Consider the following 55,359-nt stretch of genomic DNA (forward strand, 5'->3'; position numbering starts at 1 on the left):
GTGGCCAGTGGGCGCAGCAGCAAGTTGGCGTACTCAGCAGCGCCCTCCTCCACGTCTACACCGATCATCAGCTGGTTGTTGCCAACCTGCTGGAACCAGATTTCCTGGCCCTGCCAGATCACGGCAAAACGTGTGCAGGAGGTTTCCAGCTGGGTGCCGTCAGTGTCTTCGAGGATCAGTTGCAGGGCGTCGCTCATAAAATCTCCACAGTATTGGACGTAGGGTGGATGTCGCTTTTTACATCCACCACAAACCCCTCATGGTGAATCGATAAAGCGTGAGCCACCCTATTTAAGCTAATTGGAATGGATAAACCGCGCCCAGTTTAAGGATCTGCGTCAGTTCGTCCAAGGCCGCACGGCATTCGTTCAGCAATTGTGGGTCAGCCAGATCGTTTTCGCTCAGGCGATCACGGTAGTGCTTGTCGACCCAAACGTTGAGGCTGTCGTGCAGGGTCGGCGTCATGATCACGCCTTGATTGACCGCTGCCAGCTCGTGTTCCTTGAGCGCCACGCGCAAGCGCAGGCAAGCCGGGCCGCCGCCGTTCTGCATGCTCTGCTTGAGGTCGAAGACCTTGACCTCGCGAATCGGCCCATTACCGCTGGTCAGTTGCTCCAGGTAGCGCCATACATTGCCGTTGTTGCGGCACTCTTCCGGCACGATCAGCAACATGCCGCCATCGGCGCGGTTGAGCAGCTGGCTGTTGAACAGGTAGGACTTGACCGCATCCTCCACCGTCACCGCATCACGCGGCACGCACACAGCCTGGAAGCTGCCGCCACGGCGGGCGAGCTTTTCGCTCAGCTCGGCCAGCACCTTGTCGGTGTCGAGGAAGGCGTCCTGGTGATAGAACAGCACCTCGCCATTGCCCACGGCGATCACGTCGTTGTGGAACACGCCCTGATCGATCACTGCCGGCGATTGCTGGGCGTAAACCACGCCTTCATCGCTCAGGCCATGCAGACGGGCAACCGCCTGCGAAGCTTCCAGAGTCTGCCGCGCCGGGTAGCGCTGCGGAGCCGGGAAGCGGCTGTCGAAGGCACTGCGGCCGAATACGAAGAACTCCACACCGGCATCGCCGTAGCCTTTGCAGAAGCGCGTATGGTTGGCCGCGCCTTCATCGCCGAACTGACCGACTGCCGGCAAGGCCGCGTGGTGAGCGAAGTGCTGCTCATTGGCGAACATGGCGCCAAGCACACGGCTGGTGGTCGGGTGTTCGATCGAGCGGTGGAATTTGCAGTTGAGGTTGGCAGCGGTGAAATGCACGCGACCATCGGCAGTATCAGCACTCGGGCTGACGGTGCAGGCGTTAGCCGTCCACATGCTGGAAGCCGAGCAGCTGGCGACCAGCAGCGGCATGGCGTCTTTCGCGGCCTTCTGGATCACCTGCGCGTCAGTCCCGGTAAAGCCCAGGCTGCGCAGCACGGCGACATTCGGGCGTTCCTGCGGGGCCAGTACACCCTGCTTGAAGCCCATTTCCATCAAGGCCTTCATCTTGGCCAGGCCCTGCTTGGCCGCTTCCTTCGGGTTGGACGCTGCCTGGCTGTTGCTCTGCGAGGCAACGTTGCCGTAAGACAGGCCGCCGTAGTTGTGAGTCGGCCCGACCAGACCGTCGAAATTCACTTCAAATGCATTGCTCACAGGCTAACTCCGGGTGTCAGGGTGGCAGGCAGGCTCAGGCTGTCGGATTCCAGCGAGGCCACCGGGTAGGCGCAATAATCGGCCGCGTAATAAGCGCTGGCGCGGTGGTTGCCAGAGGCACCCACACCGCCGAATGGCGCGGTGCTGGCGGCGCCGGTCAGCTGCTTGTTCCAGTTGACGATACCGGCGCGGCTCTGCAGCCAGAACTGCTCGTAGCGCGCCTTGGAGTCCGACAGCAGGCCAGCGGCCAGGCCGTACTGGGTGTTGTTGGCCTCAACGATGGCAGCATCGAAATCGGCGTAGCGAATCACCTGCAGCAGCGGGCCGAAGAACTCTTCATCCGGACGATTGGCGACCTCAGTCACATCGATGATGCCCGGGGTGAGCAAGGCGGCGCCCTGCAACGGCTGAGTCATTTCCAGCAGAGGTTTAGCGCCCTGGGTCAGCAGGTGTTGCTGCGCCTTGATCAGGTGCTGCGCGGCGGCCAGGGAAATCACCGAGCCCATAAAGGGCGCAGGCTGGGCGTCGAAACTGCCGACCTTGATACTTGCAGCAACCTCAACCAGACGCTCCAGCAGGCTATCGCCCCACGCGCCTTGCGGCACCAGCAGGCGGCGCGCGCAAGTGCAGCGCTGGCCAGCGGAGATAAAGGCCGACTGAATGATGGTGTACACCGCTGCGTTGAGGTCAGCGACCTGATCCACCACCAGCGGGTTGTTGCCGCCCATTTCCAGGGCGAGGATCTTGCCTGGGCGACCGGCGAATTGGTTGTGCAGCAGATTGCCGGTGCGGCTGGAACCGGTGAAGAACAGGCCATCGATGCCGTCATGCGCAGCCAGGGCCACACCAGTATCGCGCGCACCTTGCACCAGGTTGAGCACACCTGCCGGCAGACCGGCTTCGATCCAGCATTTGACGGTCAGTTCGGCGACTTTCGGAGTCAGCTCGCTAGGCTTGAACACCACGCAGTTACCCGCCAGCAGCGCCGGCACGATATGGCCGTTAGGCAGGTGACCGGGGAAGTTGTAAGGGCCGAACACTGCGACCACGCCATGCGGCTTGTGCCGCAACACAGCGGTGGCGTCGGCAAGCGGGCCGCTCTTTTCACCAGTGCGCTCGCGGTAGCTCTGCACCGAGATGGCGACCTTGTTGACCATGCTGGTGACTTCGGTGGCGGTTTCCCACAGCGGCTTTCCGGTTTCTTCGCCAATGCAGTGACCCAGGGCGTCGGCATGGCTTTTCAGAGTGGCGGCAAACTGCTCAAGCACGGCGATGCGCTCATCCAGCGAGCGCGAGGCCCAGGCAGGGAATGCGGCGCGGGCAGCCTGTACGGCAGCGTCAACCTGTACGGCGCTGGCAGCAAAGCCTTGCCAGATGGCTTCCTGGCTGACCGGGTTAAGCGATTCCAGGGCTTCACCCTGGCCTGCGTGCCAGGCACCGGCAATGTAATGAGTGCTCATCTTGTTTTATCACTCCCAGCAAGGTGTAGACCCGGCCTGCGCCGGATCGGCAAATAGAGACAGCTGCGTCGCACTACTTGGGCAAGCAGCCTTTAGCCGCGAGCGGAAACCGCGACCGCACGCACCTGATCGCCCGCCGACATCTGCAGGCGTTTGGCGGTTTGCGCATCGACCACCAAGGTGCCGGCGGCCAGGCGCGCTGGCGCTGCGGTAATCCGGCAGTCCTCGCGCTTGCGGTTGTGAATCAGGAAACGCGGCGCGTCGTCGCCCGGAGTACCGACAGCCAACACCAGCACCTGACTGTCCTGCACGGCACGGATTTTCGCGGTTTCGGCCTCTATGGCCGGGCCGGCGTCGAAGATGTCAACATAGCCCTGATAGCTGAAACCCTCGCCCTTGAGCATGGCCAGCGCCGGCTCGGTGTCCGGGTGCACGCGGCCGATAATGTTGCGCGCATCCTCCGAAAGGAAGCAGGTGTAGAGCGGAAACTTGGGCATCAGCTCGGCGATAAAAGCCTTGTTGCCGACGCCTGTGAGGTAGTCGGCCTGGCTGAATTCCATCTTGAAGAAGTGCCGACCGAGGCTTTCCCAGAACGGCGAACGGCCCTGCTCATCGGACATGCCGCGCATCTCCGCGATCACCTTGTCGCCAAACAGCTCACGGAATTCGGCGATAAACAGAAAGCGTGCCTTGGACAGCAGCCGGCCATTCAGACCGCTGCGCTGATCGCTGCGCAGAAACAGCGAGCACAGCTCGGAGTTGCCGGTCAGGTCGTTAGCGAGAAACAGGGTGGGGATCTGCCGGTGGATGTTCAGCTCCTGCGAGGCGCTGACGGTCAAGCCGACCCGGTAGTTGTACCAAGGCTCGCGCAGGCCGACGGCGCCAGCAACGGCGGAGATACCCACCACCTCGCCGTTGTCGTCTTCGAGCACGAACAGGTAGTCGGCATCGGCACGCGCGGCTTCACCACGGAAGGTTTTCTCGGCCCAGCCCACGCGGTGCGCCAGGCGCTCCTCATTGGCGGGCAGCGTAGTCAGGCCTGCGCCGGTACTGCGGGCCAGCTGAAACAGAGCCGGCAGATCGGTGCTGCGGACGGGACGAACGATCATGCGCTAACTCCTTAAACCGCAACCAGGCGTACGCTGACGCCTTCGCCGACGCCCAGGGCCTCGGCGGCCGCCAAACTCAGGGTGACCGGCTTGCCAGGCACCCAATCAAGATCCACAACGATGGCGCGGAAATCCTGCAACTGGCCGTTACTCACCAGATACGGCCGGCCACCTTTAACAGGCTCACCGATGCGCAACGGCACCACACGGCTCTGGGCAATTGAACGGATGCCCGAGGTGCGCGCATGCAGGGTCGGGCCACCGTCGAAGATGTCGATGTAGTGGTCAGTCTCGAAGCCTTCGCGCATCAAAATGTCGAAGCTGATCTGCGCCCGTGGATGCACCTGGCCCATGGCCTCTTGCGCCTCATCGGGCAGCAGCGGCACGTAGATCGGGTAATGCGGCATCAGCTCGGCGAGGAAGGTGCGGCTCTTCAAACCACACAGGCGCTCGGCCTCGGTGTAGTTCATATCGAAGAAATTGCGCCCCACAGCATCCCAGAACGGCGAATCACCGGCCTCGTCGCTGTAACCGACGATCTCCACCACCAGTGCATCGGCAAAGCGCTCCGGATGGTTGGCGAGAAACAGCAGGCGACCGCGCGAATTGAGTTCCGACCAGGCGGTGTTCACCAGCGGACGCTCGACGTAGAAGCTGGTCAGCAGGCTGTTGCCGGTGAGGTCGTGGCACAACGAGAGCACGTGGATCTTGTTATGGATCTTCAGCTCGCGGGAGTTGTGCACGAAGGTTTCGTTACGAAAGCTGTAGAACGGCTCGGAATAGCCGGCCGAAGCGACGACGCCGGAGCAGCCGACCAGGCGGCCGCTCTCCGTGTCCTCGAGAACGAAGAAGTAGCTTTCTTCACCGTTGAAGCTGACTTCGGCGGAAAACGAGGCCTCCGAGGCCGCAATCTTTTCGCGCAGACGATCAGCGTCGTCCGGCAGTGAAGTCACACCAACCGGGCTGTCCGCGGCGAGACGCTGCACTTCAGTGAGGTCGGCCATTTGCGCGGGGCGCATCACCAGCATGGTGCCACTCCTTTTGATAAAAGCTCCAAGCGGCCCAAACCGGGCGGCCTAGAGAAAACCGCAACAAACGCTGCGGCACACACAGAGACGGGCTTCCTTGCTGTTAGCTCAACCCATCCGTGGGTCGAGCGGGCGCAGCCTGGTCCGCCGCGTTAACGACGGACCAGGCCGGCAATCAGGCTTGAGCCAGCTTGGCCACGGCACGTTCGAAACGCGCCAGACCTTCATCGATATCGGCGTCTTCAACCACCAGGCTTGGGGCGAAACGCACCACATCCGGGCTGGCCTGCAGCACCATCACGCCTTCCACCGCAGCGGCGTCGAGAATTGCCTTGGCCTTGCCTTTCCAGGCATCGGACAGCACCGCACCGATCAGCAGACCGAGGCCGCGCACTTCGCTAAACACGCCGTACTGCTGGCCGATTTGCTCCAGCTTGGTTTTGAAACGCTGATGCTTGGCTTTAACGCCAGCCAGCACTTCAGGGGTGTTGATGGTGTCGATCACCGCTTCACCGACGGCGCAAGCCAGCGGGTTGCCGCCGTAAGTGGTGCCGTGGGTGCCGACAGCCAGGTGCTTGGCCAGCTCGCTGGTGGTGAGCATCGCGCCAATCGGGAAACCGCCGCCCAGGCTCTTGGCGCTGGAGAGGATGTCCGGAGTGACGCCGTAGTGCATATAGGCGAACAGCTCACCGCTGCGGCCCATGCCGCTCTGCACTTCGTCGAACACCAACAGCGCATTGTGCTTGTCGCACAGCTCGCGGGCCGCTTGCAGGTAAGCCAGGTCAGCCGGCAGCACGCCGCCCTCACCCTGAATCGGCTCCAGCACCACGGCGCAGGTCTTATCGGATACCGCGGCCTTCAGCGCCTCGATATCGTTATAAGGAATGTGGCTGATGCCCTGGATCTTCGGGCCGAAACCGTCGGAATACTTCGGTTGACCACCGACGCTGACGGTAAACAGGGTGCGCCCGTGAAAACTGTTGGTCGCGGCGATGATTTCGCACTTGTCTTCGCCGAACTTATCGAACGCTACGCGACGGGCCAGCTTGAACGCGGCCTCGTTGGCTTCGGCGCCAGAGTTACAGAAGAACACGCGCTCGGCGAAGGTGGCGTCGATCAGTTTTTTGGCCAGGCGCAGGGCCGGCTCGTTGGTAAACACGTTGGATACGTGCCAGAGGTTGCCCGCCTGCTCGGTGAGTGCCTTGACCAGCGCCGGGTGAGCGTGGCCCAGCACGTTGACGGCAATGCCACCGGCAAAATCGATCAGCTCGCGACCGCTCTGATCCCATACGCGCGAACCGGCGCCACGTACTGGAATAAAGGCTGCGGGTGCATAGTTGGGCACCATCACCTGGTCGAAATCGGCGCGCTGCACCGGGTCGTGCTGAACGGACATCTGAGCTCTCCTGACGAGGAACACCTGCATTCAATAGCAGGCGATGTGAAGGATTGTAGGGACTGATCCGGGGCCGGCATTGCCGCCATGCGACAACTTCTTATAGCGCCAACCCGAGGAAATCCGCTGCTTTCGCAAATGCGACAGAAAGCATCGGGAAGGCGCAGTTTAAATGCAGCCACCCGCCTTGGCGCGGTTTTCTCTGCCACGCGGAAAAGGAATTTGGCCGCACAGGCGGCCGGAATCAAACAAGAGTGATGGCCTGGTTAGGCGGTTACCGGAATCACCGCCGGCACCGGCGGACTGTCCAGACAGAGAAACTCGATCAAGCGGGCTTTCTGCGCCATGGCGTCCTGATAACCCAGCTCAATCAGCTCATTGCAGTAACCCGGTTCAAACAGCAGGTAACTCAGCACCCCGGCGCCGCTGGCCTTGGTCGCCCCTGGGCCACGCAGAAACAAACGCAGGGCCTTGGGCAGCTCGTGGCGATGGCGCGCGGCAATCAGGTCCAGCGGCTGACTAGGGGAAATCACCAGCACATCCACCGGTTTAAGGCCCAGGCCACGCGGATGGCTTTCGGCAGGAATCAGCCGGCCCATCTGATTAAGCCGTTCAAGCAGCTCGATATCGCTTTCCAGGCTGTCAATAAAGGTGCTGTTGAGCATATGCCCGCTGATCTGCGCCAGGCTCGGCGGCCGGCTGTGCTGCGGGCGCACCACCGGCAGCTGAGCCTGTGGCCCGGCAGCCGGGTTGCCACTGACCCCGACCACCAGCACCCGCGTCGCCCCCAGGTGCAGGGCTGGGCTGATCGGTGCGGATTGCCGCACGGCACCATCGCCGAAGTATTCACGGTTGATCTTCACCGGCGGAAATATCAGCGGAATCGAGGCACTGGCCAGCAGATGCTCAAGCGCCAGCCGTGTTGGTACACCAACCCGTCGATGGCGGAACCAGGGATCGATGGTGGCGCGGCCTTGATAGAAGGTCACCGCCTGGCCGGTTTCATAACCGAAAGCGGTCACCGCTACCGCGCGCAACTGACGGTGACGCACAGCAGCGGCAATCCCACTGAAATCCAGCTCGCGCCCGAGCAGATCGGCCAGCGGCGAACTGTCGAGCAGCGCCACCGGCACCTGGCCGCCCAACCCGAGCAAGCTGTGGCCAATAAAGCGGCTGGCCTGGCGCAGCACGCCTGGCCAATCGCTGCGATAGACCTGATGGGTATGAAAGCCCTGCCAAACGCTGGTCAGCCGCCGTACGGCCTCGGTGAAGTGCAACGCGCCGCAGGCCAGGCCCACCGCATTGATCGCACCCGCAGAGGTGCCGACGATAACCGGAAAAGGATTGTGCGCCGCATTGGGCAGCAGGTCGGCAATCGCCGCCAGCACGCCCACCTGATAGGCCGCCCGTGCGCCACCGCCGGAGAGAATCAGCCCGGTAACCGGCTGACTGGTTGGAGCAGTGTGCGGCATAGGCTGTATCCCACTGTTTTTTAGCCAGTATAGGAGCCAGTCAGGCGCTCGCGGAACCACCAGGTGCCAAGAAAACCAACTYCAGCCGAACAACCCGCCAATTGGATGGCGGGCCAAGTCAGAAACTAGCGCTTCTTTTTATAGAGCTTCGGCTCGCCTTCCGGCCGCGTCTTGAAGCGCCGATGCGCCCACAGGTACTGCTCGGGGCAGACGCTGATGGCCTGCTCGATCCACTGATTGACCCGCAGGCAGTCTGCCTCTTCGCTCTCGGTGGGGAAGTCCGCCAGCGGCGGATGGATCACCAGGCGATAGCCCTGGCCATCGGGCAGGCGCTGCTGGGTAAAGGGAATCACCTGAGCGCGACCCATACGGGCGAACTTGCTGGTGGCGGTGACAGTGGCCGCCGGCACACCGAACAGCGGCACAAACACACTGCGCTGGGCACCGTAGTCCTGATCCGGCGCATACCAGACCACCCCGCCGGCACGCAGCAGTTTGAGCATGCCGCGCACATCATCACGACCAATCACGCCGAGCAGACGCTGCTCGCGGCCACGACGCTGCACGTAGTCGAACAGCGGATTCTTGTGCGGGCGGTACATGCCGTACATGTTCTGGGCCATGCCAAGCAGGCCACCGCCCATCTCCAGAGTGGTGAAATGCAGCGCCATAAGGATCACGCCCTGGCCATCAGCCTCGGCCTGACGCAGATGCTCCAAACCCTCGATGCTGCCCAAGCGACGCAGGCGCTCGGCGGGCCACCACCAGGCAATGGCCATTTCAAAGAAGGTGATGCCAGTCGAAGCAAAGTTTTCCTTTAACAGCGCCTCGCGCTCGGCGGCGGGCATCTGTGGAAAGCACAACTCCAGGTTACGCGCGGCGATCTTGCGCCGCGAACTGGCCAGGCGATACATCACGCTGCCCAGACAGCGCCCCAGCCACAGCAGCACCTTATAAGGCAGCTGGGCAATCAGCCACAGCAGGCCCAGGCCCAGCCACAACAGCCAGAAACGTGGATGCAGGAAATAAGCGCGAAATACAGGGCGATCCATAACACAGGTCCGAGGCACGCAATAAAGCGCGGCATTCTATCAGGAGTTTGCTTGCTGCCTGGTTTCGCGGCGCGCAACTTGCGAGCGCGCGGCGTTCTCGCTATAAGTCCGGCTTACTTTTCCCCCAGTTTCTAAATAAGGGCCGTATCAGGCAGACCATGAGCCAAGCCGATCTCCTCGAACAAGACCCTGTATTCCAGCTAAAAGGCAGCATGCTGGCCATCACCGTGATGGAGCTGGCGCACAACGACCTCGCCCGCCTCGACCAGCAGCTCAGCGAAAAAGTCGCCCAGGCCCCGGCCTTCTTCAGCAATACCCCGCTGGTGCTGGCCCTGGACAAGCTGCCGGAAGGTGAAGGCGTGCTCGACTTGGCCGAGCTGATGGCGGTCTGCCGCAAGCATGGCCTGCGCACCCTGGCGATCCGCGCCAATCGCGAAGCCGATATAGCGGCCGCCGAAGCGCTGGATTTGCCCGTACTGCCGCCGTCCGGCGCCCGCGAGCGCCCCATCGACCTGGCGCCGCCAAAACCGGAAAAACCCGCTGAACCTGAGTTCAAACCGAGCAAAATCATCACCAGCCCAGTGCGTGGCGGCCAGCAGGTGTACGCCCAGGGCGGCGACCTGATCGTCCTGGCCCCGGTCAGCGCCGGCGCGGAACTTCTCGCCGATGGCAACATCCATGTTTACGCACCGATGCGCGGCCGAGCACTGGCCGGCATCAAGGGCAATCTCAAGGCGCGGATTTTCTGCCAGCAGATGGGCGCAGAACTGCTCTCCATCGCCGGCCAGTACAAGGTGGCCGAAGACTTGCGCCGCGACCCACTCTGGGGCGAAGCGGTGCATGTCAGCCTGTCGGGTGACGTGTTGAACATCACCCGCCTTTAACGGATACTGCCGCCACTTTTCAAGGACACAGACAGGGCACCCGGAAGCCTGAGATAGGCCACGGAAACCTGCGTTTTTTCTACATTTTGGGGTGAATCACCTTGGCCAAGATCCTCGTTGTTACGTCCGGCAAAGGTGGCGTCGGTAAAACCACCACCAGCGCTGCCATCGGTACCGGCCTCGCCCTGCGCGGGCACAAGACTGTCATCGTCGACTTCGACGTCGGCCTGCGCAACCTCGACCTGATCATGGGCTGCGAACGCCGCGTGGTGTATGACTTCGTCAATGTGGTCAACGGCGAGGCGACCCTGTCGCAAGCGCTGATCAAAGACAAGCGCCTGGAAAATCTCTACGTGCTGGCTGCCAGCCAGACCCGTGACAAGGACGCGCTGACTCAGGAAGGCGTCGAGAAAATCATCAACGAACTGCGCGAAACCTTCGAATACGTGGTCTGCGACTCGCCGGCCGGTATCGAAAAAGGCGCGCACCTGGCCATGTACTTCGCCGATGAAGCGATTGTCGTGACCAACCCGGAAGTCTCCTCGGTACGTGACTCGGACCGTATGCTCGGCCTGCTGGCGAGTAAATCGCGCCGCGCCGAGAAAGGCGAAGAGCCGATCAAGGAACATCTGCTGCTGACCCGCTACAACCCAGAGCGCGTGATCAAGGGCGAAATGCTCGGCGTGGAAGACGTCGAGGAAATCCTCGCCATCCGCCTGCTCGGCGTGATCCCTGAGTCGCAAGCCGTACTCAAGGCCTCGAACCAGGGCGTGCCGGTGATCCTCGATGACCAGAGCGACGCGGGCCAAGCCTACAGCGACGCGGTAGACCGCCTGCTGGGCAAGGAAGTGGCACATCGGTTCCTCGACGTGCAGAAGAAGGGATTCATGCAACGCCTGTTTGGAGGTCGTGAATGAACATTTTTGACTTCTTTCGTGAGCGCAAGAAAGAAACCACGGCGTCCATTGCGAAAGAGCGTCTGCAAATCATCGTCGCCCACGAGCGCGGCCAGCGCAGCCAGCCGGACTACCTGCCGGCCCTGCAGCAAGAACTGGTCGAGGTGATCCGCAAGTACGTGAATATCGACTCGGATCAAGTACAGGTTGCACTGGAAAACCAGGGCAGCTGTTCCATTCTGGAACTCAACATCACGCTCCCCGACCGCTAATTGGTTGAGAGCATGCAACGGCGGCCCTGGCCGCCGTTTCTATTTGTGGAAAGCCCATGCCGCTGTCGAATGTCGAAATTCTCCACCAGGACGCCGCCCTGCTGGTGATCAACAAACCCACCCTGCWGCTTTCGGTGCCCGGCCGCGCCGAGGATAACCGCGATTGCCTGGTGACCCGCCTGCAGGAAAACGGCTACCCGGAAGCGCGCATCGTTCATCGCCTGGACTGGGAAACCTCGGGGATCATCGTCCTGGCCCGCGACGCCGACAGCCACCGCGAGCTGTCCCGCCAGTTCCACGACCGCGAAACCGAAAAAGCCTACACCGCGCTGTGCTGGGGCCAGCCCGAACTGGACAGCGGCAGTATCGACCTGCCACTGCGCTACGACCCACCGACCAAGCCACGCCACGTGGTTGATCATGAACAAGGCAAGCACGCACTGACTTACTGGAAAGTGCTGGAGCGCAGCACCGATTACTGCCGCGTTGAACTGACACCGATCACCGGTCGTTCGCATCAGTTGCGCGTGCATATGCTGTCGATCGGCCACCCACTGCTCGGCGACGGCCTGTATGCCCACGAACAAGCCCTGGCCGCCTACTCGCGCCTGTGCCTGCACGCCAGCATGCTTAGCCTGACTCACCCGCAGACAGGCGAGCGGATGCGCTTCGAGTGCCCGGCACCGTTCTAAGGACAGACCGCGTGGATAAGAACCGCTTCTACGCTGCTACCCAAGGAGCTCCTGCCCAGCCCACCTTGCTGCGTGCCCTCGACTGCTGGCAACAGCCCCCCCGGCTTGGCGCTGGATCTTGGCTGCGGTGCAGGGCGCGACACCCTCGAACTACTGCGCCGTGGCTGGCAGGTAGTGGCGATTGACAATGAACCCCAGGCCCTTGAATGCCTGCAGGCGCAAGTACCGGCCGAGCACCGGGAAGCGCTGGAATCCCATTGCGCCGCGTTTGAACACTTCAAGCTCCCCACTGCCAGCTTGATCAACAGCAGCTTCGCCCTACCGTTCTGCCCACCCGAGGCCTTCGGGCAACTCTGGCAACGCATAAGCGATGCGCTTCTCGACGGCGGTTTGTTTGCCGGACACTTCTTTGGCGAACGCGATGACTGGGCCAACAGCCCCAAATTGACCATCCACAGCCGCGCACACTTGCAAAACCTGCTGCACGGCTGGGAAATCATTGAGCTGGAAGAAATCGACCGAAGCGGAAAAACCGCAGTCGGCCGCAGCAAACACTGGCATCTGTTTTCTGTAGTCGCCCGCCGCTAACCCATCGCCCAACAGCGCACTGACGGCTAGCCCTGCTTACGCGGCCAGATCAGACTAAAACAGGCACCGCCCAACTCTTCGCTGCGACTGATCTGCGCGCGACCGCCGTGCCAGTAGGTGATGCGGCGCACGATGGACAGGCCCAGGCCATGCCCGCCAGAGGCGCGGGTGCGGCTATCGTCCAGGCGCAAGAAGGGGGTAAATATCCGCTCCCAGGCCTCTTCCGGCACGCCCGGGCCGTCATCTTCGACATCAAGCCGGCAACGCTGCTGACCCACCTGATAACTCACGCGCACCCGTGATTCGGCGTGGCGCATGGCGTTGCTTACCAGATTCTGCAGGGCGCGGTGCAGATAGCGCAGCTCGGCCTCTACACAGGCGCCGCCGCCATCCAGGGCATCGCGTGAAGGGCCGTGCTCGACCCGCACGCTGGCGCGCAGTGGCGCCAGCTCGGTGATCACCTGATCGATCAGCTCGCCCAGGTCGACCTGCTGGAAGTTCAGCGCCGGCGCCCCCTGCTCCAGACGCGCGTAGGTGAGCATCTCGTCGACCAGCTTGTCGAGGTCCTGGATATCGCTGTCCATGCCCTCCATATATTTTCGCCGCGCCGCATCGGTTTCCGCGTCGCCGATCATTTCCAGGCCAAAGCGCAGGCGCGCCACCGGCGTGCGCAGCTCATGGGAAACAGCGCGGACCATCTCACGCTGAATACTCAGGGAGCGCTGCAAGTGCTCGGCCATGGCGTTGAAGGCCGCAGCCAGTCGCCCGACCGAATCGCTGCCACGGGTCGGCACGCGGGCATCCAGGCGGCCGCTGGCAATATGCGTGGCGGCGCCTTCCAGATCACTCAGGCGCTGCTCCAGCGGGCGCACCAGCAGGTAAACCATCAAGCCAATCAGGCTCAGGCTTAGCGCGCCAATCAGCACCAGCCACTGCGCTGGGTAGGGATTCATCTGATACAGCGGACCGATTTCCAGCACCCAGGGCGTGTCGACGATGCCGGAGAACACATGAATGCTGTCGCCACCCCGGCCCAGAGCCATCACTGTGTCGCCTTCATCCACCCGGCGGCGCTGATCGGGGTCGAGGTCGGCCTGATCGAGGCGCACCAGGCGCAGGTCGAAACCGAACTGTTTGTCCTGCTTCAACGCCGCCAGTCGGCGCGGTTGTTCATCCCAGGGATAGCGCACCAGCTCATCGATCAGCAGGAAGCTGGTGGCGCGGGCCAGCTGTTCGCTGACCTGCTGCACATCGGCAATCAGCAACAACGGCTGTTCGTCCAATTGACTGAAGATGCGCGCCTCGTGCGGGCCGGTCTGCTGCACCAGCACCTGACCGCGGCGCAGGCTATTGCGCGCGCCGCTGTCCAGCCCGGCACTTTCCAGCGTCTCGACGCGCAGCGGAATGCCGAGCAAGCGCCCCCACACCGTAACCGCGCGGCGCCGCTCGATATCCACCATCGGCGAGAGGTTATCGGCCATCAGGCGGAAGGTGCCCTGAGCCAGACGCTCACGGTATTGATCCACCCGCACTTCGTTGAGCAGCTGCAGTGCGCCGACGCCGAGCAGCGCCACCAGAACCAGCACGGCAAGCATGCCGCCATAGATGCGCAGGAAGATCGAGTTCATGGCTGTGAATTCATGGCAGCGCTTCAGCCGCTTCGGCAACAAACAGATAGCCCTTGCTGCGCACGGTCTTGATCAGCCGTGGATGCATCGGATCGTCGCCGATTTTCGGGCGGATGCGCGAAATGCGCACGTCGATGGAACGGTCCTGGCCGTCGTATTCGATGCCGCGCAAGGCGTTGAAGATTTCCTCGCGCGAGAGAATCCGCCCGGCGTTGGAGGTCAGCAGCCATAGCAGGTCGAACTCGGCACTGGTCAGCTCGATGCCCTGCTCGCCCAGCCAGGCTTCACGCATGGCGCTGTCGATCACCAGCGGGCCGAACTGCAGACGCCGGCGCTCACCGGACACCTGCGCCTCACTGCCTTCATGGCGGCGCAGCAGCGCGCGGATGCGCGCCAGCAGCACCCGCGGGCGCACCGGTTTGCAGACATAGTCGTCCGCACCCATTTCCAGGCCCAGCACCTGATCCATGTCATCGGTACGCGCAGTGAGCATCAGGATCGGCCCGTCGTATTGCCCGCGCACCTTGCGGCAGATCGACAGGCCGTCTTCGCCCGGCAGCATCAGGTCGAGAATCACCAAGTCGGGCTGCTCCTGCAGAATCCGCGCGGCGGCCTGCGCGCCGTCCATCTCGATAGACACGTTGAGGCCATTGCTCTGCAGGTACTCACGGGTCAACTCGGCCAGGCGCTGGTCGTCTTCGACAATAAGAATGTGCCACGACTGCTGCTCCACAACGGACTCCCAGACAACACGAAAACGGCCGGCATTGTAGCAATGCGGCCCGAACAGCGCTGCCTTCACAGCGCGGTTTACGGCCCAGGCTGCCACGCTGGAAAACTCGCTTAAACGCCGCAATAGAGCGGGCCAACCACACCAGCAAAAAGACTACATATTGTGTTTATCTGATTGACTAAAAAACCACCTTAAGGGTGGCTAAAAAAGCCAAAGTCATGACGACGAACGGTTTAGCAGGGACAACACCAGTAACTACGGGGCCTTGCGAAAGTTACCCCAAAGTAACCCACAGCCTTATCCACAGGCGCGAATAATTTATCGACTTGCCTTCACCCCTACACCGCACTATCTTGTATCCCCAGCGCGATAAACACCTACATATTGGGTTTTAGCACACAGAACCACACAAGCACATTTGCCCCAAAACAGTCCAGACACCGGACTAAAAAAGTGCAAAAAAACAGCTTAGATGGGCGCTTGAGCTTTACCGATCCAGATCAGGCAGCTAAACCGCCAGAAGAGCGAGGACGCATTGGTCAGAGCAGGCCGCATTACGCGACATGCCACAACATCTAGTGGTACAGGCACAGCGCCTGTACAAGACTTGAAGAGCCAGGGAGGCACTTAGTCGTACCTTACCTGCCCTGCTTGCAAGTCCCGCACGAACGGCCTCAATGCTGTTCGCGCGGCGTTGTTGAAATGGAATGAACCAAGGTACGGCGCCCTGATCAACTGCTCAGCGCCCATCTAAAATCAAGAAAAACGGAGACTTTCATGCACACCGACACCTCCCGCGAGAACCCGCAGGCCAATGCGCCGCAGGCCACCGATGACAACCAGAGCCTGAGCGCCACCGCGCCGGGTCAACTGCGTGTGATCAAGCGTAACGGCACCGTGGTGCCGTACACCGATGACAAGATCACCGTTGCCATCACCAAGGCCTTTCTCGCTGTTGAAGGCGGCACCGCAGCCGCCTCGTCGCGTATCCATGAAACCGTGGCCCGCCTGACCGAACAGGTCAGCGCCACCTTCAAGCGCCGCATGCCGTCCGGCGGCACCATCCATATCGAGGAAATCCAGGACCAGGTCGAACTGGCCCTGATGCGTTCCGGCGAGCAGAAAGTTGCCCGCGACTACGTGATCTACCGTGAATCGCGCAGCCAGGCGCGCAAGACCGGCGCCGCCGAGATTGCCGAACCGCACCCAAGCATTCGCGTCACCCACCTCGACGGCACGGTTGCGCCGCTGGACATGGGCCGCCTCAACACCATCGTTACCGAAGCCTGCGAAGGCCTGGCGGAAGTCGATGGCGAGCTGATCCAGAAAGAAACCCTGAAGAACCTCTACGACGGCGTAGCGCAAAGCGACGTCAGCACCGCCCTGGTGATGACCGCGCGCACCCTGGTTGAGCGTGAGCCGAACTACAGCTACGTCACCGCGCGCCTGTTGATGGACAACATCCGCGCCGAAGGCCTGGGCTTCCTCGGTGTCGCCACCAGCGCCACTCACCACGAAATGAGCGAGCTGTACGCCAAGGCTCTGCCGGCCTACATCGCCAAGGGTATCGAGTACGAATTGCTCAACCCGGTGCTGGCCAGCTTCGACCTGGAAAAACTCGGCAAGGCGATCAACCACGAGCGCGATCAGCAGTTCACCTACCTGGGCCTGCAGACCCTCTACGACCGCTACTTCATCCACAAGGACGGCACCCGCTTCGAACTGCCGCAAGTATTCTTCATGCGCGTGGCCATGGGCCTGGCGATTGAAGAGAAGCAGAAAGAAGACCGCGCCATCGAGTTCTACAACCTGTTGTCGTCCTTCGACTACATGGCCTCGACGCCGACCCTGTTCAACGCCGGCACCCTGCGTCCGCAGCTCTCCAGCTGCTACCTGACCACCGTGCCGGATGACCTGTCGGGCATCTACAACGCCATCCACGACAACGCCATGCTGTCCAAGTTTGCCGGCGGTCTGGGTAACGACTGGACCCCAGTACGTGCTCTGGGCGCCTACATCAAGGGCACCAACGGCAAGTCGCAAGGCGTTGTACCGTTCCTCAAAGTGGTCAACGACACCGCAGTTGCAGTTAACCAGGGCGGCAAGCGCAAAGGCGCGGTCTGCGCCTACCTGGAAACCTGGCACATGGACATCGAAGAGTTCATCGAGCTGCGTAAGAACACCKGTGACGACCGTCGCCGCACCCACGACATGAACACCGCCAACTGGATTCCAGATCTGTTCATGAAGCGCGTGTTCGACGACGGCCAGTGGACCCTGTTCAGCCCGTCCGAAGTGCCAGACCTGCACGACCTCACCGGCAAAGCCTTTGAAGAGCGCTACGAGTACTACGAAGCCCTGACCCAGTACGGCGGCAAGATCAAGCTGTTCAAGACCATCCAGGCCAAAGACCTGTGGCGCAAGATGCTCAGCATGCTGTTCGAAACCGGCCACCCATGGCTGACCTTCAAAGACCCATGCAACCTGCGCAGCCCGCAGCAGCACGTGGGCGTGGTACACAGCTCGAACCTGTGCACCGAGATCACCCTGAACACCAACGCCGACGAAATCGCCGTGTGCAACCTGGGTTCCGTGAACCTGCCGAACCACATCGTCGACGGCAAGCTGGACACCGCCAAGCTGGAAAAGACCATCAAGGTCGCCGTGCGCATGCTCGATAACGTTATCGACATCAACTACTACTCGGTACCGCAGGCGCGTAACTCCAACTTCAAGCACCGCCCGGTTGGCCTCGGCATCATGGGCTTCCAGGACGCGCTGTACCTGCAGCACATCCCGTACGGCTCCGACGCCGCCGTGGAATTCGCCGACAAGTCGATGGAAGCGGTCAGCTACTACGCCATCCAGGCCTCCTGTGACCTGGCCGACGAGCGCGGCGCCTACTCCACCTTCGAAGGTTCGCTGTGGAGCAAGGGCATCCTGCCGCTCGATTCGCAGCAGATCCTGATCGAGTCCCGTGGCCAGAAGTACATCGACGTCGACCTGACCGAGTCCCTGGACTGGGCTCCGGTACGTGCCCGTGTGCAGAAAGGCATCCGTAACTCGAACATCATGGCCATCGCACCGACCGCCACCATCGCCAACATCACCGGCGTATCGCAGTCGATCGAACCGACCTACCAGAACCTCTATGTGAAATCGAACCTCTCGGGCGAATTCACCGTGATCAACCCGTACCTGGTTCGCGACCTCAAAGCCCGCGGCCTGTGGGACTCGGTCATGATCAACGACCTCAAGTACTACGACGGTTCCGTGCAGCAGATCGAGCGCATCCCGCAAGAGCTGAAAGACCTCTACGCCACCGCGTTCGAAGTCGACACCAAGTGGATCGTCGACGCCGCCAGCCGCCGCCAGAAGTGGATCGACCAGGCGCAGTCGCTGAACCTCTACATCGCCGGCGCATCGGGCAAGAAGCTCGACGTGACCTACCGCATGGCTTGGTACCGTGGCCTGAAAACCACCTACTACCTCCGTGCCCTGGCCGCGACCAGCACCGAGAAGTCCACCATCAACACCGGCAAGCTCAACGCCGTGTCCAGTGGTGGCAGTGATGGCCTGAGCGCAGCACCGGCCAAGGCCCCGGAAGTGGAAATGAGCGCAGGCCCAGCTCCAGTACCAAAGGCTTGTGCGATCGACGAACCCGACTGCGAAGCGTGCCAATAAGCGCGCGGATCTGAGCGGCGCGCGCGTTGTTGCCTGATCGGTCGGCCCCCATCACATACAGTCGTATGCTCAGGGGTTCCAACCGACCAGGCGCCTAGCGCTCACTCGCTCAGCTACGCGCTCGAACGTCGAGCAAAAGCCGAAGCACAGTTCCAAAGCAGCACACGATCAGTACCCTCGCCCCTCTGGGAGAGGGTTAGGGAGAGGGGCAAAAGCAACACCACCCTCCCCACTCATTACCTGCCCCTGCCCTAACCGGCGTGGGCTTCGGGGCAACGGCCAGTCACTAGAGCCGCCCCGACCAGCGGTACCCGTTTTGCCCTTGCGCGCTTTGCGCAACGGAACACAATAAGACTGTATATCCACACAGGTCGGTTATTTCACCGGCCCGCAAGCAGGAGCCAAGCCATGCTGAGCTGGGATGAATTTGACAAGGAAGACGGCGCCGACGCCGTAGTAGCCAACAAAGCCTCTGCCCAACTGGCAGACATGAGCATCGACAAACTCGACCAGGTGGGCGGTGCTGCCGCCGTTGAAGCCCGCGCCGTAGCCGCTGACGACAGCGACGCCGTCGCCCGCGCCAAAGCCTCGCTCGACCAACTCGACATCGCCGAAGGCCTGGCCGAGCTGGAAGGCACCGCCGCGCGCGTAGCCGTCGACGAAAAACGCATGATCAACTGCCGCGCAGACCTCAACCAGCTCGTACCCTTCAAGTACGACTGGGCCTGGCAGAAGTATCTGGATGGTTGCGCCAACCACTGGATGCCGCAGGAAGTAAACATGAACGCGGACATCGCGTTGTGGAAAACTCCGGACGGCCTGACCGACGACGAGCGCCGCATCGTCATGCGCAACCTCGGCTTCTTCTCCACCGCCGACAGCCTGGTTGCCAACAACCTCGCCCTGGCCGTGTACCGCCTGATCACCAACCCGGAGTGCCGCCAGTACATCCTGCGCCAGACCTTCGAAGAGGCGATCCACACCCACGCTTACCAGTACTGCATCGAATCGCTGGGCATGGATGAAGGCGCGATCTTCAACATGTACCACGAGATTCCATCGGTCGCGAAGAAAGCCAGCTGGGGCCTCAAGTACACCCGCTCGATCTCCGACCCGACCTTCAACACCGGCACGGTTGAGACCGACAAAGAACTGCTGCGCAACCTGATCGCCTACTACTGCGTACTGGAAGGCATCTTCTTCTATTGCGGCTTCACCCAGATCCTCTCCATGGGTCGCCGCAACAAGATGACCGGCGTTGCCGAGCAGTTCCAATACATCCTGCGTGACGAGTCCATGCACCTGAACTTCGGCATCGACGTGATCAACCAGATCAAGATCGAAAACCCGCACCTGTGGGATGCCCAGCTCAAAGACGAAGCCACCCAGATGATCCTTCAGGGCACCCAGCTGGAAATCGAATACGCACGCGACACCATGCCGCGCGGCGTACTGGGCATGAACGCCGCGATGATGGAGGACTACCTCAAATTTATCGCCAACCGTCGTTTGACTCAGATTGGTTTGAAGGAAGAGTACCCAGGTACCTCTAACCCGTTCCCATGGATGAGCGAGATCATGGACCTGAAGAAAGAGAAGAACTTCTTCGAGACGCGGGTTATTGAGTATCAGACTGGTGGGGCGTTGAGCTGGGATTGATTCCAGTCACTCACTAGAGAGATTAAGAGCGCTTTACCTGAAATGGATGTTTGGGGTGGCGAGTTAAATTTAGAGCCCCGCTTAGTGCGGGGCTTTTTATGAGAAAAGACATGAACGAAACGTTAGAAATACTAGAAAAAGTAGACGCTTTCTACTCAAGCTCATTTGAAACACTTGTAACGCTAACATTTTCAATATTAGCCTTTGCCGGAATCCTGATACCCATACTCATAGCCTACATCCAAAACCGGCAACTAAAGATCGAAAATTCACTACTATCAAAAAAACTAGAAAACGAAGTCAGCAAACATAACGAAAAAAATGAAGAACTTATAAAAAGCTCAATACTAGAAGAAAAAAAGCAAATCGAAGAAGAACTAAATTCAATAAAAACAGAGCTACACAAACGGATATCAAAATCAGAGGCCGGACTATTTCATATCCAGGCAAACCATGAGCTCAGCACCTATCCAGAAAATGCCATAACCAGCTTCTGCAGTGCAGCCCTAAGGTACATATACGCCGACGATGAACAAAATCTACAAAGGGTCTTAAACTGCATCACAAAGGACTGTCTCCCAAAAATAAACAACAGTCACTTTGAAGAAGATCAAAATATACTTCATGGACTAGAGAAAATAATAGACGAATTGACCCAAAACAACCCAAACGGAAGATATTCCGATAGGCTTTTCGATATGAATAGAGAGATATCTCTATCCAGAAAGAGAATCGAAGTAAGCTAAAAAGGAAAAAGGGGACAGATTTATTTTTCACGTAAAAAAGCAGCCTTTAAAAAATAACTAAATGGATTGATTAGAGGAAATCTTGATGATGGACCTTCGCTGGCTAGCCATTGCAGTACTGCTTACTTTCGCCTCAGGCTGCTCTAACTATCAGTACAAAACATATATGGGTAACGTCGATGATCCGGCGATCAAAATCCTCGATTTGTCCGGCGCTAGCGCCGATGCGCCAGTGATCCATTTTGACACCATGCAATACCGCGACTTAGGGGTTCCCTTTCACCGCTTGCTGCTGGCAGTTCAAGTTGACGGCAAACGTTTACCCCATGCCGGCCGGCACTCTTTGCTGAATTTTTCAGGCTATCAGGCCGTTCGTCTAGCTCCTGGTAAGCACACAATTGAATGGTGCTGGATATCCATGAATACGCTGGGCACCGGTGGCGGCATGTGTGGCCTCGGCGCTACCGGCATTGAACTGGAGGCAGGTAAGCGCTATCTCGCCACATGGTCTGCGGCTACCAGCATCAAGGGGCCACCTCAGAGGGAACAGATGGAAATCAAGGTCTCATCCTTTGTACTCGACCGTGACAGCGGGCTGCAGGTATATCCCTAGCTGCAGCAAATGCCCGGACAACCACCGCAACGGTGGATGGATAGAGCGCCATCCACCCTACGCCCGGTATCCGTAGGGTGGACAACGCGAAGCTTGTCCACCGGCATACAAAACCTCAATGACCAACCAGCGTCATCACATGCGTTGGTTTTTCAATACGCAAACTCACAGACGACGCCAAACGCCCCATCAGCAAGTAGCCCGGACAACCACCGCAACGGTGGATGGATAAAGCGTCATCCACCCTACGGATCATCGCCATGCCCGACGTAGGGTGGACAACGCGAAGCTTGTCCACCATGGTTCAAATACCAAAACGCTCAAGGATGAGCCGCCATGCCCAACTACCGCCGCGCCCGCGTACCGGGGGCCACGTACTTTTTCACCGTCAACCTGCGCGACCGCAGCAGCAATCTGCTGATCCGTGAAATCGAGTTATTGCGCGAAACGGTGCGCGCGACGCGGTTGCGGCACCCCTTCCATATCGATGCCTGGGTGGTATTACCTGAGCATATGCACTGCATGTGGACGCTACCGCCAGGCGATGCCGACTTTGCCTTGCGCTGGAAGGTCATCAAATTCGCCTTCGCCAAACGCTTGCCAATCACCGAGGCGCGCACCGTCAATCAACAGCACAGACGCGAGCGCGGCATCTGGCAGCGGCGCTACTGGGAACATCTGATCCGCGATGAATGGGATTACCAACGCCACTTCGACTACATCCATTGCAACCCGCTCAAGCATGGGTATGTCGAGCGGCTGGCGGACTGGCCCTATTCGAGCTTTCACCGGGCTGTGGCAATGGGTGTTTATTCAGCAGATTGGTGCGTTGAGCCGGAGCAGGTCGATAGAGGTTATGGTGAGTGAGCATGCAACCGGACAACTACCGCAATGGTGGATGAAAAAAGCGTCATCCACCCTACAACCTGGCCCACCGCTCCTCGTTTGGCATCCATGCCAAACGCCCCTCTCCACAGCACCTCCACTCGGCCTCCTGACGGGATTCGGGGACCGCGTTGTTTGGGCGATTTGTGGAAGGCAAAGCGAAAGGCAAAAGCAGAGCAACAGCAGAAGCATCGCGGGCAAGCCCTACGGGATAGCAGCCAATTCGTAGGATGGGTGGAGCGCAGCGATACCCATCAAGCGTGTAATCGACCGCATGGGTATCGCCTAGCTCAACCCATCCTACGGAACGCTGGTATGCCTTCTGTCACTCATCAGCAATCTCACAGACGACGCCAAACGCCCCATCAGGAGGCCGAGTGGAATCGTTGCGTAAGGGGTTGAGCGGCATGGATGCCGCGAGAGCCGCGATGGGCCAGGGATGGCCCTTCGTCGGTGGGCCGCATCCGGTCGGGCCCCCGGAGCAATGATGGAACGAGGGAAGTTGAGCGCAGCGAAACCCGGATGCAAGGGGCAAGACCTCTTGGTTACTTCTGGGGCGTTTGCCTGAAGTGACCCGCCGTAAGGGCGAAACGCAGCGAAGCGGAGTAACAGCCGCAGGCTGGCCCGCAGGGCGAGCGAAGCGAGTCAACCGTTCGACCAGACAACATATAAGCGGCGTCTGTACACAACTTGGGCCGTTTAAAAACGACAACGGCCCATGGCTAACACTCAGTCCGAAACCTGTTCCAAGAAGATGAGCTGCAATGGCTCACTGAGCAAATCATCAGCCGTGGCGGCAAACCGCTGAAAATACGGCGTCGCAAAATGCGCATCCAGCGCCGCCTGGTCCTTGAACGCTTCACGCATATAGAACGTGCCGGGCTCATCCCGTCGTTCAAACAACACGTAATCAAGGTTGCCCGGCTCGGCCCGCGTCGGTTCTATCAAGGTCAACAAGCCGGCTTTAAGCGCCTCTTGTTTACCGGGCTTGGCTTTAAGTACGGCAAGGGATACCAGTGGTTTGTTCATGGTGTTGGCTCTTTCAGGGGCTTGGCTTGCACATCCGGCGACGGCAGTGAACATCAGCGCACACAGCCAATAGCCTAAGTGTTTGATCGGAGGTTTCATCGTTGTCACTCGCTGTGAACTGGGATCATCCTGGTCGATCCCACCACGGAGAAACACCGACAAAACGCGCTAACACTTTCTTCTGCAGCTTGAAAATGACGCGTCCAACATCACCATTACCCTGTTTTAAGCCATCAATCAGCACCCTTGAATGAAGAACAGCAAATAGCCCGGACAACCGCAGCAACGGTGGATAAACAACTCGTCATCCACCCTAGGGGGCTAACGCTTTACGCAGGCAAAAATCGCATTCCCGGAAACCCCATCCCACGGGATAAGTTTCTGGTAGTCATGCTCAAACACATGCACCGCAAAGTACGGCTGCAACAGCGCCTGTAGCTCAACAAAGCCCACCGCCACCATCGGGTGTTCGTCGTGCCACACCAGGGTGTGCTCGGCCGTGGTTTTTTCAATCTGCAGCCGCAGCACCTGCGTCTCGCCCTCGCCGGCGTAATGCCAGCCGGAGCTGAAGGTGAACTGGTCGTCCGCGTAGTGGGTGCTGTGCGCGGCAAACAGGCTGTTATCGATTTTGCCCTTGTCGACCACGTTGAAGCAGAACAGCCCATCGACTTCGAGCGCGGCATGGGCGCTGGCGATACAGGCTTTCAGCCGCTCGATGCCGCCGCTGTAATGGATGGAATAGAGAAAGCAGGTGATCAGATCCTGCGGCTCGCTCACGGTAAAGCCGCACATGTCCTGCAAGGCGAAGCTCGCTTGCGGGCAGCGTATGGCGGCCTTGTCCAGCATCGGCTGGTTAATGTCGAGGCCGCTGCTGATATAGCCGGCATCGATAAAGTGGCGCACATGCGGCCCCGTCCCGCAGGCCAGGTCGAGGTGGCGGCTGCCGGCGTTGCCGAACAGCTGCTGCAGCCGGTGGATGCAGTGGCTTTGCGCCTGGTAGTCGATATCCGCGCACATCAGGTCGTAATAATCAGACAGGTCGGTGTAGAGGGCATTAACGGACATGGTGACCTGATGATGGGCGGGCGGCTTGCGCGGGCGCGCATCATAGCCCAAGCCAGGTCTGCGCCGTTCAGCGTCCGCACGCCGCACGCAACAACCCGCACGCCGATGCCTGCGCGCCCAGCCGAGGGCGCTACAATACCGCCCTCGCCGACCGCACCAACGCGCACGCCCCGGAGCCAGACTGACGATGTTCACCCTTGTACACCTGGATAGCCCGCCACCCGAATCGCTGAAAAGCCAGATTCTGCAGATGGTGGTGGACTACCTCAGTGACATCAGCCCGGTGTCGCTGACGCCGAGCAACCCGCTGTATCAGCTGTACCAGTACGTGATTGGCTACGAGATGCACCTGTATCTGCAGGCCATGGACACGGCCATCGACAGCAGCGCGCGGTTGATCCTCGCCCTGAGCGATCAGGACCCGTCCCAGGTGCTGGGCTTTGCCCTGTACCTGCCGGCCAAGGATGCCCCCGAGTCCTGCACCCTGGCTTATATGGCCGTACAGGCCAGCCAGCGTCGCCATGGGATTGCCCGCGCCATGCTGCAGCAGATGACCAGCCGCCACCCGCATGCCGAACTGGCCTGCGTGGCCGGCAAGGTCGCCATCTTCGAGGCCATGGGCTTTCAAGTGCTGGCCGCGCGCGGGCCGCAGGTGCTGATGAGCACCCGTAACTACAGCGCGGACGGCATGCTGGCGGTGCAGGACCTGGCACCGATCTTCCAATCCACGGAGGTCCGGCAGATCCACGCCTACCTGGTGAAGCAGCACGGTAAGCGGGCCATGAGTGATGCAGAGAAACAGCGCGACCGCCTCCTCGACCAGATGGCCCAGCAGGCACAGGCGCTGGTGCGTGAGCGGCTGATCGTGCATTGAGCGCAGCACGCCCGCGCCGCCACACAACCCCGCGCTAAGTGCGCCACACAAGCGAAACGCCGATGACCATTCTGACCATTTCCGCCGCCTGCCTGCTTGACGATGCCGGCCGCCTGTTGCTGGTGCGCAAACGCGATACCCAGGCTTTTATGCTGCCCGGTGGCAAGGCTGAGCCCGGTGAAGACGCCATCAGCGCGCTGACCCGCGAACTGGCAGAAGAGCTTAACCTCAGCCTACCGGCTAACGCCCTGCAGCCGCTCGGCCAGTTCCGCGCAGCAGCAGCCAACGAGGCCGATACCTGGATCGACGCCAGCGTGTTTCAGGCGCGTCTGCCGCACAATGTCAGCGCCGCCGCCGAGCTGGAAGAACTGCGCTGGCTCGCCCCCGGTGACGTACCGCCAGCAACCCTGGCGCCGCTACTGCGCGAGCATGTGCTGCCGTTGCTCTGGCCGGCGGTTCAACCCACTCGCCCGCTCAATGCCGATTAACCGCCATGACTGATTGCGGCCTTAGACCGACTCACGCATCGGGGGCAAGCATAGCGCTAGCGAACCGCGCAGACTGGGCAGTATATTCACGGCCATGACGTCAAACCCGCACCTGCCCCACGACAAACTACTGGATCTGCTACTGGACGTTGTCTGCGTAGTGGATAAAGACGGCCGCTTTCTCTCCGTCAGCGCGGCCAGCGAACGGGTTTTCGGTTATCGGCCCGACGAAATGATTGGCCGCACCGCCTTTGAACTGATGCACCCGGACGACCGCGCCGCCAGCCGGGCGCTGGTCAAGCGCATCAACTCGGGCCAGCCCTCGCATGACCACGAGAACCGCTACATCCATAAAGACGGCCATATCGTGCATATCATGTGGTCTGCCCAGTGGCTTGAGGCCGAGCAGGTGCGGGTCGGTGTGGCGCGCGATATCACCCGGCGCAAACGCGCCGAGGCGGTGCAGGCGGCGCTGTATGCGGTATCGGAAGCGGCCCACGCGGTGGGCGATTTGCACATGCTCTACGGCCGCGTGCATGAGGTGATCGCGCAGTTACTGCCGGCCAAGCATTTCTACGTAGCGCTACACGACGCCACGAGTGACCAGCTCAGCCTTGCCTATCAGGTCGATCCATGTGGCGCACCGGCCGTCACCAACGCGTTCTGCGCCGAAGTGATTCGCTCAGGCACTGCCCTGCTGTTAACCCCTGACACAGCCCCGCAGTGGCTTGCCCAGCATGGCGCAACGGCAACGCATGCCCTCGACTGGCTTGGCGTACCGCTGATTTCCGGCACCCAGACCATCGGCGCCCTGGTGCTGCAGAACCACAGTGCCAGCGTCCGTTACAACGAACAGGACCAGGAGTTGCTGCAGTTCGTGTCGAGCCAGGTGGCGGCGGCGATAGAGCGCAAGCGCACGCAGTCGCGCCTGGAGTTTCTCGCCCAGTATGACCAACTAACCGAGCTGTCCAACCGCACGCTGTTTCTCGATCGCTTACGCAGTGCGCTGCAGCGGGCCAAACGCGACAGCTTGCGCCTGGCGGTGCTGTATCTCGATATGGATAACTTCAAGCAGATCAATGACAGCTTCGGCCACAGCGCCGGCGACCTGCTGCTGCAGGAAGTCGCGCGGCGCCTGCGCCAGTGTGTGCGTGAGTCCGATACGGTGGGCCGTTTGGGCGGCGACGAGTTTGCAGTGATCGTCGACAACATCGGCCGCCAGGAAGATGCCACCCTGGTGGCCGAGAAGATTATTGCCGCCCTCAGCGCGCCCTACCTGCTGGAAGGGCAAAGCCTGATCAGTGCGCCAAGCCTGGGCATCGCGGTGCACCCCGAGCACGGCCAGAGTGAGCTGCAACTGGTGCGCCACGCGGATGAAGCCATGTACGTGGCCAAACGCAGTGGCGGCAAGCGTTATGTGGTGGTCGAGAAGCCGCTGAAATAAGGCTTGGCGGTTCTCGCGACGGATAGCCGCTTCTTCACAGCCGTAAGCCGCGCCTACAGATAAGCCTCGATATTGCCGAGCGCCCGCGCCACGTATGCCTCCTTCTCCCCGACCGGCGCCACATAGTGCAGCGATTCAGCAGCTGCATCCCGCCCAACCAAACGCGCCAGCGTCCAGGCGGCGAGATAGATCGAGGCCAGACAACCGCCCGCAGTGGCCAGGTTGCCACGAGCGAAGAAGGGTTGCTCCAGCACCTCAATGCCAGCCTCCTGCACCCAGGGCTTGGTCGTGAGGTCAGTACAGCCTGGAATACCTGCCAACAAACCGGCCTTGGCCAGCAGCAACGTGCCGGAACACTGCGCGCCGATCAGCTGACGCGCAGGATCGAGTCGCGCCAGCCACTGCATCACGTCTGCGTCCTGAGCGATCTCACGAGTCTTGATGCCGCTGCCGACCAGCACCGCATCGAATGACTCGATCTCATCCAGCCGAGCCTGGCGATGCAGCTTCACGCCGTTCATCGACGTCACCGTTTCGCTCGGCGCCGCCAGGGAGACACGCCAGCCCGGCTGTTTGATGCGGTTGAGAATGCCCAGGGCAATCAGCGAATCCAGTTCGTTGAAGCCGTCAAAGGTGAGAATGGCGATATGCATGGCGTGGCCTGCGCGATGGAGTCCAGCCATTCTCTGCCCGGCCGCCGCCGTGGCATAGACACAGACACGCTCAGCAATAACCATACAGACGCGCGCCGTCAGCCCGCCGGGCTGAGCATCTCGATCTGGCGAATCTCGAAATCACTGCGCAGGTAGTCCATACGCCGCTCATAAAACTCGCGCATATGCGGTAAGGCACTGTGGATGGCCAGATGCGCCTGCGACTGCCAGACCTCATAGAAGATAAACAGCGTCGGGTCGCGGCTATCGCGCAGCATGTGATAGGCGATGCAGCCCGCCTCGGCGCGGCTGGGCTCGACATAGGCGCGGAACAGCGCCGCGAACTCGGCGGCCTTTTCCGGGCGGGTATGGGCGTGCAGGATAAATCCGTATTGATCAGCCATCTTGGGCTCCTGGCAGGGTGGGTTTATTTACCCTACAACAACCAAAACCGATCAATTCATGCCTTTTAGTCACATGTCATTTGCGCTCAGGCAGCTGTTTCTACCCGCTCACGCGCCCTAGCATGCCGCCATCACTTACCGAGGCACATGCCATGAAGAAGATCCTGCTGCTCAACGGCGGTAAACAGTTCGCCCACTCCGACGGCCGTTACAACACCACACTGCACGACACCGCGCTGGCCTTTCTCGACCGCGCCGGCTTCGACCTCAAGCACACCCATATCGACAGCGGCTACGACGTTGCCGAGGAAGTGCAGAAATTCCTCTGGGCAGACGTGATCATCTATCAGATGCCGGGCTGGTGGATGGGCGCGCCCTGGACGGTAAAAAAGTACATCGACGAGGTGTTTACCGAAGGCCACGGCAGCCTCTACGCCAGCGACGGCCGCACCCGCTCGGACGCCTCGCAAAAATACGGCAGCGGCGGCCTGATTCAGGGCAAGCAATACATGCTGTCACTGACCTGGAACGCACCGCAGCAAGCTTTCGACGACCCGACAGACTTCTTCGAAGGCCAGGGTGTGGACGCCGTCTACCTGCCCTTCCACAAGGCCAACCAGTTTCTCGGCATGAGCGCCCTGCCAACCTTCCTCTGCGTCGACGTGATGAAGCGCCCCGCCATTGAGGCCGATATCGCGCGCTACGAGCAGCATTTGGCGCAGGTACTGGGCTAAGTAACCGGTATTAGCGGCAGAGGGGCAAGGCAAACAGCTGCGCCCCAAGCCAGCCGGCCAGGTACACGCCAAGGCCGAACACCAGATGGGTGATCAGCGCACGCAACCTGACCTGCCAGGGATTGGCCATCCGTGAAGCCGCCAGGCCCATGCCGAACCCCGGCTGCATCAGCAGCAACGGTGCGGCCACGCTAATAACACCCAGCAGCAACGCCGGTAGCAGGGTCGGCCGGCATAGCCACTGCGGCCCTATCAGCACCACAAACAGGCCGACAAAGGCCACGCCGATCAGGTAATGGCTGCACCAGCCCATCAGCCGCTCGCCACGCACCGGTTGCGCCTTACCGATGGCCGCATGCTGGAAACGGCCATGGCGCATATGCCCGAGCCAGCGGCCGATCAGGGCGTAGTCCAACGAGGCGATGCCGAACAAGCGCCGCCGCGCCAGCGCCCAGGCATCCATCAGCAGTGTTGCGCCCACGCCCACCAAGAGCACATGCAGGATCAATTGACTGTTCATATCCACCTCTTTTGCTTTGTCTGAAAGGCTGTTTTCATAAGCCTGCCAGTTCAAGTCAACTTGAGGTCAAGGATGAAAGAGATGGATATCGGCAAAGTCTCGCGCTGGTCCGGTTTGCCGGCGTCGACCCTGCGCTATTACGAAGACAAAGGTCTGATCCGCTCCATCGGCCGCAACGGCCTGAAACGCGTGTTCAGCGAATCAGTGATCCAGCGCCTGGCGCTGATCGCGCTCGGCCGTGAGGCGGGGTTTTCCCTGGATGAAATCGCCACCATGCTCGCCGCAGGCAGCCAGCCAGCGATTGACCGCGCGCAACTGCAAACCAAGGCCGACGAGCTGGACCGCAGCATCAAACGCCTCAGCGCCATCCGCGACGGCCTGCGCCACGCGGCGTCCTGCCCGGCGGAAAACCACCTGGAGTGCCCGAAATTCCAGCAGCTGATGAGCCTGGCCGCCCGCACAACGGCCAGAACCAGGGTTCATCCGCCGATTAAGTAGCGGACTTGATCGGCATTACCGCCGTTACGGCGCGCCAAACAACGCCGTCCAGTAAATGCCCGCGTCGCTCTTGGGATCGTTGGCGTAGGCGGCGCCCAGTTCGCTGAATTGTGGGTTCATCAGGTTGGCGCAGTGACCGGGGCTGGCCAGCCAACCGGCGAGTACTTTGCTGACGCTATCCAGGCCGGCGGCGATGTTCTCGCCAACGCGCTGGCCGCTGTAGCCGGCCAACTCTGCGCGGTCGCCGGGGGTGCGGCCGTCAGGGTCCTGATGATCGAAAAAGTTGCCGTTGGCCATGGCCCGGCTATGGGCTTCGGCGGTGCTGCCCAGGGTGGCATTCCACACCAGCGGCGCGGCGGCGGCAAAGGCTTGGCTGCCGCACTGGCGAGCCGTGCTGCGCGCGCTATTGAGTTGTTCAAGCAGCTTCTGCCCTTCCGCCTGCCAATCACCCAGACGCGCAGCCAGCAGTGGCCGGGCCAGCAGAATGCGCCATTCACGATCCTGCTGCTTGACGCCGATATCGACAAACTGCGGATCAAGCACAATCTTGCAGAAGCTCTCCTGCAGCACTTTCAGCGCCGCCGCCGCATCACGCGGGCCGGACAGGCTGATGGCCTGCACGTTGACCATCGGATAGCCCGCCGCACTCATCGCCTGCTGCAAATCCCCCGAGCGACCTACCGGTTGCACCAGACGCGGATCGGCCGTCAGCGGCGGCAACTCGGCGGAAGCCTGATCGCCACAGCGCTGCACTTCACTGCGGTAGCTGTTGATCAAACCGACCAGTTGCGCATCTTCGGCGGCCTGCGCAGCCGCAGCGCACACCAGCGCCAACCCCAGGGCAGCGAACGCCCGAATAAATTCCTTGCTAGCCATAAATCCCCCGACCTGAGCATGCCTATGCGGCGTACCCACAACTGTGATCGGGTGATCTTGGCGCACCTCGCGCGCTGAAACCAGCCCGATGCGTATGCAGCCGGCTGGTGAAATCGGCGGCAGAACGCTTAAACGTAAATACTCACGCCGCCTCTGGCCTGCAACCAGTCGCGGTAGGTGGTCAGCGAGTCGGTCTGCTGGTCGCCGTTGTAGCCGACAAAGCTATCGGTCTTGTCCAGGCCGGCGTCGACCAGTTTGTTGATCTGCGCCAGCAGCTTGGCGGCGTCTTCGCGGTCCAGATCGGCGACATCCGGCAGGGCAATTTTCGAGGTATCGCTCTCCGACTCAGCCGCCGGGAGAAAGCGATCACTGGCAATCGCGTTGCTGGCACCGCTGCTCTCGGCATGCATCGCGCGCAGCAGGCCGCCGCGGCTGTGAGCCACCATGCCGCTGGCAAAGCGGCGGATTTCCGCAAGTGGATCTGTGGCGGCGCTCGGTTTATCCGTACTGCTGCCACTGCCTGCAGCACCGGCCGTGCTGGGCTTGGCGGTGTTGGCGAAGTAGCTCGCCAGCGGCGAGTTGTTAGAGATACTGGTCATGGCGAATCCCTGCTTAGGTCAGCTGGCAGGCATTTCTGCAGAATATGGGCCAACCCTCTGCAAGTCAGTAAAAACGGGCTTTTCTGCCCATTCATTTTTCGCCCAAGGGGAATCACTTTGCCGCCTTAGGCAGGCCGTTGCCGCTGGCAAGCCGCGCACAACCTAGGCCTGAAAACGACAGCGCCCCCGCAGAAACCTGCGGAGGCGCGAGCAATGAGTGAGTGGGCAACCAGCCTGGCCGGCTGCCCGTGGTGTTTAGCTAGACGGCGCGCAGGCGTTCCTCGGCGAGGAAGTCCTCTTGCAGCAGTGCGTCCTGGCCGGGAATATCGCTGGCCTCGTCGGCGTGCAGTGGCGTGACGCGCTTGCTGCGCAGTTTGCCGAATTGATGCTCAAGGGCGTGGTGCAGTTTTTCGATTGAGCCGTCGATGGCCTGTTCCAGTGACTCGGCCTTGTGGGTGACGGAAATAGGTTGCAGGCCCTTTGGCCGTGCTTCGATCTGGCAGCGTTTGTCGTGCGCGCCGGCTTTGGCGCCGTTGTCGTCATGCAGGTGGACAACGATGCGGGTCAACTCGTCATCGAAGCGCTCCAGCTTGCTGGCAACACTGGCACTCACCCACTCAACCAGACGAGCACTGCCTTCGATGTGGTTATCGCTGTGAACTTGGATTTGCATAAAGCTTTCCTTCTTCAACTGTTCGCGAAAGCGTCGCCAAGCAAGGCGACAACTCCAGCCTACGCCACTAAGCCCCCCTTTAGGCAAGCCCTAAGACGTTGGTCGTAGCCACAAATCTGCAATGCACCCTCCGGCAATTCGCTACAAGCCTTATGCCCCGTGAGCTACAAGACTATGGCTGCAAATCAAACAAAACTTTTCCGCTTTCCATGTCGCACGGCATGGAGAAATGCTCATGGGCGATCAACCATTGCCCGCCCTGCAGGCGGAAACACTGGCTTACGCGCATCCAGCTGGTTTGCATTTCGCCCTTGTCATCGGTGCCACCGCAGTGGAATAGGTAATGCGCCACGGCCAGGTCGCCACTGAGCAGAAAACTCGGCTGATGGATCTCGAACAAGCCCGGGCCGGGACACATTTCCATGCAGGCCTGCCAATGCGCCTGATAGGCCGCGCGGCCCTGAAACCGCAGCGGGCCGATGGCGTCGTAAGCCACTACATCCTCGGCGTAGTGGCTCATGATGCTGCTGACATCCTTGCTGCGGCAGGCGGCGGACCAGGAGTCCAGTTGCTGTTGAATCTGCGCTTGGGCGTTGCTCATGGTCGTGCTCCTTGTGCTTATTTCTGGGTCGAGGCGCAGCAGGCATGCGCCGCTGCTGGTTGCTGGTATTCGTCGTGCAGGCGGGTCCAGTGCATACCCTTGCCCTCCAGATCGGGCATGCCGTCCCAACCTTCACCGCGGCCGAAGGGCGTGAGGTCGAGGTAGTGGAAGCTGCTCATCAGCATTTCCAGACCACGGCCGTAACTGGAGTAACAGTGATAGACCTGCGCGCCATCGCGCAGAAATACGCTGACGCCGGGCTGCTCGCCCTGCACGTGGTAATTCAGGCCAAGGCTCTCTAGTTCGGCCTTGTCGCGGTAGTTGTATTCCACCGGGGCGACCTGCTCGTCAGTGGTGGCGTGGTAGTCGTAGTTGAACGCGCTGCCCAGCGAGGAATACCAGGGCAGGCTCCAGCCCATACGCCGCTGAAACGCCTGCAGATCGGCCAATGGCGCGCGGGAAACCAGCACCAGGGTGGTGTCGCGGGCATGCAGGTGGGCCTGGTGGCCGATATTGTCGACCACGCAGGAACAACCGTCACAGCCCTCGCCGCGGTCCATGTGGTACATGAAGTGGTAGATGATCAGCTGGCTGCGCCCGGCGAACAGATCGGCCAGGCTCAGCTCACCCTCGGGCCCCTGAAAACGGTAGTCGGCCTCGACCTTGACCATCGGCAGCTGGCGGCGCTCAACATTCAGCGCATCGCGTTGCTGGGTCAGCGCCTTCTCTTTGGCCAGCAAGGCCTTGCGGGCAATCAGCCACTGCTCACGGCTGGCAATCTTGGGGTATTCAGGACGACTCATATGCAGTGCTCCTTTTCCGTTGATTGAGCAACGCGGGCAGCGTGCGCTCTAGACCTGCAGCTCGCGAACCGGGCGGACTTCCACACAACCGACGCGCGCCGCCGGAATATGCCCGGCCAGTTGAATAGCTTCGTTAAGGTCGCGCGCTTCAACCAGATAAAAACCCGCCAGCTGTTCCTTGGTCTCGGCAAACGGCCCGTCGATGATCGACAGCTTGCCGCCGCGCATGCGCACCGTGGTGGCGGTCTGCACCGATTCCAGCGCTTCGGCGGCGAGCATGCGGCCGCTTTCTGCTACCGACTCGGCATAGGCGAAACACTCCTCGTCACGCGGGCTGTCGGGCGAGTTATGCAGCTCATGCTCGTTGCTGTAGACCAGGCACAGGTATTTCATGGCGTTCTCCGGTGGTGTGGCGCGGTTACTGACTAATCGAATGGCTCGGCGCTGAATCGACAGCGCCGCACAAAATATTTTCAGGCCCGACCAACGGTAGCCAAGCTGCGCTTATCCGCCAGGTGGATGGCGGCTTAGCCAGTCGGCAACTCGTCCAGGCGCATCTGCAGAAACTGCCGATCCGAGCCCTGCTGCGCCAGTTGCAATGCTCGCTGATAGGCATCACGGGCAGGGGCCACGCGGCCCAGGCGGCGATTGAGATCGGCGCTGGCAGCATGAGCCAGGTGGTAATCGGCTAGTTCGCCGCTGGCCAGCAGCGCGTCGATCAGCCTCAGGCCGGCCTCGGGGCCTTGCTGCATGGCCACCGCCACGGCGCGGTTGAGCTCGATCACCGGTGATGGATTCAGACGCAGCAAAGCGTCGTAGAGCCCGACGATCTGCGCCCAGTCGGTCTGCTCGGCGCTAGCAGCTTCGGCATGTACGGCAGCAATCGCGGCTTGCAGGGTGTAGCCAGCGAAGCGCCGCGAATGCAGAGCCTGCAAAACCAGGGCGTCGCCCTCGGCGATCAGCGCGCGGTCCCACTGGCGGCGGTCCTGCTGCTCCAGCAGCACCACTTCGCCGCTGGCCGAGCTGCGCGCAATGCGCCGCGACTCGTGCAGCAGCATCAGCGCCAGCAGGCCCTGCACTTCCGGCTCAGGCAGCAGCTCCAGCAGCAGGCGCGCCAGGCGGATGGCCTCATCGGACAGGTGCGCGCGGGTCAGCGAATCGCCCGAGCTGGCGAAATAGCCTTCGTTGAACACCAGGTAGATCACCCGCAATACGGCGTCCAAGCGCTCGGGTAGTTCGCTGCGTCCGGGCACTTCATAGGGGATGTGTGCGTCGCGAATCTTCGCCTTGGCGCGGACGATGCGCTGGGCCAGGGTGGCAGGTGTGGTGAGAAAGGCGCGGGCGATTTCCTCGGTGCCCAGATCGCAGACTTCGCGCAGGGTCAGGGCCACCTGGGCATCGCTGGCCAGCGCCGGGTGACAGYAGGTGAAGATCAGCCGCAGGCGGTCGTCTTCAAGCAGCTCGCCCTCGTCCAGCGGTGCGTCATCGGCCAACTCAACGTGGTCATCCAGCGGCTGGAAACGCCGCTGCCGGCGCAGGTTGTCGATGGCCTTGAAGCGCCCCGCCGACACCAACCAGGCACGTGGATTGGCCGGCACACCGCTCTGCGGCCATTGCTCCATGGCCGCACGAAAGGCTTCGTGCAGCGCCTCCTCGGCCAGGTCGAAATCGCCCAGCAAGCGAATCAGGGTGGCCAGCACACGGCGCGATTCATCGCGGTAGAGCTGCGCCAACAGAGCCGGCAAGGCGGCAGAATGGTCCATTGCATTGCACTCCATAACGGCAGTGGTTGCGCGCTACTCCCCTGCCGCGCAACCAGAACCGTTTCACCCTACCGCATTAGGCGCGCTTCAGCTTTTCAACCGATAACCGGTTTTGAAGATAAAGCCCACGGCAAGAATGCACAGCAGCAGAAAGCCGAGAATCATCGCCAGGCTCAGGCCGACATTAACGTCGGACACGCCGTAGAAGCTCCAGCGGAAGGCGCTGATCAGGTACACCACCGGGTTGAACAAAGTCACCGTCTGCCAGGCCGGTGGCAACATGCTGATCGAGTAAAACGCACCGCCGAGAAAGGTCAGCGGCGTGACGATCAGCGCCGGCACCACCTGCAGCTTCTCCCAGCCATCGGCCCAGACGCCGATGATGAAGCCGAACAGGCTGAAGGTCAGCGCGGTCAGCACCAGAAACGCCAGCATCCACAGCGGATGAAGAATCTCGAAATCGACAAACAGCCGCGCGGTAATCAGGATCACCAGGCCAAGAATGATCGACTTGGTGGCCGCCGCGCCAACATAGCCGATGAGGATTTCCAGGTAGGACACCGGCGCCGACAACAGCTCGTAGATGCTCCCCGAATACTTGGGCATGTAGATACCGAACGAGGCGTTGGAAATGCTCTCGGTGAGCAGCGCCAGCATGATCAGCCCCGGCACGATAAACGCGCCGTAACTGACGCCCTGCACCTGGGTCATGCTCGAACCGATGGCCGAACCGAACACCACGAAATACAGCGAAGTGCTGATTACCGGGGTGGCAATGCTCTGCAGCAGGGTGCGCCAGGTACGCGCCAGCTCGAACAGGTAGATGGCACGGATTGCGTAGAAATTCATGCGCGCGACTCCTTGACCAACGACACGAAGATTTCTTCCAGCGAACTCTGGCTGGACTGCAGATCCTTGAAGTCGATGCCGTGCTGGGCGAGGTCCTTGAGCAGTTCGGCGATGCCGGTGTGCTCGCTCTGGGTGTCGAAGGTGAACACCAGGGCGTGGCCCTCGTCGCTCAGTTCCAGCGGGTAACGCGCCAGCTCGGCGGGGACGCTCGCCAGGGGGTGCTGTAGTTGCAGGGTCAGCTGCTTCTTGCCGAGCTTGTGCATCAGCGCCTGCTTGTCTTCCACCAGAATGATCCGGCCCTTGCTGATCACCCCAATGCGGTCGGCCATCTCCTCGGCCTCTTCGATGTAGTGGGTGGTGAGGATGATGGTCACGCCACGCTCACGCAGGCGGCGCACCATATTCCACATGTCGCGGCGCAGCTCGACGTCGACGCCGGCGGTGGGCTCGTCGAGAAATAGAATCTGCGGCTCGTGGCTCAGCGCCTTGGCAATCATCACCCGACGCTTCATGCCACCGGACAGCTCGAAAATCTTCGCGTCACGCTTGTCCCACAGCGACAGGTCCTTGAGCAGTTGCTCCAGGTAGGCTGGATTGGGTTTCTTGCCGAATAGGCCGCGGCTGAACTTCACCGTCGCCCAGACGGTTTCGAACACATCGCTGACCAGTTCCTGCGGCACCAGGCCGATCTGCGAACGGGACGCACGGTAGTCCTTGATAATGTCCTTGCCGCCCACCAGCACCCGACCACCGCCTGGGTTGACGATGCCGCAGATAATGCTGATCAGGGTGGTCTTGCCCGCACCATTAGGGCCGAGCAGCGCAAAGATCTCGCCGGAGCGAATATCCAGGTTGATGTCCTGCAGCGCCGGATGGCCGCTGGCGTAGGTCTTGCTCAGCTGTTGAATCGAGATCACCGCTTGCACAGAACCTCCTGCTCTGGGGAAAAGCGCAATTGTAGGGAAGTTGGCCGGGCTTGCGGAAATGCTGATGCAGCAACCTGGCTGATTTTCCAGGTCAACGTTGAGCTACAGCGGATGCGGCTGCTAGGCTGACCTGGTTTTACCCAGACAAGGAAATAGACCATGGCTCTTCGTCATCACCTCACCAGCCTTACCCTCCTCGCCCTGCTGGCCGGTTGCAGCTCGCAGCCTCCGGCGCAGCAAACCGCTGAAATCACTGGAGACTGTTCGGTCGACAACCTGCAAGGCGTGCTCGGGAAAACCGCCAGCGCCGAATTGATCGAGCAGGTGCAGCAGCAGGCCAACGCCAAGACCCTGCGCGTACTCGCCCCCGGCGACGCCGCCACCATGGATTACAACCCGCAGCGTTTGAATATCGATATCGATGAAAGCGAAGTAATCATTCGCCTGACGTGCGGTTGAGCGCCCTTCGGTTAACTAAGCCCCGCAGACCGGGCATACTGGCGCATCCGTAAGCAAGTCGGCCGCCTGTTCCATGCGTATTCACGTCACCTTTATCGACCGCGTTGGTATCACCCAGGAAGTGCTGGCGCTGCTCGGCGGGCGCAATCTCAATCTGGATGCGGTGGAGATGGTGCCGCCGAACGTGTATATCGACGCGCCGACCCTGAGCCCCGAAGTGCTCGACGAGCTGCGCGAGGCGCTGTTCAAGGTCCACGGCGTGCAGGCGGTGACGATTGTCGACATCCTTCCCGGCCAGCGCCGCCATCTGCAGCTCGACGCCCTGCTCGCCGCCATGACCGACCCGGTACTGGCGGTCGACAGCCAGGGCCGCGTGCTGCTGGCCAACCCGGCGCTAATTGAGCTCTGTGGTCAGCAGCCCGAGGGCCTGGGGATTGGCGAGCTGTTTGCCGACAACCAGTTACAGACAGAACTCCTCGAGCAGAAATTCCGCCTGCCAATGCGCGAGGTCACCCTCAAGGGCCAAGCCCTGCTGCTCGACGCACAACCGATCACCGAAGGCGTTGACGGCGGCGCACGCCACCTGGCCGGCGGCCTGCTCAGCCTGTACGCACCGAGCCGCATAGGAGAACGCCTGGCGGCGCTGCACCATGATCACGCCGAGGGTTTTGACTCACTGCTCGGCGATTCCGCACCGATTCGCAACCTGAAAACCCGCGCCCAGCGCGTCGCCACCCTGGATGCGCCGCTGTTGATCCAGGGTGAAACCGGCACCGGCAAGGAGCTGGTGGCGCGCGCCTGCCATGCCATCAGCACACGGCGCACCGCGCCGTTTCTTGCGTTGAACTGCGCGGCATTGCCGGAGAACCTCGCCGAAAGCGAGCTGTTCGGTTATGCCCCCGGCGCCTTTACCGGGGCTCAGCGCGGCGGCAAGCCGGGGCTGCTGGAGCTGGCCAACCAGGGCACGGTGTTTCTCGATGAAATCGGCGAAATGTCACCGTACCTGCAAGCCAAGCTGCTGCGTTTCTTGAGCGATGGTACTTTCCGCCGGGTCGGCGGCGAGCGTGAGGTCAAGGTCAATGTGCGCATCCTCAGCGCCACCCACCGTGACCTGGAGAAGATGGTCAACGAAGGCGCATTCCGTGAGGACCTGTTCTACCGCCTCAACGTACTCAACCTGGAAGTGCCGCCGTTGCGCGAGCGCGGCCAGGACATCCTGCTGCTGGCGCGGCACTTTATGCAGCAGGCCTGCGCGCAGATCCAGCGCCTACCCTGCCGGCTGACGCCGGACACCTACCCGGCGCTGCTGGGCAACCGCTGGCCGGGCAATGTGCGCCAGCTGCAGAACGTGATCTTCCGCGCAGCGGCGATCTGCGAAAGCAACCTGGTGCAGATCGACGACCTGGATATCGCCGGTACCGCAGTGGCCGCGCAGCAGGCCGAGGGTGAAGTCAGCAGCCTGGAAGCGGCAGTGGACCAGTTCGAAAAAGCCCTGCTGGAAAAGCTCTATCCCAGCCATCCCTCGACCCGGCAACTGGCGACCCGTCTGCACACCTCGCACAGCGCGATTGCTATGCGCCTGCGCAAATACGGGATTCCGGGCAAGCCGTAAACGTGCTGATCAGAAGGTGCCGTGTCGCCCCGTGCCATCCTTGAAACGCTGTGCGCCGGCCTGGGTTTCACCGCTGGCAATCACCGCCATGCCTCCGGCAAACTCGTTGCCCAGCGCCTGCATAAAAGGTAGATCCCACTGCGCATAAGCACTGGCGCGGTCGGCCAGCATGCAGCGTTGCGGGAAGCCAGCAATCTCCAGTGCCAACTGCTGAGCCGCGGCTAACGCACTGCCGGCTGCGACCACCCGATTGACCAGGCCCATGCTCAGCGCTTCCTCGGCCAATACCGGGCGACCGGTGAGAATCAAATCCAGCGCGCGGCCCTGGCCGATAATTCGTGGCAAACGCACGGTGCCACCGTCGATCAGCGGCACACCAAAGCGTCGACAGAACACCCCGAGTACGGCGTTATCGGCCATCACCCGCAAGTCGGCGAGCAGCGCCAACTCCAGGCCGCCGGCTACCGCATGGCCTTCGATGGCGGCGATCAGTGGTTTGCTCAGCTGCATGCGGCTGGGGCCCATCGGCCCGTCACCCTCGGTTTCCAGGCGATTGGCACGCACAGCGCCTGCGGCCACCGCACCCAGATCAGCGCCAGCGCAGAAAGTCCCGCCCGCCCCAGTCAACACCGCCACCCGCGCCTGCTCGTCAGCTTCAAAGGCACGCAAGGCAGCGGCCAGCGCCTCAGCAGTCGGCCGATCAACCGCATTGCGCACCTCGGCGCGGTTGATGCTCAGGGTGGTGACGGGACCGTTCTTTTCGATAATGACGCTCATGGAAACTCCTACAGATAAAACAGCCAAGCCACCGATCGTAGCCCGTATAAGCCGAGGCATACGGCGCAGTCCGGGAAGATTGCGCTGGCGCTTATTCGGGCTACGGCATCGGTGTGGTGCCCTGGCCCACGAGCGCGATTGGAGGTGTTGCAAACCTGCCGTCCCTAAAAAGCCGAAGGCCGGCATTGAGCCGGCCTTCACCTTAAAGCCCTGCGCGGTGGAAATCAGCCTGCTGACCGATCTCCCCACCAGAGTGGCGCAATCAGAGGGCGAACTTCTGCAGGTTGGCCATCATCTCTTTCATCGCTTCGATATTGTCCTTCGGATGGGCGGCGCCCTCGAAGTCGCAAATCTGCGCGAAGTTGGCCGCCACGTCTTCCGGGCTGTAGCCTTCACGCGGATCGAAGCCAGCACCCAGGCTGCGCTCCCAACGCACTTTGCCCATCCAGCCACCACCCACTTCGAACAGGCCGGAGGTTTCTTCGCAGGCGCTGCTCGCCAGGTACACCACCAGCGGGCTGACCAGCTCAGGTTTGAGCTGTTCAAACACCTGCGGCGGAATCAGGCCTTCGGTCATGCGCGTGCCGCCAGTAGGGGCAATGGCGTTAACCAGGATGTTGTTCTTGCGCCCTTCGAGGCCCAGGGTGCGGGTCAGGCCGTACAGGCCGAGCTTGGCCATGCCGTAGTTGGACTGACCGAAGTTGCCGTAAATGCCCGACGTGGAAGCGGTGAAAATCACCCGACCATAACCCTGCTCACGCATATGCGGCCAGGCGGCGCGGGTGACCTTGTAGGCACCTTCGACGTGGACTTTGTAAACCAGGTCCCAGTCGGCGTCTTCCATCTTGTGGAAGGTCTTGTCGCGCAGAATGCCGGCGTTGTTTACCACCACATCGATGCGGCCAAAGGTATCCAGGGCGCACTGCACAATCTTCTCGCCGTCAGTCACCGAGTCATGATTGGCCACTGCGGTACCGCCAGCGGCGCGGATTTCCTCGACCACTTTATCCGCCGCCGAGGCGTTGGCGCCTTCACCGTGGGTGCTGCCGCCGAGATCGTTGACCACCACCTTGGCGCCGTGTTTAGCGAACAACAGCGCATGGGCACGGCCCAGACCGCCGCCGGCCCCGGTGACGATTACAACCTGATCTTGAAAACGGATGGCGTCGCTCATGCAGCATTCCTCGGCAGATTAACAATGCGCCGAGTGTCCAGCAGTCGTGCTCCGGTCACAATAGGTACGCGCAGCGCTGAATGGTGCGCAATAAAGCAGCGGGATAGTCAGGCTGGCCGAATAAGGCTGAGATGATTGTATAGATGCAGCACATGGGCCTGGGCATAGTCGGCATGACTGAGCGCGCCGTAGGCAAAATGCGGCTGCAGCTCGCCCTGATACGCAGCGAAATCGGCAAAGGCCTGCTGCAAACGCTGTAGCGCTTGGGCTTGCGTGGCTGGCGCATTCAGCGGGGCCGCCCCGGGAATGAACTCATCCAGAGGATGGTGCATCGCACCGCGCGCGGCAAATACGCTAAACGCCAGCGGGCCGACGCTACTGCGAAACCAACCAGGCTTAAGCTCGGGGTAACCGCTGATGGAGTACTCGATGCTCTGCGCGCAGTGGTTAAACACTTCGGCCGGACTCCAGCCCTTGAGGCTGCGCAATGGCTGATCGACCAAACTGGCCAGCAGCTGCTGGGCCGCGTCCAGGCTGACTGCGGCGGGCGCCTCGCCGCTGGGCAACGCCCAGAACCCGGCACCCAGAGCCGCCACACCGCCCAAGGCGGCACCTTTCAGGACAGTACGTCGCTGCATATTGCGGCCTCCAGCCGATTACGGAATTGCAAATAATGAGCGAGCACCTGATCCGGCGCCTCGGTCTGCGGATAGTGACCGATGCCTTCCAGCAGCACAGTGTCCGGCTTGCCAATCAGCTCACGGTAACGCGCCACCATATGCGCCCCGGAGATTGGATCGACAGCGCCGTCGATCACCCGCATCGGCACCGCCGTGGCCTGCATTGCCGCCACCCAACGCTCGCGGTTGACGCGGCGCTCGGGCATATAGCGGATCAGTCGATGCATCACCGCAGGGCCGTTATTGGCGGCAATCAGGCTCCAGAAATCATCCAGTTCACCGGCGCTCGGTTGAGTGTGCGGGCCGAACACTTTGGCAAAGCTGGCAGCCAGCTTCTTGCGGCCAAATAGCCGACCGATCAGCGGGCCGATGGGGCTGAGCAGCAGCTTCTGCACCAGCACCGGGTGATGGGTTTCTGGAAACAACCCGCCGTTGAGAAATACACAGCTGGCTAGTTGCATGCGCCCGTCCTGATGGCGAGCGAGCAGTTCCTGCGCCACGCTGTCGCCGTAGTCATGGGCCAGCAGATGCACCGGCTGACCAATACCCAGATGCGCCAACAGCGCCTGTTGCAGATCAGCCTGTTCCAGCAGGCTGTAGGCATGCCCACGGGGTTTGGCCGAGTCGCCAAAGCCGAGCATATCGCAGGCAATCACCTGATAGCGCTCAGCCAAAGCAGCCCACAGGTAATGCCAATCCCAGCTGGCAGTGGGGAAGCCGTGAATCAGCAACAGCGGCTCACCCTGCCCGGCCGTCCAGTAGCGGATGTCATGGCCGTTAAAGCGAAAGTCTTGGCCCGCGCGGCGCCAATCCGCCAGGGCAATCCCTGGCAACGCCGTCATGCTGCGTAACCCGGCATCTGTTGATCGAGTTTGCGCAGCAGCGCCGGCCACGGCAAGGCGCCGCCCATACCCTGCGGGCTTTTCATCACCCCGGCGATCATCGCGCGGGCACCGTCGAGCACCTGTTGCGGGATATGGATCAGCTCGGTGCCACCGCTCTGCGCCATCACCTGAATCTCGCAGGCGCGCTGCAGGGTGAACATGCCAAGGAAGGCGTCGGCAATGCTGCCAAAGGCGGTAAGCAGGCCGTGGTTGGGCAGGATCATAAAGTTCTTATCGCCCAGATCCGCCTGCAGGCGCGCCTTCTCATCATGGTTCAGCGCTACGCCTTCGTAGCCGTGGTAAGCCAGGCTGGCGAGAACGAACAATGACTGCTGGGACAGTGGTAGCAAACCCTGCTTCTGCGCGGAAACCGCAATCCCCTGCGGGGTGTGGATATGCAGCACGCAACCAACATCGTGGCGCACCTCGTGCACGGCGCTGTGGATGGTGTAGCCGGCGGGGTTGATGTCGAACGGGCTGTCCATCAGCTTTTTGCCGGCCAGGTCGATCTTCACCAGGCTGGAGGCGGTGATCTCATGGAACATCAGGCCGTAAGGGTTGATCAGGAAATCTTCGCTGCCGGGAATCTTCGCCGAGATATGGGTGAAGATCAGGTCATCCCAGCCATACAGGGCGATCAACCGGTAACAGGCGGCAAGATCCACCCGGGCCTGCCATTCGGCGGCGGATACCTGATCCTTGAGGCTGACAACAGGCAGTGCGTGGGCAACGGTCATGATGGATTCCTCGGCTTTTGTTATTGAAGTGCCAAGGAGTCTAGCGAGGGATGCCGCAAAGGTGAGTCGCTCTGGCGGCCAGCGTGGTGGCCTTGCGGGTCAAACCAGTTCGGGATGCAGCTGCGTGAGCATGGGCCAGTCGCGCTGAGCCTCACGGTCATCACTGAATAGCTGGAAGCCGGCAAAGTCGAAACCCGGCGTCACYGTGCAGCCCACCAGGGTAAACGCCCCGGTACTGCGCGCCGCCTGCCAGGCATAGGCCGGCACCAGGCGCTGCGGCAGTTGGCCAATAGCCACCGGACCCAGACGTGCACAGCGCACCGCGTCGGGCTGCTCGGCCAGCAGCAGCTCCAGCGGCGCGCCTTCATAGAAGTGCCAAAGCTCATCGGCATCCACCCGATGCCAGCGGCTGACCGCGCCGGCCGGCAACAGGAAAATGATCGCCGTGCCACACAGGCGACCGCCGTCCAGCTGCGCAGAGGACTCATACAAGCGGCGGTAATAACCGCCTTCCGGATGCGCCTGCAGCTGCAGCGTGCTGATCAGTTCCTGCGCGCGCGGGTGCATCAGCCTTGCAACGCTACGATAAAGTCGGCCAGCCAGGGCTCGGCGTCGCTTTCCGGGGTCACGCTTTCGCTGCTGTCCAAGCGCAGCATCGGCTGCACTTCACGGATGCCCAGTTCGGCATACAGCTCGCGCACCAGCTCGCCGCCGCCGCAGAAGGTATCGCCATAGCTGGAATCACCTAGGGCAATCACCCCGCCCGGCAGCCCGCTCCAGGCCGGCAGATGGTCACGGATAGCGAAGTACAGCGGCTGCAGGTTATCCGGCAACTCGCCCATGCCGGTGGTCGAGGTCACCGCCAGAAACGCCTCGGGGGCAAAGGCCTGAATATCCGCCAGGCTGGCGCGCGGGTTGTGCCAGGCCTCATGGCCAGCGGCGTTGAGCAGGCGCTCGGCGTGGCGGGCAACTTCCTCGGCGGTGCCGTACACCGAACCGGAAAGGATGGCGATCTTCATGCAAAACTCCGAAACAGTCAGAACCAAATCGATAAGCCCAGCATTATGCCGCAAGTAGACAGCCCGCCCGGATGTTTTAGAATGCAGCCGACATAGCCTGGGAAATCGCCTCATGATCAACGCCAAACTGCTGCAACTGGTGATCAACGCCTCCAACGACGGCATCGTGGTGGCCGAACAGGAAGGTGACGACAACATCCTGATCTATGCCAACCCCGCCTTTGAAAAGCTCACCGGCTACGCCAGCGAAGACATCCTTTATCAGGATTGCCGCTTCCTCCAGGCCGGTGACCGCGACCAGCCGGGCCTCGCGGCGATCCGCGAAGCGGTGAAGACGCACCGCCCATGCCGGCAGATCATCCGTAATTACCGCAAAGACGGCACGCCGTTCTGGAACGAGCTGTCGATCACCCCGGTGGTCAATGATGCCGACCAGTTGACCTATTACATCGGTATCCAGAAGAACGTTACCGAGCAGGTCGAGGCGCAGGAGCGGGTCACCCAGCTGGAAGCCGAACTGGCGATACTCAAGGCAGAACTGGCGCGCCTGCAGGCGACGACCGGCAGTAACTAATCCCCAGTGCAGCGGTCACAACAGCTTCTAGGGATTGATGTAGACCGCTTCCATGCAAGAACAGGCACTCCTGACCCAGGCAGAACTGGCCTTTATCCGCCAGCTGCACCAGCCCGCAACCACCGAGCAGCGCAGCCAACCGCGCTTGTCGGTGGATATTGGCAAACAGCTCAGCGAGCTGCTGTCGCACTGCGCCGTCAATGAGCAGCTAAGCCTGCATGCGCATATCGCCAACCAGCACCTGACCTTCGACCTGCACCTCAGCCAGGATGAGCAAAGCACGCCCTGCCTGCAGCTCAGCGCCCCGCAGATTTTCGATGAAGGTGAGATCAACCGCGCCTGGCGCTCGCCCCTGCCCGAGCCATTGCCGCTGCACACACCCAGTGCGCAGCCGAGTGACCTGTGGATTCATCAGCTGTCGATGAATGGTGCGTTGATCGAGCATCGGGCCCGGCGTAAGGCGCCCAAGCGCTTTCATCTGGTGTTGCCGGTAGACGAGCACACGCCGATTGCGGTGATCGGGGTTTTCGTCCGTGCAACCGAAGACGGCCTGCTGGCCTACCAGCTGCACACCCTGGACCCGCAAAGTGATGAGCAGCTGCGCCAGTTTATCTACCAGCAACACCTGCAGCAGGAACAACGGCTGCATGCCGGACGCCGCGGAGACCCGAGACATTCCGCGCAAATCCCGGACAAAAAAAGACCCGCAATCAGGCGGGCCTAAAGTGCAGGCGAAACGCCTGCAGCAGGGATAAAAAAATCCGATAGCCGAAAATGGGCGGAACTGATGGCTACCGGATTGCGCAGTCGTTTCAGGCAGCAAATTCCTCTTCGTTGAAGGCCATCAGCGTGGCTTTGCCGGCCTTGACCTCAGCCAGCAGGCTGGCGGTTTCAGTCAGGATGCGCGCCATAAAGAAATCCGCAGACTTCAGCTTGGCGCCGTAGAACAGGGTTTCCGTGCTGCCGGCCGCCAGCTTGGCCTTGGCCACCGCCGCCATACGCGCCCACATCCAGGCCAGGCTGGTCAGGGCAAACAAACGCAAGTAAGGGGTTGCGGCGGCGCCGGCCTGTTCGGGGTCTTTCATCCCCTCACTGGCAATCCACAGCGTGGCTTGCTGCAACTGCTTGAGGGCAGCGCCTACCGCAGTGACGTGCTCAGCCTCGGCATTGGCCTTGAGCCAACCCTCGACCAGGGCGAAGTAATTACGCACCGCACGGCCGCCACCCAGACCCAGCTTGCGCCCGACCAGATCCAGCGCCTGAATGCCGTTGGTGCCTTCATAGATGCGGGTAATCCGCGAGTCACGTACCAGTTGCTCGATGCCCCAGTCTTCGGTGAAGCCGGAACCGCCTAGTACTTGCAGGCCTTCGTTGGCGCAGTTGAAGCCTTCATCGGTGAGGAAGGATTTCACCACTGGGGTCAACAGTTGCACCAGATCATCGGCCTGCTCGCGCAGCGCGGGGTCTTCATGGTCATGGGCGACGTCTTCATGCAGGCCGGTGAAATAGGCCAGCGCGCGGCATCCTTCGATCATCACCTTCTGACGCAGCAACATACGCCGCACATCCGGGTGCACGATGATCGGATCGGCCGGTTTGTCCGCCGCTTTCGGGCCGGACAGCGAACGGCTTTGCAGGCGTTCTTTAGCAAAACCGAGGCTGACCTGATAGGCGCTTTCGGCAATGCCGAGACCCTGCATGCCGACCATCAGGCGCGCCGAGTTCATCATGGTGAACATGCATTTGAGGCCCTTGTTCGGCTCGCCGATCAACCAGCCCTGGGCACCTTCGAAATTCATCACGCAGGTGGCCGAACCCTTGATGCCCATCTTGTGTTCCAGGCCGCCGCAGAACGCCGGGTTACGGCTGCCGTCCTCGAGAAACTTGGGCACCAGAAACAGCGAAATACCTTTCACGCTGTCCGGGGCATCGGGAAGCTTGGCCAGCACCAGGTGCAGGATATTGTCGACCAGATCGTGCTCGCCGCCGGTGATCCAGATCTTGGTACCGCTGATGGCATAGCTGCCGTCCGCCTGCGGTACGGCGCGTGTGCGGATCAAACCCAGGTCGGTGCCGCACTGCGGCTCGGTCAGGCACATGGTGCCAGTCCATTCACCGCTGATCAGCTTCGGCAGATAGCGCTCCTGCAATTCGCGGGCGCCGTGGGCGGTCAGCGCGTTGATCGCGCCATGGGTCAGCCCCGGGTACATGCCCAGCGACAGGTTGGCCGAGCAGACCATCTCCTCGACCATCATATTCAGCACATGAGGMAGCCCCTGGCCACCGAACTCAGGCGAACAGGCCAGTGCGGTCCAGCCGCCTTCGGCGAACTGCTGATAGGCAGCACGAAAGCCATCCGGGGTTTTTACCGACTTGCTCTGCGGGTCATACGCGCAGCCTTGCTTGTCGCCTGACCCATTCAATGGGGCCAGCACGTTTTCCGCCAGCTTGGCGGCTTCTTCCAGAATGGCGCCACCGAGGTCGTTTCCGAACTCGCGCTGACTAGGCAGCGACTGCAGGGTGGCATAAGCGTCGAGCACCTCGTCAAAAACGAAACGCATATCACGAAGGGGTGCGCGGTATTGGGTCATGTTGCTGAGTCCTCAAGCTGTACAAGTGGATACAAGCTATACACAAACAAACAATGTATAGCTTTTGTATAGCCTAAAACCCCAGATAGCAAGCAGTTTTCTGTACAAGCTGTACAACTAATCGGAATCAGCAACAGATTGCAGGCAGGCGAAAACGCAGTTGCCATAACGGCGACTGCGCTTATTCAGGCGTGCTTAATAGAAGAAATCAGGTATCCAGGTGGCCAGCCAGAAACTGCTGCAGGCGGCGCTGCATCAGGCGACCTTCGTTGCCCAGGCAGGCAATCGGCGAACCGCTGAGGCTTTCCTCGGCCAGGTCGGCACCATCGCCGGCCATCACCAGCGGGCAATCCAGCGCCAACGCCAGGCGCGAGAGCACCTTGGGCAAGTCATCGCTGGGCGGCTGATTGGAGAACAGCACGAGGGCCTGGGGCTGCATTTTTTCACAGATCAGGGTCAGCTCTTCCAGCGGCTGACCCAGCCCGAGCACGCTGACAGCGGTGTCGGCACTGCTTAGCAGCAATCCGGCAACCAGCAGTTCCAGTTCGCGGCAATGGCCCGGCAAGGCTGCCAGTAGTACACGCTCCTCAACCTGGGCACGCAGTACCTGCAGGCGCTGCAAGGTACGGGCACGCAGGAAGGTATCGAGAAACAGCCACTCGCTGGTCTGGCCGTACTCGTCCTGGCGCAGCAACAGCTCCTGCCACAGCGGCATGAGGATGTCCTGAAACACCACCGGCAACGGGTAGCTGGAGAAAATCTGGCCGTACAGACGATCCAGGCGCGGCTCATCGAAGGCGCTGATGGCGCGGCGCAGCTGGGCTTGCCACTCGCCCCACTCGCTGGCGCTGACCTCTTCATAAACCGGTGAACTGGCAGATTTGATCGAGCTGCTTTTGGCCAGAATCTTGCCAACCTTACTCACCGCCACACCGCGCTCGATCCACGCCAGGATGCTGCGCACCGACTCGATATCCACCTGCGAATACAGGCGATGGCCGCTGTCGGTGCGGGTTGGCTGGATCAGCCCATAGCGCCGCTCCCAGGCCCGCAACGTGACCGGATTGACGCCGGTCAGGCGCGCCACCTCACGGATAGGAAATAACTCTTCCTGCTTGAGGGCACTCGAAACGAGGGACACAGTACCAACGTGATCGGACATGGGCGCAGGTATCACAGAAAAAATGTTGCACGCATTGTAACTCAGCTATTTCCGGCATACTTTGTACAAGACTTATACAAAGAGCTAGACCATGAACAAGCAACCCTGTTGGCCCCTGACCCTCTACTACGATGGCGACTGCCCGTTGTGCGCCCGCGAGATCCAACTGCTGCGTCAGCGTGCCGATGTACAGCGCCTGTGCCTGGTCGATATCGGCCTCAACGACTTTCATCCCGAGTCCGTCGGCCACAGCCGAGAAACCCTGCAAAACCGCCTGCATGCCCGCTTCGCCGATGGCCAATGGGTGACCGGTCTGGATGCCACGCTGTGGAGCTGGCGCGCAGCCGGCCTTGAGCGCTGGACCGCGCCACTGACCTGGCCGGTATTACGGCCGCTGCTGGAGCTGGGTTACCGACTGTTCTGCCGGCTACGCCCACACCTCGACTGGCTGCCTCACCCGGACGCCAGCCGGCGCTGCAGAAACGCCGCCTGCACTGCCAGCAGAAACCCGCGATAAGCCATCAGCGCAGCTTGATCCACAGCCCTGCATCAGGCTCAAGCAAGGCAGGGCGAGCAATAATTTCATCGTGGCTTTCCGGCTGCAGCAACAGCATCTGCCGCACGCCGCAACGACGCAGACGCGCCTTGAGCAATGCCAATCCAGGCCACAGCGCTCGCCCCGGCGCATACTCCAACGTGCGCACGCCGCCAGCCTTGCCGACCACCTGCACCTTGTAGCCACAACAGCGCAGAGTGAGCACCTCGACATGGCGTACCTGCCCACACAGCACCGCAATGCTCAACTGCCAAGGCTTCATAACGGCACATACCTGTACAAGAAAACCAATCTTGTACACGATAAAAACAATTTTATTCAGCCCTCCCGAACAAAAATACCGATACAGCTCAATGAAATAGGCTAAACGGCATGAAACAGACCAGTACCCGCACAGGCCGCATGGTTGTACAAAGCCTATTGCTGGTATAACTTTACTTCTGGTTCAGCCGAGGCCACGCCCTACTGGTCAGGTAACCCGGCGCAGCATCGCTGAACCCACCCTTTTCTTTCTGCCGAGTCGAGCATGAGCGTCAGCGCCGCCCCCATCCTAATAACCGGAGCCAGCCAGCGTATCGGCCTGTACTGCGCCGAACGCCTGCTGGATGATGGTCACGCCGTGATCGTCAGCTACCGCAGCGAGCGCGAAGGCATTGCTGCGCTCCGGCAGCGCGGCGCCCTGGCCCTGCAGGCGGACTTTGCCAGCGAAGCCGGCATCCTGGCGTTTATCGAACAGCTCAAGAACCACACCGACAGCCTGCGCGCCATTGTGCACAACGCCTCCGACTGGCTGGTGGAGGCGCCGGGCGAAGAAGCGGCGGCCTTCCAGCAACTGTTTAGCGTGCACATGCTCGCGCCCTACCTGATCAACCTGCATTGCCAAGCACTGCTGGCGCGCTCAACGCCGGCCGATATCGTGCATATCAGCGATGACGTGGCGCGCAAAGGCAGCGCCAACCGGCCGGCCTACTGCGCCAGCAAAGCCGGGCTGGACAGCCTGACCCTGTCGTTTGCCGCGCGCTTCGCCCCACAGATCAAGGTCAACGGCATCGCTCCGGCGCTGATCCTATTCAACCCGGACGACGACGCCGACTACCGCCGCAAAACCCTGAACAAATCGGCACTGGGCATCGAACCCGGGCCGCTGGTGATCTACCAAAGCTTGCGCTACCTGCTCGACAACCCCTACGTCACCGGCACCACACTGACTGTCAACGGCGGCCGCCATCTCAAATGAGCCTGGCCGCGAGGACCCTGTAATGACCCCAGAACTGCCCGACCACTACCGCGAGATTCTCCTCGGCGTTGGTGAAAACCCCGAACGTGAAGGCCTGCTGGACACGCCCAAACGCGCCGCCAAGGCCATGCAGTACCTGTGCAACGGCTACCACAAGAGCCTTGACGAAGTGGTCAACGGCGCGCTGTTCGAGTCGGATAACGACGAGATGGTGATCGTCCGTGATATCGAGCTGTACTCGCTCTGCGAGCACCACTTGCTGCCCTTTATCGGCAAGGCTCACGTGGCCTATATCCCCACCGGCAAGGTGCTCGGCCTGTCGAAAGTGGCCCGCATCGTCGACATGTTTGCCCGCCGCCTGCAGATCCAGGAAAACCTCACCAAGCAGATTGCCGATGCGATCCAGCAGGTTACCAACGCCGCTGGCGTGGCCGTGGTGGTTGAGGCCAAACACATGTGCATGATGATGCGCGGTGTGGAGAAGCAGAATTCGGTGATGACCTCTTCGGTGATGCTTGGAGCCTTCCGCGAATCCTGCAACACTCGCCACGAATTCCTGCAACTGATCGGACGGAGCAAGTAATGCCGCGACTGGAACCTGGGATGGCGCGCATCCGCGTCAAGGACCTGCGCCTGCGCACCTACATCGGCATCAAGGAAGAGGAGATCAACAACAAGCAGGACGTGTTGATCAACCTGACTATCCTCTACCCGGCGGTGGAAGCAGTGCGTGACAACGATATCGACCACGCCCTCAACTACCGCACCATCACCAAGGCAGTGATTAGCCACGTCGAAGGCAACCGCTTCGCCTTGCTAGAGCGCCTGACCCAGGAAATCCTCGACCTGGTGATGGGAAATCAGGCGGTATGTTATGCCGAAGTGGAAGTCGACAAGCTGCACGCCCTGCGCTTTGCAGAATCGGTGTCGATCACCCTCGCCGGGCACCGTTAAGCAACAGGCTGAAAAATTGCTCAGATGATTCCCGGTGCGTCCTGCGCCGGGTCGTTGCCGCCAGGCGGGCATGCTCTTATCATCGCCGCCACGCACTCCCGCCTGCCTTTAGAGAGCATCGCCATGACCGAGCAAGAACGCCTCGAACTTGAAGCCGCCTCCTTTCGCAGCCTGGTGCAGCACCTGCGCTCACGCCCGGATGTGCAGAACATCGACATGATGAATCTCGCCGGTTTCTGCCGTAACTGCCTGTCCAAGTGGTTCAAGGCCGCCGCCGACGATATTGGCGTCGCCATCACCCCGGATGAGGCGCGTGAAGAGGTCTACGGCATGCCGTATGCCGAGTGGAAAGCCAAATACCAGAAGGAAGCCAGCGCCGAGCAGCAGGCCGCCTTCAGCAAAGGAAACAAGTAATGAGCAGCCTCACCGACTTTCGCGCCAAGCTGCGCGGCGAGCACTTCACCTTCGCCGAAACCCTGGCGTTTATCGCCGAGCACTACCAGTACCAGCCCAGCGCTTTCAGCAACGGCAATGTGGCCAACGCGGCCGGGCACAACGAAGGCTCGTGCAAGACCCTCGGCCTGGCCCTGCTCGAAGGCCTGAGCCTGGAAGAAACCCTGCTGTGCTTTGGCGAGCATTACCGCAGCGTACTGGCCACCCCGAGCGGTAGCGACCATGGCAACATCCGCGCACTGATGGAAACCGGCCTGGCGGGCGTGCGCTTCGAGCAGCCATCGCTGCAGCGCAACAGTCTGTAACTACTCGCTTGAGCTAACGGGCAGAAACTTGCGCAACTGTCGGCAAAAGCTGACAGACATCACAATTGAATCCCCCTATGCTGCGCGCCATTACTTGAACGAGAACACCAGGGAAGGTGCTCCGTGCTGCGTCATGGCCGCGCTTCCCCGGTTTCTCCAACCCTACCTGGCTTGGAGTCGCTTAGATGCAGCAGACCTTGGTATGGAAACCATGGCACAACCCAGGCGTGGAAAACCTGCGCCTGAATATCGATGAACACGGCATCAACGCCACCAGTCATCTGATGCAGAGCCTGCAAGGCCACAGCATCGCCGCCACCTACGTGCTCAACTGCGACCCGCGCTGGCGCTTTCGCCGCCTGTGGCTGAAGGTCGACAACCACGGCCAACGCAGCCTCAACCTCAAGCGCGACATTCGCGGCAACTGGTTCCACAACGGCGAACCACGCCCGGACCTCAGCGAGTGCCAGCAGGTGATGCTTTCCGAGTCGCCCTTTACCCACACCCCAGCCCTACAACGCTGCGCCCTGGAAACCGGGCAGAGCGAACTGATGCAAGTCGCCTACGTCGACCTGCTGACCCTCAAGGTGGAAGCACGCAGCCAGCGCTACCAGCGCCTGCGCGAAGAAGGCGGAAGAACCCTGTACCGCAGCGAAGCGCAGGGCAAAAAGAGCAGCGAACTGACTGTCGATGAACATGCTCTGCTGGTCAAAGCCAGCGACCAGTTTCTGCGCATGAGTTCGCGGGACTTGAAGCTCAATACCTGGGTCTGAGAAGCCGCAGAAAGGCCCCGGACCTATCGCAATACTCCAGATAAACGCAGACCTGGTGTGGGAGGGGCTTCAGCCGCGATACAACCACTAAAAGCTCGCCGCTAAAGCGCCTCCTACGCGGTTTCACCATCGCCATCTATTGCCGACCACATAAAAATGCCGCTCACTTGATCCAAGTGAACGGCATTAAGGCTTACATCAAGGTCTTTGCATTCTCAGGCTTATTGGCCGTCGAGATAACGCTCAACATCCAACGCCGCCATGCAGCCGGCACCGGCGGAAGTGATCGCCTGACGGTAGACATGATCAGCCACATCGCCGGCAGCAAACACACCAGGAATGCTGGTGGCGGTGGCATTGCCTTCACGGCCGCCGTTGACCACCAGATAGCCGTCCTTTAGCGCCAGCTGACCCTCGAACAACGAGGTGTTCGGCGTATGGCCAATGGCGACGAACAGGCCGTCAACACTCAGCTCATCGAAACTGCCGTCGTTGTTCTTCACCCGCACGCCGGTCACGCCCATGTTGTTGCCGAGCACCTCATCCACCTCGGCGTTGAGCTTGAGCACGATCTTGCCTTCGGCCACCCGCGCCTGCAGCTTGTCCTGCAAAATCTTCTCGGCACGGAAGGTTTCACGGCGGTGCACCAGGGTCACCTTGCTGGCGATATTGGCCAGGTACAGCGCCTCTTCCACCGCCGTGTTACCGCCACCGACCACCGCGACTTCGCGGTTGCGGTAGAAGAAACCATCGCACGTGGCGCACGCGGAAACGCCCTTGCCCATAAACAGTTCTTCGCTCGGCAAACCCAGGTAGCGGGCGCTGGCCCCGGTGGCGATGATCAACGCATCGCAGCTGTAGGTTCCGCTGTCGCCGACCAGGGTGAACGGCTTGCCGGCCAGGTCCACGGCATTGATATGGTCATAGACGATCTCGGTCTCGAAGCGCTCGGCATGCTCCTGCATGCGCTGCATCAGTGCAGGGCCCGTCAGGCCATGTACATCACCTGGCCAGTTATCCACCTCGGTAGTGGTGGTCAATTGGCCACCGGCCTGCAGGCCGGTGATCAACAGCGGCTTGAGATTGGCCCGTGCGGCGTAGACCGCAGCGCTGTAGCCGGCAGGGCCGGAGCCCAGAATGATCACGCGGGCATGACGATTGGTAGACATCAGCAACTCCACCCGGCTGAGCCGGCAATAAAAAGGGACGCCCACGAAGACCTGGGGAAGGCATTAAGGGTGGAAGCCCCGCAAAGGGATAAACCATCAGTTGCCGCGCAGCCTATGCCCGCCCAGCCTGCGGCGGAAATATGCTTTGCCAATACCGTGCATAGGCAAGCGCTATAACCCCGCCAGACAATCGTTAGCGCCCGTTGCAGAGGCTTTCACCTGCCACACAAAGCCGGTAAGGTCGGCGCGACTTCAACCTCGCGGAGACTCTCCCCATGCCCGCTCCCGTACTGACCGGCCCGCAATACCTCAGCGAAGGCCTGAAACTGGTGCTGAGCCCTGGCCTGCGGCTGTTTGTGCTGCTGCCCCTGACGATCAACCTGATCCTGTTTATTGGCCTGATTTACCTGGCCTTGCAGCAGTTCGGCGGCTGGGTCGATACCTTTATGCCCAGCCTGCCGAGCTGGCTGAGCTTTCTTGAATACGTGCTGTGGCCGCTGTTTGTGGTGTTGGTACTGCTGATGGTGTTTTTCACCTTCACCCTGTTGGCCAATATCATCGCTGCGCCGTTTAACGGCTTTCTCGCGGAGAAGGTCGAAGTGGTGGTGCGCGGCCAGGACGATTTTCCGCCGTTCAGCTGGGCTGAGCTAATGGCCATGGTGCCGCGCACCCTGGGTCGGGAGCTGCGTAAACTGGGCTATTTTCTGCCGCGCGCCATCGCCCTGCTGATCCTGACCTTTATCCCGGTGGTCAACCTGATCGCCGCACCGCTGTGGCTGTTATTTGGCGTGTGGATGATGGCGATTCAATACATCGACTACCCGGCGGACAACAACAAGATGAGCTGGCAGGACATGCTCGCCTGGCTGCGGGAGAAACGCTGGCAAAGCCTGGGCTTTGGCGGCATCACCTACGCCGCCTTGCTGGTGCCGGGGCTGAATATCCTGATGATGCCGGCAGCCGTGGCCGGTGCCACGGTGTTCTGGGTGCGTGAACGCCAGGAGCA

At 61.1% G+C, this 55,359-nt stretch carries 62 protein-coding genes (2 of these 62 running past the window's edge); 27 read left to right on the forward strand and 35 right to left on the reverse strand.

Annotation, left to right across the window (positions count from 1 at the left end):
• From P3C18_RS18500 to P3C18_RS18535, 8 genes are all read right to left on the reverse strand, one after another.
• On the reverse strand, window positions 1–197 hold the 5' portion of the coding sequence (locus P3C18_RS18500) for a topoisomerase II (RefSeq protein WP_275963274.1). It extends 91 nt beyond the left edge of the window; 197 of the gene's 288 nt are visible here — the first part of the coding sequence; the start codon lies at window positions 195–197; its stop codon lies beyond the left edge, outside the window.
• Window positions 198–291: 94 nt separating this feature from the next.
• Window positions 292–1,641, reverse strand: a complete 1,350-nt coding sequence (gene astB, locus P3C18_RS18505) for an N-succinylarginine dihydrolase (protein ID WP_275963275.1) — start codon at window positions 1,639–1,641, stop codon at window positions 292–294.
• Window positions 1,638–3,101: a succinylglutamate-semialdehyde dehydrogenase gene (gene astD / locus P3C18_RS18510; protein ID WP_275963276.1), complete on the reverse strand. Its 1,464-nt coding sequence runs from the start codon at window positions 3,099–3,101 to the stop codon at window positions 1,638–1,640. The genes astB and astD overlap by 4 nt, the downstream gene beginning before the upstream one ends.
• A 92-nt stretch (window positions 3,102–3,193) precedes the next feature.
• The gene (astA, locus tag P3C18_RS18515; RefSeq protein WP_275963277.1) at window positions 3,194–4,210 is read right to left on the reverse strand and encodes an arginine N-succinyltransferase; all 1,017 of its coding nucleotides are present in this window, start codon (window positions 4,208–4,210) and stop codon (window positions 3,194–3,196) included.
• An 11-nt stretch (window positions 4,211–4,221) separates the two neighbouring features.
• Window positions 4,222–5,238 (reverse strand): arginine/ornithine succinyltransferase subunit alpha, encoded by a 1,017-nt coding sequence (aruF, locus tag P3C18_RS18520; RefSeq protein WP_275963278.1) that lies wholly within the window; start codon window positions 5,236–5,238, stop codon window positions 4,222–4,224.
• A 175-nt stretch (window positions 5,239–5,413) separates the two neighbouring features.
• Entirely contained in the window at window positions 5,414–6,634 is a 1,221-nt protein-coding gene (locus P3C18_RS18525) for an aspartate aminotransferase family protein (protein ID WP_275963279.1), read from the reverse strand.
• Between the two features lie 266 nt (window positions 6,635–6,900).
• Window positions 6,901–8,106, reverse strand: coding sequence for a patatin-like phospholipase family protein (locus P3C18_RS18530; protein ID WP_275963280.1), 1,206 nt, complete (start codon window positions 8,104–8,106; stop codon window positions 6,901–6,903).
• Window positions 8,107–8,231: 125 nt separating this feature from the next.
• Window positions 8,232–9,158: a lipid A biosynthesis lauroyl acyltransferase gene (locus P3C18_RS18535; protein WP_275963281.1), complete on the reverse strand. Its 927-nt coding sequence runs from the start codon at window positions 9,156–9,158 to the stop codon at window positions 8,232–8,234.
• A 158-nt stretch (window positions 9,159–9,316) separates the two neighbouring features.
• Here P3C18_RS18535 and minC point away from each other — a divergent pair, with 158 nt between their 5' ends.
• The 5 genes from minC (at window position 9,317) to P3C18_RS18560 (ending at window position 12,490) form a co-directional block, all read left to right on the forward strand.
• The gene (minC, locus tag P3C18_RS18540; RefSeq protein ID WP_275963282.1) at window positions 9,317–10,042 is read left to right on the forward strand and encodes a septum site-determining protein MinC; all 726 of its coding nucleotides are present in this window, start codon (window positions 9,317–9,319) and stop codon (window positions 10,040–10,042) included.
• Between the two features lie 101 nt (window positions 10,043–10,143).
• A complete protein-coding gene (minD, locus tag P3C18_RS18545; protein WP_275963283.1) occupies window positions 10,144–10,959 on the forward strand; it encodes a septum site-determining protein MinD in 816 nt (271 codons plus the stop codon).
• Window positions 10,956–11,210, forward strand: coding sequence for a cell division topological specificity factor MinE (gene minE, locus P3C18_RS18550; RefSeq protein ID WP_025165363.1), 255 nt, complete (start codon window positions 10,956–10,958; stop codon window positions 11,208–11,210). Before minD ends, minE begins: the two co-directional genes overlap by 4 nt.
• Window positions 11,211–11,266: 56 nt before the next feature.
• On the forward strand, window positions 11,267–11,902 hold the full coding sequence (locus tag P3C18_RS18555) for an RluA family pseudouridine synthase (RefSeq protein WP_275963284.1): 636 nt from the start codon (window positions 11,267–11,269) through the stop codon (window positions 11,900–11,902).
• 72 nt (window positions 11,903–11,974) lie between these two features.
• Complete coding sequence (locus P3C18_RS18560; RefSeq protein WP_346015638.1) at window positions 11,975–12,490, forward strand: class I SAM-dependent methyltransferase; 516 nt, start codon at window positions 11,975–11,977, stop codon at window positions 12,488–12,490.
• A 26-nt stretch (window positions 12,491–12,516) separates the two neighbouring features.
• Here the strand turns inward: P3C18_RS18560 and P3C18_RS18565 are convergent, their stop codons facing one another.
• Window positions 12,517–14,118, reverse strand: a complete 1,602-nt coding sequence (locus P3C18_RS18565) for an ATP-binding protein (protein WP_275963285.1) — start codon at window positions 14,116–14,118, stop codon at window positions 12,517–12,519.
• Between the two features lie 10 nt (window positions 14,119–14,128).
• Window positions 14,129–14,851 carry a response regulator gene (locus tag P3C18_RS18570; protein WP_275963286.1) on the reverse strand — a complete coding sequence of 241 codons (723 nt, stop codon included), beginning with the start codon at window positions 14,849–14,851 and terminating at the stop codon, window positions 14,129–14,131.
• A 777-nt stretch (window positions 14,852–15,628) separates the two neighbouring features.
• On the opposite strand from P3C18_RS18570, the gene P3C18_RS18575 reads away from it, so the two are divergent.
• From P3C18_RS18575 to P3C18_RS18595, 5 genes are all read left to right on the forward strand, one after another.
• The gene (locus P3C18_RS18575) at window positions 15,629–18,535 is read left to right on the forward strand and encodes a ribonucleoside-diphosphate reductase subunit alpha (RefSeq protein ID WP_275963287.1); all 2,907 of its coding nucleotides are present in this window, start codon (window positions 15,629–15,631) and stop codon (window positions 18,533–18,535) included.
• A gap of 408 nt (window positions 18,536–18,943) precedes the next feature.
• On the forward strand, window positions 18,944–20,194 hold the full coding sequence (locus P3C18_RS18580) for a ribonucleotide-diphosphate reductase subunit beta (protein ID WP_090251759.1): 1,251 nt from the start codon (window positions 18,944–18,946) through the stop codon (window positions 20,192–20,194).
• Between the two features lie 110 nt (window positions 20,195–20,304).
• A complete protein-coding gene (locus tag P3C18_RS18585) occupies window positions 20,305–20,940 on the forward strand; it encodes a hypothetical protein (protein WP_275963288.1) in 636 nt (211 codons plus the stop codon).
• Window positions 20,941–21,025: 85 nt separating this feature from the next.
• Window positions 21,026–21,553, forward strand: a complete 528-nt coding sequence (locus P3C18_RS18590; RefSeq protein WP_275963289.1) for a hypothetical protein — start codon at window positions 21,026–21,028, stop codon at window positions 21,551–21,553.
• 336 nt (window positions 21,554–21,889) lie between these two features.
• Window positions 21,890–22,420: a transposase gene (locus tag P3C18_RS18595; RefSeq protein ID WP_275963290.1), complete on the forward strand. Its 531-nt coding sequence runs from the start codon at window positions 21,890–21,892 to the stop codon at window positions 22,418–22,420.
• Window positions 22,421–23,167: 747 nt separating this feature from the next.
• On the opposite strand, the gene P3C18_RS18600 is transcribed toward P3C18_RS18595, so the two are convergent.
• Both P3C18_RS18600 and P3C18_RS18605 read right to left on the reverse strand, forming a co-directional pair.
• Window positions 23,168–23,467 carry a putative quinol monooxygenase gene (locus tag P3C18_RS18600; protein WP_275963291.1) on the reverse strand — a complete coding sequence of 100 codons (300 nt, stop codon included), beginning with the start codon at window positions 23,465–23,467 and terminating at the stop codon, window positions 23,168–23,170.
• A gap of 321 nt (window positions 23,468–23,788) precedes the next feature.
• On the reverse strand, window positions 23,789–24,532 hold the full coding sequence (locus P3C18_RS18605) for a class I SAM-dependent methyltransferase (RefSeq protein WP_275963292.1): 744 nt from the start codon (window positions 24,530–24,532) through the stop codon (window positions 23,789–23,791).
• A 187-nt stretch (window positions 24,533–24,719) separates the two neighbouring features.
• Here P3C18_RS18605 and P3C18_RS18610 point away from each other — a divergent pair, with 187 nt between their 5' ends.
• The 3 genes from P3C18_RS18610 (at window position 24,720) to P3C18_RS18620 (ending at window position 27,338) form a co-directional block, all read left to right on the forward strand.
• Window positions 24,720–25,406 carry a GNAT family N-acetyltransferase gene (locus tag P3C18_RS18610; protein ID WP_275963293.1) on the forward strand — a complete coding sequence of 229 codons (687 nt, stop codon included), beginning with the start codon at window positions 24,720–24,722 and terminating at the stop codon, window positions 25,404–25,406.
• Window positions 25,407–25,468: 62 nt separating this feature from the next.
• On the forward strand, window positions 25,469–25,894 hold the full coding sequence (locus P3C18_RS18615) for an NUDIX domain-containing protein (RefSeq protein ID WP_275963294.1): 426 nt from the start codon (window positions 25,469–25,471) through the stop codon (window positions 25,892–25,894).
• A 94-nt stretch (window positions 25,895–25,988) separates the two neighbouring features.
• Complete coding sequence (locus tag P3C18_RS18620) at window positions 25,989–27,338, forward strand: diguanylate cyclase (RefSeq protein WP_275963295.1); 1,350 nt, start codon at window positions 25,989–25,991, stop codon at window positions 27,336–27,338.
• A gap of 53 nt (window positions 27,339–27,391) precedes the next feature.
• Here P3C18_RS18620 and P3C18_RS18625 read toward each other — a convergent pair whose 3' ends face one another.
• Together P3C18_RS18625 and P3C18_RS18630 are read right to left on the reverse strand one after the other, a co-directional pair.
• Window positions 27,392–27,991, reverse strand: a complete 600-nt coding sequence (locus P3C18_RS18625; protein WP_275963296.1) for a DJ-1/PfpI family protein — start codon at window positions 27,989–27,991, stop codon at window positions 27,392–27,394.
• 98 nt (window positions 27,992–28,089) lie between these two features.
• A complete protein-coding gene (locus P3C18_RS18630) occupies window positions 28,090–28,395 on the reverse strand; it encodes a putative quinol monooxygenase (RefSeq protein WP_275963297.1) in 306 nt (101 codons plus the stop codon).
• Window positions 28,396–28,547: 152 nt separating this feature from the next.
• Between P3C18_RS18630 and P3C18_RS18635 the strand changes: the two genes are divergently transcribed.
• Window positions 28,548–29,129, forward strand: a complete 582-nt coding sequence (locus P3C18_RS18635) for an NAD(P)H-dependent oxidoreductase (RefSeq protein ID WP_275963298.1) — start codon at window positions 28,548–28,550, stop codon at window positions 29,127–29,129.
• 10 nt (window positions 29,130–29,139) lie between these two features.
• Here the strand turns inward: P3C18_RS18635 and P3C18_RS18640 are convergent, their stop codons facing one another.
• The gene (locus P3C18_RS18640) at window positions 29,140–29,649 is read right to left on the reverse strand and encodes a DUF2938 domain-containing protein (protein WP_275963299.1); all 510 of its coding nucleotides are present in this window, start codon (window positions 29,647–29,649) and stop codon (window positions 29,140–29,142) included.
• Between the two features lie 72 nt (window positions 29,650–29,721).
• On the opposite strand from P3C18_RS18640, the gene P3C18_RS18645 reads away from it, so the two are divergent.
• Window positions 29,722–30,147, forward strand: coding sequence for a helix-turn-helix domain-containing protein (locus tag P3C18_RS18645; RefSeq protein WP_275963300.1), 426 nt, complete (start codon window positions 29,722–29,724; stop codon window positions 30,145–30,147).
• A gap of 24 nt (window positions 30,148–30,171) precedes the next feature.
• Here P3C18_RS18645 and P3C18_RS18650 read toward each other — a convergent pair whose 3' ends face one another.
• From P3C18_RS18650 to P3C18_RS18690, 9 genes are all read right to left on the reverse strand, one after another.
• Window positions 30,172–31,023, reverse strand: a complete 852-nt coding sequence (locus tag P3C18_RS18650; protein WP_275963301.1) for a CAP domain-containing protein — start codon at window positions 31,021–31,023, stop codon at window positions 30,172–30,174.
• A 128-nt stretch (window positions 31,024–31,151) separates the two neighbouring features.
• Window positions 31,152–31,622: a hypothetical protein gene (locus P3C18_RS18655; RefSeq protein ID WP_275963302.1), complete on the reverse strand. Its 471-nt coding sequence runs from the start codon at window positions 31,620–31,622 to the stop codon at window positions 31,152–31,154.
• A gap of 259 nt (window positions 31,623–31,881) precedes the next feature.
• Complete coding sequence (locus tag P3C18_RS18660) at window positions 31,882–32,295, reverse strand: HPF/RaiA family ribosome-associated protein (protein WP_275963303.1); 414 nt, start codon at window positions 32,293–32,295, stop codon at window positions 31,882–31,884.
• A 172-nt stretch (window positions 32,296–32,467) separates the two neighbouring features.
• Window positions 32,468–32,896, reverse strand: a complete 429-nt coding sequence (locus tag P3C18_RS18665) for a nuclear transport factor 2 family protein (RefSeq protein ID WP_275963304.1) — start codon at window positions 32,894–32,896, stop codon at window positions 32,468–32,470.
• 17 nt (window positions 32,897–32,913) lie between these two features.
• A complete protein-coding gene (locus tag P3C18_RS18670) occupies window positions 32,914–33,699 on the reverse strand; it encodes a DUF899 domain-containing protein (protein ID WP_275963305.1) in 786 nt (261 codons plus the stop codon).
• Window positions 33,700–33,747: 48 nt separating this feature from the next.
• Window positions 33,748–34,092, reverse strand: a complete 345-nt coding sequence (locus P3C18_RS18675) for a YciI family protein (RefSeq protein WP_160013537.1) — start codon at window positions 34,090–34,092, stop codon at window positions 33,748–33,750.
• 134 nt (window positions 34,093–34,226) lie between these two features.
• Window positions 34,227–35,462 (reverse strand): RNA polymerase sigma factor, encoded by a 1,236-nt coding sequence (locus tag P3C18_RS18680; RefSeq protein WP_275963306.1) that lies wholly within the window; start codon window positions 35,460–35,462, stop codon window positions 34,227–34,229.
• An 87-nt stretch (window positions 35,463–35,549) separates the two neighbouring features.
• A complete protein-coding gene (locus P3C18_RS18685; protein ID WP_090375288.1) occupies window positions 35,550–36,311 on the reverse strand; it encodes an ABC transporter permease in 762 nt (253 codons plus the stop codon).
• The gene (locus tag P3C18_RS18690; protein ID WP_275963307.1) at window positions 36,308–37,237 is read right to left on the reverse strand and encodes an ABC transporter ATP-binding protein; all 930 of its coding nucleotides are present in this window, start codon (window positions 37,235–37,237) and stop codon (window positions 36,308–36,310) included. Before P3C18_RS18690 ends, P3C18_RS18685 begins: the two co-directional genes overlap by 4 nt.
• A 159-nt stretch (window positions 37,238–37,396) precedes the next feature.
• Here P3C18_RS18690 and P3C18_RS18695 point away from each other — a divergent pair, with 159 nt between their 5' ends.
• Window positions 37,397–37,696: an I78 family peptidase inhibitor gene (locus tag P3C18_RS18695; RefSeq protein ID WP_275963308.1), complete on the forward strand. Its 300-nt coding sequence runs from the start codon at window positions 37,397–37,399 to the stop codon at window positions 37,694–37,696.
• Between the two features lie 73 nt (window positions 37,697–37,769).
• Complete coding sequence (locus tag P3C18_RS18700; protein ID WP_275963309.1) at window positions 37,770–39,308, forward strand: sigma-54-dependent transcriptional regulator; 1,539 nt, start codon at window positions 37,770–37,772, stop codon at window positions 39,306–39,308.
• 9 nt (window positions 39,309–39,317) lie between these two features.
• Here P3C18_RS18700 and P3C18_RS18705 read toward each other — a convergent pair whose 3' ends face one another.
• The 7 genes from P3C18_RS18705 to P3C18_RS18735 form a co-directional block, all read right to left on the reverse strand.
• Window positions 39,318–40,085, reverse strand: coding sequence for a crotonase/enoyl-CoA hydratase family protein (locus tag P3C18_RS18705; protein ID WP_275963310.1), 768 nt, complete (start codon window positions 40,083–40,085; stop codon window positions 39,318–39,320).
• A gap of 262 nt (window positions 40,086–40,347) precedes the next feature.
• Window positions 40,348–41,259, reverse strand: coding sequence for an SDR family oxidoreductase (locus P3C18_RS18710; RefSeq protein ID WP_275963311.1), 912 nt, complete (start codon window positions 41,257–41,259; stop codon window positions 40,348–40,350).
• Window positions 41,260–41,366: 107 nt separating this feature from the next.
• Window positions 41,367–41,897, reverse strand: coding sequence for a DUF1569 domain-containing protein (locus P3C18_RS18715; RefSeq protein WP_275963312.1), 531 nt, complete (start codon window positions 41,895–41,897; stop codon window positions 41,367–41,369).
• Window positions 41,876–42,781 carry an alpha/beta hydrolase gene (locus P3C18_RS18720; protein WP_275963313.1) on the reverse strand — a complete coding sequence of 302 codons (906 nt, stop codon included), beginning with the start codon at window positions 42,779–42,781 and terminating at the stop codon, window positions 41,876–41,878. The genes P3C18_RS18715 and P3C18_RS18720 overlap by 22 nt, the downstream gene beginning before the upstream one ends.
• A complete protein-coding gene (locus tag P3C18_RS18725) occupies window positions 42,778–43,560 on the reverse strand; it encodes a class II aldolase/adducin family protein (protein ID WP_275963314.1) in 783 nt (260 codons plus the stop codon). The genes P3C18_RS18720 and P3C18_RS18725 overlap by 4 nt, the downstream gene beginning before the upstream one ends.
• Before the next feature lie 99 nt (window positions 43,561–43,659).
• Complete coding sequence (locus P3C18_RS18730) at window positions 43,660–44,127, reverse strand: cupin domain-containing protein (protein ID WP_275963315.1); 468 nt, start codon at window positions 44,125–44,127, stop codon at window positions 43,660–43,662.
• Complete coding sequence (locus P3C18_RS18735; RefSeq protein ID WP_275963316.1) at window positions 44,127–44,579, reverse strand: flavodoxin; 453 nt, start codon at window positions 44,577–44,579, stop codon at window positions 44,127–44,129. Before P3C18_RS18735 ends, P3C18_RS18730 begins: the two co-directional genes overlap by 1 nt.
• Before the next feature lie 112 nt (window positions 44,580–44,691).
• On the opposite strand from P3C18_RS18735, the gene P3C18_RS18740 reads away from it, so the two are divergent.
• Window positions 44,692–45,153 (forward strand): PAS domain-containing protein, encoded by a 462-nt coding sequence (locus P3C18_RS18740; protein ID WP_275963317.1) that lies wholly within the window; start codon window positions 44,692–44,694, stop codon window positions 45,151–45,153.
• Between the two features lie 52 nt (window positions 45,154–45,205).
• Window positions 45,206–45,877, forward strand: coding sequence for a hypothetical protein (locus P3C18_RS18745; protein ID WP_275963318.1), 672 nt, complete (start codon window positions 45,206–45,208; stop codon window positions 45,875–45,877).
• Between the two features lie 88 nt (window positions 45,878–45,965).
• On the opposite strand, the gene P3C18_RS18750 is transcribed toward P3C18_RS18745, so the two are convergent.
• Both P3C18_RS18750 and P3C18_RS18755 read right to left on the reverse strand, forming a co-directional pair.
• Window positions 45,966–47,744, reverse strand: a complete 1,779-nt coding sequence (locus P3C18_RS18750) for an acyl-CoA dehydrogenase C-terminal domain-containing protein (RefSeq protein ID WP_275963319.1) — start codon at window positions 47,742–47,744, stop codon at window positions 45,966–45,968.
• A 208-nt stretch (window positions 47,745–47,952) separates the two neighbouring features.
• Entirely contained in the window at window positions 47,953–48,906 is a 954-nt protein-coding gene (locus P3C18_RS18755; protein WP_275963320.1) for a MerR family transcriptional regulator, read from the reverse strand.
• 91 nt (window positions 48,907–48,997) lie between these two features.
• On the opposite strand from P3C18_RS18755, the gene P3C18_RS18760 reads away from it, so the two are divergent.
• Window positions 48,998–49,423 (forward strand): DUF393 domain-containing protein, encoded by a 426-nt coding sequence (locus P3C18_RS18760; protein WP_346015639.1) that lies wholly within the window; start codon window positions 48,998–49,000, stop codon window positions 49,421–49,423.
• A gap of 4 nt (window positions 49,424–49,427) precedes the next feature.
• Here the strand turns inward: P3C18_RS18760 and P3C18_RS18765 are convergent, their stop codons facing one another.
• Complete coding sequence (locus P3C18_RS18765; RefSeq protein ID WP_275963321.1) at window positions 49,428–49,724, reverse strand: hypothetical protein; 297 nt, start codon at window positions 49,722–49,724, stop codon at window positions 49,428–49,430.
• 264 nt (window positions 49,725–49,988) lie between these two features.
• Between P3C18_RS18765 and folM the strand changes: the two genes are divergently transcribed.
• From folM to P3C18_RS18795, 6 genes are all read left to right on the forward strand, one after another.
• Window positions 49,989–50,699, forward strand: a complete 711-nt coding sequence (gene folM, locus P3C18_RS18770; RefSeq protein WP_275963322.1) for a dihydromonapterin reductase — start codon at window positions 49,989–49,991, stop codon at window positions 50,697–50,699.
• Window positions 50,700–50,721: 22 nt separating this feature from the next.
• A complete protein-coding gene (gene folE, locus P3C18_RS18775) occupies window positions 50,722–51,282 on the forward strand; it encodes a GTP cyclohydrolase I FolE (protein ID WP_275963323.1) in 561 nt (186 codons plus the stop codon).
• Window positions 51,282–51,653 (forward strand): dihydroneopterin triphosphate 2'-epimerase, encoded by a 372-nt coding sequence (folX, locus tag P3C18_RS18780; protein ID WP_275963324.1) that lies wholly within the window; start codon window positions 51,282–51,284, stop codon window positions 51,651–51,653. Before folE ends, folX begins: the two co-directional genes overlap by 1 nt.
• A gap of 123 nt (window positions 51,654–51,776) precedes the next feature.
• Complete coding sequence (locus tag P3C18_RS18785; RefSeq protein WP_275963325.1) at window positions 51,777–52,067, forward strand: DUF1244 domain-containing protein; 291 nt, start codon at window positions 51,777–51,779, stop codon at window positions 52,065–52,067.
• The gene (locus tag P3C18_RS18790; protein ID WP_275963326.1) at window positions 52,067–52,411 is read left to right on the forward strand and encodes a HopJ type III effector protein; all 345 of its coding nucleotides are present in this window, start codon (window positions 52,067–52,069) and stop codon (window positions 52,409–52,411) included. The genes P3C18_RS18785 and P3C18_RS18790 overlap by 1 nt, the downstream gene beginning before the upstream one ends.
• A gap of 185 nt (window positions 52,412–52,596) precedes the next feature.
• The gene (locus P3C18_RS18795) at window positions 52,597–53,184 is read left to right on the forward strand and encodes a putative glycolipid-binding domain-containing protein (RefSeq protein ID WP_275963327.1); all 588 of its coding nucleotides are present in this window, start codon (window positions 52,597–52,599) and stop codon (window positions 53,182–53,184) included.
• A gap of 221 nt (window positions 53,185–53,405) precedes the next feature.
• On the opposite strand, the gene trxB is transcribed toward P3C18_RS18795, so the two are convergent.
• Window positions 53,406–54,356 carry a thioredoxin-disulfide reductase gene (trxB, locus tag P3C18_RS18800; protein ID WP_275963452.1) on the reverse strand — a complete coding sequence of 317 codons (951 nt, stop codon included), beginning with the start codon at window positions 54,354–54,356 and terminating at the stop codon, window positions 53,406–53,408.
• A 272-nt stretch (window positions 54,357–54,628) separates the two neighbouring features.
• Between trxB and cysZ the strand changes: the two genes are divergently transcribed.
• On the forward strand, window positions 54,629–55,359 hold the 5' portion of the coding sequence (gene cysZ, locus P3C18_RS18805) for a sulfate transporter CysZ (RefSeq protein WP_275963328.1). 22 nt of this gene lie beyond the right edge of the window; 731 of the gene's 753 nt are visible here — the first part of the coding sequence; it begins with the start codon at window positions 54,629–54,631; its stop codon lies beyond the right edge, outside the window.

The sequence above is a fragment of the Pseudomonas sp. 1928-m genome (assembly GCF_029269135.1).
In the GTDB taxonomy this organism is placed as follows: domain Bacteria; phylum Pseudomonadota; class Gammaproteobacteria; order Pseudomonadales; family Pseudomonadaceae; genus Aquipseudomonas.

Coding starts and splice junctions, on each gene's coding strand:
- P3C18_RS18525 (WP_275963279.1), bottom strand. CDS start 6,634: ATGTCCGTTCAGCACGACCCGGTGCAGCGCGCCGATTTCGACCAGGTG.
- P3C18_RS18630 (WP_275963297.1), bottom strand. CDS start 28,395: ATGGCTGATCAATACGGATTTATCCTGCACGCCCATACCCGCCCGGAA.
- P3C18_RS18660 (WP_275963303.1), bottom strand. CDS start 32,295: ATGCAAATCCAAGTTCACAGCGATAACCACATCGAAGGCAGTGCTCGT.
- folE (WP_275963323.1), top strand. CDS start 50,722: ATGACCCCAGAACTGCCCGACCACTACCGCGAGATTCTCCTCGGCGTT.
- minC (WP_275963282.1), top strand. CDS start 9,317: ATGAGCCAAGCCGATCTCCTCGAACAAGACCCTGTATTCCAGCTAAAA.
- P3C18_RS18610 (WP_275963293.1), top strand. CDS start 24,720: ATGTTCACCCTTGTACACCTGGATAGCCCGCCACCCGAATCGCTGAAA.
- folM (WP_275963322.1), top strand. CDS start 49,989: ATGAGCGTCAGCGCCGCCCCCATCCTAATAACCGGAGCCAGCCAGCGT.
- P3C18_RS18795 (WP_275963327.1), top strand. CDS start 52,597: ATGCAGCAGACCTTGGTATGGAAACCATGGCACAACCCAGGCGTGGAA.
- P3C18_RS18580 (WP_090251759.1), top strand. CDS start 18,944: ATGCTGAGCTGGGATGAATTTGACAAGGAAGACGGCGCCGACGCCGTA.
- P3C18_RS18605 (WP_275963292.1), bottom strand. CDS start 24,532: ATGTCCGTTAATGCCCTCTACACCGACCTGTCTGATTATTACGACCTG.
- P3C18_RS18695 (WP_275963308.1), top strand. CDS start 37,397: ATGGCTCTTCGTCATCACCTCACCAGCCTTACCCTCCTCGCCCTGCTG.
- minE (WP_025165363.1), top strand. CDS start 10,956: ATGAACATTTTTGACTTCTTTCGTGAGCGCAAGAAAGAAACCACGGCG.
- P3C18_RS18735 (WP_275963316.1), bottom strand. CDS start 44,579: ATGAAGATCGCCATCCTTTCCGGTTCGGTGTACGGCACCGCCGAGGAA.
- P3C18_RS18785 (WP_275963325.1), top strand. CDS start 51,777: ATGACCGAGCAAGAACGCCTCGAACTTGAAGCCGCCTCCTTTCGCAGC.
- astA (WP_275963277.1), bottom strand. CDS start 4,210: ATGATCGTTCGTCCCGTCCGCAGCACCGATCTGCCGGCTCTGTTTCAG.
- astD (WP_275963276.1), bottom strand. CDS start 3,101: ATGAGCACTCATTACATTGCCGGTGCCTGGCACGCAGGCCAGGGTGAA.
- P3C18_RS18760 (WP_346015639.1), top strand. CDS start 48,998: ATGAACAAGCAACCCTGTTGGCCCCTGACCCTCTACTACGATGGCGAC.
- P3C18_RS18665 (WP_275963304.1), bottom strand. CDS start 32,896: ATGAGCAACGCCCAAGCGCAGATTCAACAGCAACTGGACTCCTGGTCC.
- P3C18_RS18645 (WP_275963300.1), top strand. CDS start 29,722: ATGAAAGAGATGGATATCGGCAAAGTCTCGCGCTGGTCCGGTTTGCCG.
- P3C18_RS18715 (WP_275963312.1), bottom strand. CDS start 41,897: ATGCAGCGACGTACTGTCCTGAAAGGTGCCGCCTTGGGCGGTGTGGCG.
- P3C18_RS18685 (WP_090375288.1), bottom strand. CDS start 36,311: ATGAATTTCTACGCAATCCGTGCCATCTACCTGTTCGAGCTGGCGCGT.
- P3C18_RS18535 (WP_275963281.1), bottom strand. CDS start 9,158: ATGGATCGCCCTGTATTTCGCGCTTATTTCCTGCATCCACGTTTCTGG.
- P3C18_RS18595 (WP_275963290.1), top strand. CDS start 21,890: ATGCCCAACTACCGCCGCGCCCGCGTACCGGGGGCCACGTACTTTTTC.
- P3C18_RS18725 (WP_275963314.1), bottom strand. CDS start 43,560: ATGACCGTTGCCCACGCACTGCCTGTTGTCAGCCTCAAGGATCAGGTA.
- P3C18_RS18670 (WP_275963305.1), bottom strand. CDS start 33,699: ATGAGTCGTCCTGAATACCCCAAGATTGCCAGCCGTGAGCAGTGGCTG.
- P3C18_RS18655 (WP_275963302.1), bottom strand. CDS start 31,622: ATGACCAGTATCTCTAACAACTCGCCGCTGGCGAGCTACTTCGCCAAC.
- P3C18_RS18565 (WP_275963285.1), bottom strand. CDS start 14,118: ATGAACTCGATCTTCCTGCGCATCTATGGCGGCATGCTTGCCGTGCTG.
- P3C18_RS18710 (WP_275963311.1), bottom strand. CDS start 41,259: ATGAGCGACGCCATCCGTTTTCAAGATCAGGTTGTAATCGTCACCGGG.
- folX (WP_275963324.1), top strand. CDS start 51,282: ATGCCGCGACTGGAACCTGGGATGGCGCGCATCCGCGTCAAGGACCTG.
- P3C18_RS18635 (WP_275963298.1), top strand. CDS start 28,548: ATGAAGAAGATCCTGCTGCTCAACGGCGGTAAACAGTTCGCCCACTCC.
- P3C18_RS18700 (WP_275963309.1), top strand. CDS start 37,770: ATGCGTATTCACGTCACCTTTATCGACCGCGTTGGTATCACCCAGGAA.
- P3C18_RS18625 (WP_275963296.1), bottom strand. CDS start 27,991: ATGCATATCGCCATTCTCACCTTTGACGGCTTCAACGAACTGGATTCG.
- P3C18_RS18620 (WP_275963295.1), top strand. CDS start 25,989: ATGACGTCAAACCCGCACCTGCCCCACGACAAACTACTGGATCTGCTA.
- P3C18_RS18765 (WP_275963321.1), bottom strand. CDS start 49,724: ATGAAGCCTTGGCAGTTGAGCATTGCGGTGCTGTGTGGGCAGGTACGC.
- P3C18_RS18705 (WP_275963310.1), bottom strand. CDS start 40,085: ATGAGCGTCATTATCGAAAAGAACGGTCCCGTCACCACCCTGAGCATC.
- P3C18_RS18675 (WP_160013537.1), bottom strand. CDS start 34,092: ATGAAATACCTGTGCCTGGTCTACAGCAACGAGCATGAGCTGCATAAC.
- P3C18_RS18600 (WP_275963291.1), bottom strand. CDS start 23,467: ATGAACAAACCACTGGTATCCCTTGCCGTACTTAAAGCCAAGCCCGGT.
- aruF (WP_275963278.1), bottom strand. CDS start 5,238: ATGCTGGTGATGCGCCCCGCGCAAATGGCCGACCTCACTGAAGTGCAG.
- P3C18_RS18640 (WP_275963299.1), bottom strand. CDS start 29,649: ATGAACAGTCAATTGATCCTGCATGTGCTCTTGGTGGGCGTGGGCGCA.
- P3C18_RS18740 (WP_275963317.1), top strand. CDS start 44,692: ATGATCAACGCCAAACTGCTGCAACTGGTGATCAACGCCTCCAACGAC.
- P3C18_RS18790 (WP_275963326.1), top strand. CDS start 52,067: ATGAGCAGCCTCACCGACTTTCGCGCCAAGCTGCGCGGCGAGCACTTC.
- P3C18_RS18590 (WP_275963289.1), top strand. CDS start 21,026: ATGATGGACCTTCGCTGGCTAGCCATTGCAGTACTGCTTACTTTCGCC.
- P3C18_RS18745 (WP_275963318.1), top strand. CDS start 45,206: ATGCAAGAACAGGCACTCCTGACCCAGGCAGAACTGGCCTTTATCCGC.
- P3C18_RS18755 (WP_275963320.1), bottom strand. CDS start 48,906: ATGTCCGATCACGTTGGTACTGTGTCCCTCGTTTCGAGTGCCCTCAAG.
- P3C18_RS18530 (WP_275963280.1), bottom strand. CDS start 8,106: ATGCCGCACACTGCTCCAACCAGTCAGCCGGTTACCGGGCTGATTCTC.
- P3C18_RS18650 (WP_275963301.1), bottom strand. CDS start 31,023: ATGGCTAGCAAGGAATTTATTCGGGCGTTCGCTGCCCTGGGGTTGGCG.
- P3C18_RS18720 (WP_275963313.1), bottom strand. CDS start 42,781: ATGACGGCGTTGCCAGGGATTGCCCTGGCGGATTGGCGCCGCGCGGGC.
- P3C18_RS18585 (WP_275963288.1), top strand. CDS start 20,305: ATGAACGAAACGTTAGAAATACTAGAAAAAGTAGACGCTTTCTACTCA.
- P3C18_RS18615 (WP_275963294.1), top strand. CDS start 25,469: ATGACCATTCTGACCATTTCCGCCGCCTGCCTGCTTGACGATGCCGGC.